Annotated in this window: 43 protein-coding genes (2 of these 43 cut by a window edge); 10 read left to right on the plus strand and 33 right to left on the minus strand. The window is 46.5% G+C overall.

Annotation, left to right across the window (positions count from 1 at the left end; genetic code table 11):
* The 3 genes from GON05_RS01375 to GON05_RS01385 all read right to left on the minus strand — a co-directional run.
* Window positions 1-247, minus strand: partial view of a DHA2 family efflux MFS transporter permease subunit gene (locus GON05_RS01375; RefSeq protein WP_157317605.1) — the 5' end (the start) only. Its footprint begins 1,448 nt before the window's first position; the window shows 247 of its 1,695 coding nt (coding positions 1-247); it begins with the start codon at window positions 245-247; its stop codon lies beyond the left edge, outside the window.
* Window positions 248-558: 311 nt separating this feature from the next.
* Window positions 559-930: a Rieske (2Fe-2S) protein gene (locus GON05_RS01380; protein ID WP_157317470.1), complete on the minus strand. Its 372-nt coding sequence runs from the start codon at window positions 928-930 to the stop codon at window positions 559-561.
* A 2-nt stretch (window positions 931-932) separates the two neighbouring features.
* Window positions 933-2,057 carry an amidohydrolase family protein gene (locus tag GON05_RS01385; protein WP_157317471.1) on the minus strand — a complete coding sequence of 375 codons (1,125 nt, stop codon included), beginning with the start codon at window positions 2,055-2,057 and terminating at the stop codon, window positions 933-935.
* Window positions 2,058-2,213: 156 nt separating this feature from the next.
* Here GON05_RS01385 and GON05_RS01390 point away from each other — a divergent pair, with 156 nt between their 5' ends.
* Window positions 2,214-3,098 carry a helix-turn-helix transcriptional regulator gene (locus GON05_RS01390; protein WP_181646081.1) on the plus strand — a complete coding sequence of 295 codons (885 nt, stop codon included), beginning with the start codon at window positions 2,214-2,216 and terminating at the stop codon, window positions 3,096-3,098.
* Here the strand turns inward: GON05_RS01390 and GON05_RS01395 are convergent.
* The 21 genes from GON05_RS01395 to GON05_RS01505 all read right to left on the minus strand — a co-directional run bounded on the left by GON05_RS01395 (window position 3,086) and on the right by GON05_RS01505 (window position 39,295).
* The gene (locus GON05_RS01395) at window positions 3,086-4,504 is read right to left on the minus strand and encodes a response regulator transcription factor (protein WP_185157172.1); all 1,419 of its coding nucleotides are present in this window, start codon (window positions 4,502-4,504) and stop codon (window positions 3,086-3,088) included. The two genes, GON05_RS01390 and GON05_RS01395, sit on opposite strands and share 13 nt — an antisense overlap.
* Window positions 4,504-5,802, minus strand: coding sequence for a sensor histidine kinase (locus tag GON05_RS01400; protein ID WP_157317474.1), 1,299 nt, complete (start codon window positions 5,800-5,802; stop codon window positions 4,504-4,506). Before GON05_RS01400 ends, GON05_RS01395 begins: the two co-directional genes overlap by 1 nt.
* Before the next feature lie 18 nt (window positions 5,803-5,820).
* Entirely contained in the window at window positions 5,821-6,231 is a 411-nt protein-coding gene (locus GON05_RS01405) for a hypothetical protein (RefSeq protein WP_157317475.1), read from the minus strand.
* Between the two features lie 116 nt (window positions 6,232-6,347).
* Window positions 6,348-8,600: a glycoside hydrolase family 95 protein gene (locus GON05_RS01410; protein ID WP_157317476.1), complete on the minus strand. Its 2,253-nt coding sequence runs from the start codon at window positions 8,598-8,600 to the stop codon at window positions 6,348-6,350.
* Between the two features lie 18 nt (window positions 8,601-8,618).
* Window positions 8,619-10,166, minus strand: coding sequence for a type 2 periplasmic-binding domain-containing protein (locus GON05_RS01415; protein WP_157317477.1), 1,548 nt, complete (start codon window positions 10,164-10,166; stop codon window positions 8,619-8,621).
* A 102-nt stretch (window positions 10,167-10,268) separates the two neighbouring features.
* Window positions 10,269-11,129 carry a carbohydrate ABC transporter permease gene (locus tag GON05_RS01420; RefSeq protein WP_157317478.1) on the minus strand — a complete coding sequence of 287 codons (861 nt, stop codon included), beginning with the start codon at window positions 11,127-11,129 and terminating at the stop codon, window positions 10,269-10,271.
* Window positions 11,123-12,052 carry an ABC transporter permease gene (locus tag GON05_RS01425; RefSeq protein WP_258567493.1) on the minus strand — a complete coding sequence of 310 codons (930 nt, stop codon included), beginning with the start codon at window positions 12,050-12,052 and terminating at the stop codon, window positions 11,123-11,125. Before GON05_RS01425 ends, GON05_RS01420 begins: the two co-directional genes overlap by 7 nt.
* 255 nt (window positions 12,053-12,307) lie before the next feature.
* Window positions 12,308-16,354, minus strand: a complete 4,047-nt coding sequence (locus GON05_RS01430) for an Ig-like domain-containing protein (RefSeq protein WP_157317480.1) — start codon at window positions 16,352-16,354, stop codon at window positions 12,308-12,310.
* Between the two features lie 17 nt (window positions 16,355-16,371).
* Window positions 16,372-17,424, minus strand: coding sequence for a peptidyl-prolyl cis-trans isomerase (locus tag GON05_RS01435; protein WP_157317481.1), 1,053 nt, complete (start codon window positions 17,422-17,424; stop codon window positions 16,372-16,374).
* Between the two features lie 464 nt (window positions 17,425-17,888).
* Window positions 17,889-18,545 (minus strand): SGNH/GDSL hydrolase family protein, encoded by a 657-nt coding sequence (locus tag GON05_RS01440; protein WP_157317482.1) that lies wholly within the window; start codon window positions 18,543-18,545, stop codon window positions 17,889-17,891.
* A gap of 168 nt (window positions 18,546-18,713) precedes the next feature.
* Window positions 18,714-21,086: an FAD-dependent oxidoreductase gene (locus GON05_RS01445; protein WP_309491740.1), complete on the minus strand. Its 2,373-nt coding sequence runs from the start codon at window positions 21,084-21,086 to the stop codon at window positions 18,714-18,716.
* Between the two features lie 215 nt (window positions 21,087-21,301).
* Complete coding sequence (locus GON05_RS39150) at window positions 21,302-26,611, minus strand: S-layer homology domain-containing protein (protein WP_246238752.1); 5,310 nt, start codon at window positions 26,609-26,611, stop codon at window positions 21,302-21,304.
* Window positions 26,612-26,700: 89 nt separating this feature from the next.
* A complete protein-coding gene (locus tag GON05_RS01465) occupies window positions 26,701-27,858 on the minus strand; it encodes a response regulator (RefSeq protein WP_157317483.1) in 1,158 nt (385 codons plus the stop codon).
* A gap of 8 nt (window positions 27,859-27,866) precedes the next feature.
* Window positions 27,867-30,941, minus strand: coding sequence for an ATP-binding protein (locus GON05_RS01470; RefSeq protein WP_157317484.1), 3,075 nt, complete (start codon window positions 30,939-30,941; stop codon window positions 27,867-27,869).
* Between the two features lie 946 nt (window positions 30,942-31,887).
* A complete protein-coding gene (locus GON05_RS01475; protein ID WP_181646082.1) occupies window positions 31,888-32,919 on the minus strand; it encodes a Gfo/Idh/MocA family protein in 1,032 nt (343 codons plus the stop codon).
* Window positions 32,920-32,964: 45 nt separating this feature from the next.
* Window positions 32,965-33,888, minus strand: a complete 924-nt coding sequence (locus GON05_RS01480; protein ID WP_157317486.1) for a hypothetical protein — start codon at window positions 33,886-33,888, stop codon at window positions 32,965-32,967.
* Between the two features lie 19 nt (window positions 33,889-33,907).
* Window positions 33,908-34,948: a sugar phosphate isomerase/epimerase family protein gene (locus GON05_RS01485; protein WP_157317487.1), complete on the minus strand. Its 1,041-nt coding sequence runs from the start codon at window positions 34,946-34,948 to the stop codon at window positions 33,908-33,910.
* Between the two features lie 57 nt (window positions 34,949-35,005).
* A complete protein-coding gene (locus GON05_RS01490) occupies window positions 35,006-35,821 on the minus strand; it encodes a PIG-L deacetylase family protein (protein WP_157317488.1) in 816 nt (271 codons plus the stop codon).
* A 30-nt stretch (window positions 35,822-35,851) separates the two neighbouring features.
* Window positions 35,852-37,411: an extracellular solute-binding protein gene (locus GON05_RS01495; protein ID WP_157317489.1), complete on the minus strand. Its 1,560-nt coding sequence runs from the start codon at window positions 37,409-37,411 to the stop codon at window positions 35,852-35,854.
* Between the two features lie 67 nt (window positions 37,412-37,478).
* Window positions 37,479-38,351, minus strand: a complete 873-nt coding sequence (locus GON05_RS01500; protein ID WP_157317490.1) for a carbohydrate ABC transporter permease — start codon at window positions 38,349-38,351, stop codon at window positions 37,479-37,481.
* An 11-nt stretch (window positions 38,352-38,362) separates the two neighbouring features.
* Window positions 38,363-39,295, minus strand: coding sequence for an ABC transporter permease (locus GON05_RS01505; RefSeq protein ID WP_157317491.1), 933 nt, complete (start codon window positions 39,293-39,295; stop codon window positions 38,363-38,365).
* A 287-nt stretch (window positions 39,296-39,582) separates the two neighbouring features.
* On the opposite strand from GON05_RS01505, the gene GON05_RS01510 reads away from it, so the two are divergent.
* A complete protein-coding gene (locus tag GON05_RS01510; protein WP_157317492.1) occupies window positions 39,583-41,925 on the plus strand; it encodes a helix-turn-helix domain-containing protein in 2,343 nt (780 codons plus the stop codon).
* A gap of 110 nt (window positions 41,926-42,035) precedes the next feature.
* Here the strand turns inward: GON05_RS01510 and GON05_RS01515 are convergent, their stop codons facing one another.
* Together GON05_RS01515 and GON05_RS01520 are read right to left on the minus strand one after the other, a co-directional pair.
* The gene (locus tag GON05_RS01515; RefSeq protein ID WP_157317493.1) at window positions 42,036-43,253 is read right to left on the minus strand and encodes an MFS transporter; all 1,218 of its coding nucleotides are present in this window, start codon (window positions 43,251-43,253) and stop codon (window positions 42,036-42,038) included.
* Between the two features lie 69 nt (window positions 43,254-43,322).
* The gene (locus GON05_RS01520) at window positions 43,323-43,898 is read right to left on the minus strand and encodes a TetR/AcrR family transcriptional regulator (RefSeq protein WP_157317494.1); all 576 of its coding nucleotides are present in this window, start codon (window positions 43,896-43,898) and stop codon (window positions 43,323-43,325) included.
* Between the two features lie 413 nt (window positions 43,899-44,311).
* Here GON05_RS01520 and GON05_RS01525 point away from each other — a divergent pair, with 413 nt between their 5' ends.
* Window positions 44,312-45,151 (plus strand): YitT family protein, encoded by an 840-nt coding sequence (locus GON05_RS01525; protein WP_181646083.1) that lies wholly within the window; start codon window positions 44,312-44,314, stop codon window positions 45,149-45,151.
* Between the two features lie 318 nt (window positions 45,152-45,469).
* Here the strand turns inward: GON05_RS01525 and GON05_RS01530 are convergent, their stop codons facing one another.
* Window positions 45,470-46,378: a LysR family transcriptional regulator gene (locus GON05_RS01530; protein WP_157317495.1), complete on the minus strand. Its 909-nt coding sequence runs from the start codon at window positions 46,376-46,378 to the stop codon at window positions 45,470-45,472.
* A 159-nt stretch (window positions 46,379-46,537) separates the two neighbouring features.
* On the opposite strand from GON05_RS01530, the gene GON05_RS01535 reads away from it, so the two are divergent.
* The gene (locus GON05_RS01535) at window positions 46,538-47,377 is read left to right on the plus strand and encodes an SDR family NAD(P)-dependent oxidoreductase (RefSeq protein WP_157317496.1); all 840 of its coding nucleotides are present in this window, start codon (window positions 46,538-46,540) and stop codon (window positions 47,375-47,377) included.
* Between the two features lie 313 nt (window positions 47,378-47,690).
* On the opposite strand, the gene GON05_RS01540 is transcribed toward GON05_RS01535, so the two are convergent.
* Window positions 47,691-48,140: a MerR family transcriptional regulator gene (locus GON05_RS01540; protein WP_157317497.1), complete on the minus strand. Its 450-nt coding sequence runs from the start codon at window positions 48,138-48,140 to the stop codon at window positions 47,691-47,693.
* A gap of 174 nt (window positions 48,141-48,314) precedes the next feature.
* Here GON05_RS01540 and GON05_RS01545 point away from each other — a divergent pair, with 174 nt between their 5' ends.
* Window positions 48,315-49,166, plus strand: coding sequence for an aldo/keto reductase (locus GON05_RS01545; protein ID WP_157317498.1), 852 nt, complete (start codon window positions 48,315-48,317; stop codon window positions 49,164-49,166).
* Between the two features lie 482 nt (window positions 49,167-49,648).
* Here GON05_RS01545 and GON05_RS01550 read toward each other — a convergent pair whose 3' ends face one another.
* Together GON05_RS01550 and GON05_RS01555 are read right to left on the minus strand one after the other, a co-directional pair.
* Window positions 49,649-50,335 (minus strand): leucine-rich repeat domain-containing protein, encoded by a 687-nt coding sequence (locus tag GON05_RS01550; protein WP_157317499.1) that lies wholly within the window; start codon window positions 50,333-50,335, stop codon window positions 49,649-49,651.
* Window positions 50,336-51,262: 927 nt separating this feature from the next.
* Window positions 51,263-52,186 carry an AraC family transcriptional regulator gene (locus GON05_RS01555; RefSeq protein WP_157317500.1) on the minus strand — a complete coding sequence of 308 codons (924 nt, stop codon included), beginning with the start codon at window positions 52,184-52,186 and terminating at the stop codon, window positions 51,263-51,265.
* A 175-nt stretch (window positions 52,187-52,361) separates the two neighbouring features.
* Here GON05_RS01555 and GON05_RS01560 point away from each other — a divergent pair, with 175 nt between their 5' ends.
* Window positions 52,362-52,616: an Atu4866 domain-containing protein gene (locus GON05_RS01560; protein WP_157317501.1), complete on the plus strand. Its 255-nt coding sequence runs from the start codon at window positions 52,362-52,364 to the stop codon at window positions 52,614-52,616.
* A 35-nt stretch (window positions 52,617-52,651) separates the two neighbouring features.
* Complete coding sequence (locus tag GON05_RS01565) at window positions 52,652-53,389, plus strand: SDR family oxidoreductase (RefSeq protein WP_157317502.1); 738 nt, start codon at window positions 52,652-52,654, stop codon at window positions 53,387-53,389.
* A gap of 30 nt (window positions 53,390-53,419) precedes the next feature.
* Here GON05_RS01565 and GON05_RS01570 read toward each other — a convergent pair whose 3' ends face one another.
* The 3 genes from GON05_RS01570 to GON05_RS01580 all read right to left on the minus strand — a co-directional run bounded on the left by GON05_RS01570 (window position 53,420) and on the right by GON05_RS01580 (window position 55,747).
* Window positions 53,420-53,581 carry a hypothetical protein gene (locus GON05_RS01570; protein ID WP_157317503.1) on the minus strand — a complete coding sequence of 54 codons (162 nt, stop codon included), beginning with the start codon at window positions 53,579-53,581 and terminating at the stop codon, window positions 53,420-53,422.
* A 421-nt stretch (window positions 53,582-54,002) separates the two neighbouring features.
* The gene (locus GON05_RS01575; protein ID WP_157317504.1) at window positions 54,003-55,037 is read right to left on the minus strand and encodes a sensor histidine kinase; all 1,035 of its coding nucleotides are present in this window, start codon (window positions 55,035-55,037) and stop codon (window positions 54,003-54,005) included.
* Window positions 55,034-55,747: a response regulator transcription factor gene (locus GON05_RS01580; protein WP_157317505.1), complete on the minus strand. Its 714-nt coding sequence runs from the start codon at window positions 55,745-55,747 to the stop codon at window positions 55,034-55,036. The genes GON05_RS01575 and GON05_RS01580 overlap by 4 nt, the downstream gene beginning before the upstream one ends.
* A 191-nt stretch (window positions 55,748-55,938) precedes the next feature.
* On the opposite strand from GON05_RS01580, the gene GON05_RS01585 reads away from it, so the two are divergent.
* The 3 genes from GON05_RS01585 to GON05_RS01595 all read left to right on the plus strand — a co-directional run.
* Window positions 55,939-56,193 carry a thioredoxin family protein gene (locus GON05_RS01585; RefSeq protein WP_157317506.1) on the plus strand — a complete coding sequence of 85 codons (255 nt, stop codon included), beginning with the start codon at window positions 55,939-55,941 and terminating at the stop codon, window positions 56,191-56,193.
* Between the two features lie 26 nt (window positions 56,194-56,219).
* Window positions 56,220-56,921 (plus strand): cytochrome c biogenesis CcdA family protein, encoded by a 702-nt coding sequence (locus GON05_RS01590; RefSeq protein ID WP_157317507.1) that lies wholly within the window; start codon window positions 56,220-56,222, stop codon window positions 56,919-56,921.
* A 164-nt stretch (window positions 56,922-57,085) separates the two neighbouring features.
* Window positions 57,086-57,671, plus strand: partial view of a peroxiredoxin-like family protein gene (locus tag GON05_RS01595; protein ID WP_157317508.1) — the 5' portion only. It continues 59 nt past the right edge of the window; 586 of the gene's 645 nt are visible here — the first part of the coding sequence; the start codon lies at window positions 57,086-57,088; its stop codon lies off the right edge, out of view.

Below are 57,671 nucleotides of genomic sequence, written 5' to 3' on the forward strand. Positions count from 1 at the left end.
CGTCTGCAATTGCAGCAACTACAGTACCAAGAAGGAAAATGATCATCGAAGCCTGAAACAGCTGTCTTGTACTGAATCGCTGCATGAGGTACGCGGTAATAGGGATTAGTACTCCGTTAACCAACAGGTAACCGGTTGTCAGCCATTGGGCAGTTGTGGCCGTGATACCAAAGTCCTTCATGAGTTCAGGGGTTGCAACGCTCATAACCGTTTGATTCAATGTGGCCAAGAAGGCCCCCAAAATCATAACAAACAAAATAGGCCCTTTTCTGATTGAACTGCTTGCTGTTTCCTTATTTGCAACACTCAATGCTATCGATCCTCTCCAAATACTTTAGATTAACTGCCATAAAAAATATTGATTTTAGTATGTTTAGAATGGCAGGTTTGTATCCAAACGCGGGTCAAAACATATCTGACACATGTCCCAAAAGCACAATCATTCATTTATCATTTTGTAAGGTTTCGAAACTGCTATATGAAGCAAAAAACCTTATCCGAACAAAAGACCTGCAAACAGTCTTCTCGTTCTCGGATAAGGTTTTCATTAGTGATCTACTACATCTCGATGTATACGTTCCCCTGCTCTACCGACAAGTCAAACTTTTCTACGAAAACCTCGTAAGTTTTCGTGCGGACTTTATGATCGACAACTAGACCGCCGGTTTTAATGTCAAATTCCCAATGGTGCCAGGGACAACGAACGATCTCCCCTTCTTGTTCATATACAAATTGCCCAGGCAACGGGGATGTGACCCATGACGTAACCGGTCCTTTGCATAAACTGGCCCCCTGATGTGGACAGTAATTAAGAATGGCATGAAGCTTTCCAGATATTTTATAAATGCCTACACTCCGCCCTTTTACATCAACAATTTTAGGTTCGCCGTCCGAGAATTCATCCCATGTTCCTACATAATGTTGCGCCATCGCTATTCCTCCGCTCTGTCCGGCATAGGCAGACCATAGTACCTGGCAGCATTGTTGTAAAAGACATTATCCGTCGTTTCTTTGTCCATCTTGGGGAAAACGAGCTTCGGCGAGTCGAAATCCCAATGCGGATAATCGCTGCAGAAGAGCAGCCTTTCCTTGGCGTGCATAGCCTCGAACAACGTATCGAACGCTTGACGGTTCGGCGTTTCCTCAATCGGTTGAGAACCGATGTACATGTTGGTGAGTAAATATTCGCTAGGCTTCTTCTTCACCCAAGGCGTCTGTTCGCGCAGTGCTTTCCAATCCTGGTCGAGACGCCACAAGTAAGGAGCGACCCAGAAGACGCCGCCTTCGATAAACGCCACCTGCAGCTCAGGAAATATTTCGAAAACGCCTTCAAAGATAAAGCTGGCCATATGAGCCATGTAAGCCTGCGTACGGGCCGCGCGGTATTCAATATAGTAAGATGGATAACCGACATTCGTAGCGGGAGCGTTCATCCCATCGCCGATAGCTCCTACATGCATGGTGAAATTGATGCCATGCTTCAAGCAAGCCTCATAGATCGGATGATACATTTTATTCCCATAAGGATGAGGCGAACCCGACGGAACATACGCCTGAACCATTCCGGGATGGGAGCCGAGCCGTTCGATCTCCCGAACCGATGCCGCTACATCGTGAATCGGCAGGTAGATGGAGCCTCTGAACCGGGGTTCCTTGTCGAGCCAATGCTCAATCGTATAGTCGTTGAAAGCGGAACACAACGCAGCCGAATAATACGTATCCGCAGTGTTCGTGGCCGCTATAAATTCACCGGTCAAAATCCCGTAGCGGATGTCGAATGGATTCAGAAGCTGCTCGACCATGAAATCCAGATCCGAGCCAGCTGGACCGCCATTTGGAGGGAAAGAATCGGCTCTTTTTCCGATATTGCCTCCGTTCAACGTACCCGGTCCCCCGCCAAGACTCGGTCCCCACAGTTCAATACGCTCTCTGTATTTTCGCGGCAAGTAAGGGAACAGCTGCTTGATGTCCTGAAACGTATGATGGATATCGCTATCAATAACGCCAATGCCTTTGCGTTGCTTTGTCTTGTTCGGCGTCGCTTCTATTAAACTCATGTTTTCATCTCCCCATCTTTTTTACCTCCCTATCATAAAACCTGAATGCCCCGTCCGAAAATGGTATTTCGCAATTTCAGTTTGGCATTTTGTAAGGTCAATGTTATACTTGACCCTACTGTCAACAGGCTGATTTCAGGAAGTGGGGACGAAGACATGAGCAAGCGGCAGCATCCTGACGAATATGAAGAATCACGCAATTATGTTGTAGATGAGCTAGCCTTGAACGGCGGCTTATGGCCAGTCCGGATGGGACGTCTCAAAGCAGGCCCGGATTATCGTTTCCCGCAGCGGATGATCGACTATTACGCATTGCATTTTGTTATAAACGGAAAGGTTCGTCATCGCTTTGGAGATCAGCACATCGAGTTAACCAAGGGCGATGTTTTTTGCGCATACCCAGGTATCGTCTACCACCATTTCATTGTTCCGTCCGGCCAGCCGTTGGAAATGATTTGGGTTTCCATCGATGGCGGGCAAACGCCGCTGCTGCTCGAAAAAGCCGGCTTCCATCCCTCTGTCCCTTATATCTCGGGTGTGATTGGGAAAGAACTTGAAACATCGCTCATCCATCTATTCAGTCAACAGGAAGATAACAGCAGTCGGCGACAAGTCGATTTGATTGCGGCAATCTACCGCATATTCGGACTTATGATCCCGCAAAAAAACACCGAAGAACCAGATGCAGGTCCTGCCGGCTGGATTCCTCGGAGCATAGAGTATATGAATATGCATTACACCGAAAATATTAACGTGCAAGATGTCGCCGCGTATATTTCAGTTCACCGGGCTTACTTCTCCAAAATATTCGCCGAGCAGATCGGAATGACGCCTATCCAATATTTGCAAAAGCTCCGCATGGAGAGAGCCCTTCAACTTCTGCAGCAAACGCGGCATTCGGTCTCGGAAATCGCCATGACGCTCGGTTATCCCGATTTATATTCTTTCAGCCGGGCGTTTGGCAAATATTACGCAGCCTCTCCGAGTAAAGTGCGCGAAAACGCAGCAAAATCAGACGGTTTGCTTCTTCATCCTGATTGACGGTATTGATTTGGCGTCATGTTGACGAACCTCTTAAATATTTTTATAAAATAATTGTCATTTTCGAATCCTACTCGTTCACCAACCTCAGTGATCGATAGCAGGGTATCTTTCAATAGCAGCTTGGCCTGCTCCACTCTGTATTGTTGGATATAGTTCGTAATGGTTGTCCCTTTTTTCTTTTTGAATAATGCGCTTACATAATGAGGATCAAACGATACGTACTCTGCCAAGCTTTTAAGCGTGATTTCCTCGCTGTAATGAAGATGAATATAATCTATGATTTTATTTACATCTCGATTCGATGTATACGCTGCAGATGCTGCCCGCTTTAAAGTCAAACAATTTTCTAGTGTCTCGTCCAACATTCGTAACAATTCAGCATGGGTTGATGCTTTATAGACGATTTCTTGGTCTACTGAAGCTTCTGAAAATTGTTTTTGATACATGCCTATAATGACTAGTCCCGCTTTTTTTACATCATGGTAATCGGTTCGTGACCTGGCATAAAGTCCCCATCTGTCAGCAAGCACTCTACGGAATTCATTCCACTTGCCATGATCCAGCAGAAGGAGCAGTGCCTTCTCCTCCTCCCAACGAAGGTCAGCAAGCGCACTGTCCGATTCGATATATGGAATCTCTCCTGCATACCATGCCTCGAGCAGGGCTCCTCTCAACTTTTTCCATGCCTGTTCCCACTCCATGGTTGGTACAAGATTGCTGCTAACCAAATGTGGGTAGCTCGTTGCACTTGCTAGCTGCACAGGTTCCCGCTGCCAGTAAAACCTGCTCTCCTGAAACTCATCCAAAAATCGATGAATCTCTACATCATCAGCAGCAACCGGGAACTCAGCTTGCCTCGAAGCGCTTGCCCAAATTTGCACGTAAGGATAGACCCGCTCTATATCAAGATCTAACGTTCTGTCTGTCACTTCTTTACCGCTGACGATGTTCCTCCAAACCTTCTGATACACAGATTGAACAACTGCTTTATGTTCCTGCTCCTTGATTTTATTATATTGTTCCTTCTCGTCCAGTTCGACACGTAGTTTCACAAGCTTTTGCTCCAACTCCGGAATACTCATAGACAGCTTTAAAATATAGCTCGATGCACCGAATTCAATCGCTTGGCGTGCATATTCAAAATCATTCATGCAGGTAAGCATGATAAATTTGGAGTCCAGCCCTTCTTCACGCGCTCGTTTTAAAAGTTCGGTCCCGTTCATCTCCGGCATCATGATGTCGGTGATAACAATGTCAGGCTTTCGAGAAAGAAGCATGTCAAGCGCTTCTCGCCCGTTGCCACTCTCACCAATCACTTGGCAACCGATAGCTTCCCAATTCACTTGCTTTAGCAGTGTACGTCTGACAAAAGGTTCATCCTCCACCAGAATTACCGTTCTCATCATAGACCTTCTCCTTGATAAGGATTTGAAATTAATAGTGGAAATTCAATTCTGACAAGCATCCCTGGTTGAAGCGGAATAAGCTCAAGCTTCCCTTCTTGACGGAACAACAATTCCAAACGTTCCTTCAAGTTAGCCAGCCCAATTCCTTTTCGCTTTCTGCCATTTTGTTCCGATGATACGTTTGGATTCAATCCATTATCCGAAACCTCCACGATGAGGTTGTTCTCTCTGCAGAAAATAGAAATTTTAATAATCCCCCCACTGCTCCTGTACATCATGCCATGCAATATGGAGTTTTCTACTAACGGCTGCAGCGTCAATTGAGGAATAAGCACGTAGTCCAACTGTGACTCTACCTCTAGCTGAATGGCAAACATATCTTCATAACGTATAGATTGAATATAGATATAGGCATTAAGCAGTTCCAACTCGTCTTTGAGGAAAATAAGCTCCTTTTCTGAACAGAGGCTTTGTTCCAGGAGTTTCCCCAGTGCTACGCAAACTTCACTAATTTCTTTTTGATCTTTATCTATTGCCTGAAACTTAATCATATTTAACGTATTTAATAAAAAGTGAGGGTTCATTTGAGATACGAGCATCTGGAAACGAACGGCTTCCTTCTGACGCTCTTCCACTCTCAGACGCTGAATCAACGATCGAATATCCTTGACCAGGTTGTTAAACGTCTTAACCAATTCAAGCGATTCCCCTACATATTTCTGCTCGGGAAGCAGCGTATTAAAGTTTTTACGAACCATTTCACTCATTTTCATCTGAAGAACTTGCAGCGGTCTAGTCATAGCGGAGGAAATCACAAACGTCATCACAATAAAAATGAGAACGAATAGGCCGAAAGTGACAAAAATCGAACGTTTAATTGTGCTGATGTCCCCTATATAGGATTCCATGGAGACCATACTAATCATGGTCCATTGCAGACTGGGGATTTGAATGGAATTGATAATTTTCATATCTTCCGTTGTATGCATAGTGGAGTCATCTCGTATAATACTATCTTTTATATCTGGAGGGAGCTGCATGCCCTGGTTTGTTTGAACCACAATATCGCCCGATGAATCAATAATGAAAGCTTCTCCTTGTATCAGTAAGTTCTTAATCGAACGTTGGAGCCAGGCCTCTATATCAAAGGTTAGCCGTATTCTGGCATACGGGTCACCGGACCGCGTTTGAAGAATGGCGTATAGAGAGAGAGTCCCTCCTCTAAAGCCGATTGAATTAGCCTTCCATGTGGATAACATACCGTTTTGCTCAAGGTCAGCGAAAACAGAAGGCATCTCCAGATCCCGCTCCTGCTAGAGATTTGACAAAGGGAATTTGAAAGATTCCCCCTTCCAATCTTGCAGCGTATAACTGACAAACTCATTCTGCGGCACCAGTTTGCTGCTGCTTGCAGCGATCCGCTCCATAATTTTCTCATCCCGTTCCGGGTTTAAATCAGCCAAAGTTAACAAGTGCGTCAATTCCTCATCCTTCTCCAACTCCAAATAGCGTTGAAGCATGGCAAAGCGTATATCCTCCAAATTACTTTTCAACAGATTAACCTGTGTCTGATTCTGTTTATGAAGTCGGGTTATAATCGTATTTTCCATTTTGTTGTAATTGTAAATTTGTAAGAATGTAAACGGTATCACAATGAGCAATAGAAAGGCAAAGAATAGCCGATATTTCAATTTATGCGGTACCCACTGTTGTAGGCGGAACATTGGCTCTTCACTCCCTCCTCATTTCATCTATATAATAGCATACAATTTATACATTTTATCTCAATAAAGAAAACTAAGCATGCCAGTTTTGTACTGACGGGCTTAGTTCATGAATTTTAATTCGAAACGTTTGTCCTATAGGTATAGCAGCCTTGCTCGTTCAGTTGGAACTCTACAAGGTCATTTCCTGACCGCAGCTTCCCGCACTTGCCAGACTTACCGTAAAGATTAGCGTGAATCCGTCTGCCTCCCTGCTCCCATCTTAGATCAACGGTATAACCGCCTTTGGCTCTTAGGCCGCTCACGTAACCACTTTCCCAAACATCCGGTAGGGCAGGAAGCAGATCAATACAGCCTTCGTACTCACTTTGCAGAAGCATTTCCGCTATCCCTGCGGTCAGACCGAAGTTGCCATCCATTTGAAATGGCGGATGAACATTGAACAAATTATCAAATGTCAACTCTTCCAGTGTTCCTCGCAACAGCTTATACGCACGATTGCCATCCTGAAGCCGGCTCCATAGATTCACTTTCCAGGCCCTGCTCCATCCCGTTCCTTGATCACCTCGGCAATTCAAAACAACCTTGGCACCTTCAGCCAGCTCATGCGTTCGATTTGGTGAGATCAGAGATGCAGGATGCAATCCAAATAACTGTGAAACATGCCGGTGCTGATCCTCCGGGTCGTCCCAGTCGTGTTCCCACTCTTGGATTTGTCCATAACGCCCCAGACGAACCGGAGCCACCTTCGGTAAAGCGCGTTCCAACTCCGCTCTGAATTCGTCATGGATGCCGAGAATATCGCAAGCTTTCAAACAGTTGTGAAACAAGCTCTCCACAATCCGATGATCCATCTCGCATCCGTCACTTACCGTGCAGCGCTGTCCGTTAACAACAAACGCATTCTCAGGCGAAGTGGAAGGCGAGGAAACCAGCTGCCCTTCTTCGTTCTCCGTCAAATAGTCGAGGTAAAACTCAGCGCTCTCCTTCATAATCGGATATGCGGTTTCAACCAAATACGCATGGTCCAGGTTAAAGCAGTATACCTGCCAAACATCTTCGCATAGCCAACCTGCACCGCCGATAAAAAGCCCGTTTACAGCGGCAGCATAGGGCTGCGTAAAACCCCAGATGTCAGATTTTTTGGCCGCAAACCAGCCTCTGGCATTAAAAAATTTCTTCGCGGATAGTCTGCCACTTGGCCGCAAGCGGTCAATGAAATCGATCATAGGGGCATGACATTCCGCCAGATTCGTTGATTCGGCATGCCAATAATTCATATTGAAATTAATGTTGTAACAGAACATCGAACCCCACATCGGGTTATTGCTATTGTTCCATATCCCTTGCAGGTTTGCGGGCAAATTGCCAGGACGTGAAGAGCTTATCAACAAATAGCGCCCGTATTGAAAAAGAAGCGACTCAAGTCCAACGTCGTGCTCGCCCTCTCGATACCGTTGCAAACGCTCATCCGTTGGCAAGTGATCGTTGTCCAGTCCATCAATCTTTAACTCGACCCTTTTAAACAGTTGTTGATAGTCGACTACGTGAGCTGCAAGCAGGTTATGGAACGACTTTTCTGCAGCTTGATCTAGAACAGACCGATTCAATGTCGTATAATCCTTGCCACGGAATGACTCCCGGCTTGCATCGTAATCCGTTGCGGCGCTGAGCAGCAGCATGACTTCATCAGCTTCACGAATGAATAAAGCGTCATGATGCGCCTCGATTGTGCCGCCCTTAGTCATAATACGAATCTGTGCTTCATATGCCAGATTCGTAATGCTCCCGTTCATTGTCACTCGAGAACCTGCCTGATCGTAAGAAATTATCGCCCCCGCCTGCGCACTGACCAACTGTAATTTCATAGTTAAGGCATTCGGCTTGCTGCAGCGAAAACGCATGACCATGACATTATCCGGGCAACTGGAGAAATATTCACGATAAAACTTCTGATCCTCACACCGATAACTAACGCGAGCAATCGCCTCATCAAGATCAAGCTCTCTGAGATAATCGCTTACTTTTCCATCAGGATGTTCCATCTCTACGAAGATATCGCCAAAATTTTGGTACATCCCAAAGTCGCTTTCATCCCCGTATGAGGCTGGCTTCAGAAACGCTGTTTCCGCATGCCTTTGAGCCGCCACATACTGTTTATGCTTCAAATGTTCTCTGATAGGATTGAACTCCTGATAGGGGGCGCCTTCTATTAGAGCAGGCCGCCCCGTAAAGAGCGACTCTTCATTAAATTGAATACGTTCACATTCAATCCCGCCGAATACCATTCCTCCTAATCTCCCGTTGCCAATGGGAAGAGCATGCTCTTCCCAAAGCTCAGCGGGCTGTCGGAACCAGATTCTGTTCATCTGACTAACCTCCATTGCTTATTTCAAGGTACCATTTTCCTTCAATTGCTTGTTGGCCTGATCGACAAGCAGCGTATACTTGAATGTTTTTTCCAATGTTTGAAGGAATTTATCATAATCGTCTAAACTTGATTTTCCGTATTCAAATTTAAGGAATTCTTCCTCAATATAACGCCGAACATCAGCTGCCTGAAAACCTTCTGGCAGGTCTATGAATCCATTTAAAATGGTAATACGGGGAAGCTCAACACTTTTCTTTATCACAGCAGCAGATGCGGGGAATTTAGTAGCCAAATATTGCTGTTCGGGGCGACCAACGAATTGGTAGATCCAGGAATACGATGCCTCTGTTGCTTTATCCGTTAATGTAATTTTATCGCCATCCTGTGTGAAGTGCCTATCTTTAACGCCAAACTGTACTAAATTCGAGCCTTCTCCTTTGGAGGTGTAGCTTAGTAATTTAAAGATCGCGTCCAGCTTCTCAGGGCTTTTGGCAAGTGTTGCAGGTATGGCAACATATTGGGAGACTGCTCCCGCATCAACAATACCGACTTGTCCGCCAAGTGGGCTCTTTAAATTGTCAATGAGTACCCATTCCGCATTTGGATTTGCTGCTTTGATTTTAGTAAGCGAATCCACACGGGCAAAATTAGTCCAATTGTTATAGATAATCCCGGCTTTACCTTGGTATGCCTTCGTCGTCGAATCAGCCGGTTTGGCACTTGTCGCATCAGGATCGACAACATTGGCAGCGATTAGCTTCTGAATATAGGCAAGTGCTTGTTTCGTATTGGGATCATAGAGAGAATTGATCAATTTCCCATCCCTTAAATAAAAGCCTCCTGGCATAGGAATGTTCGGTCCACCTGCTGTAGCAGAGTTGACTGTGCCGAACAATGTGAATATGCCATTGAATACCGTGCTGGCGTCACCCGTAATACCATACGTATCTTTTTTTCCATTCCCATCGGGGTCGTTCTCTGTGAACGCTTTCGCTACGTTAAAAAGCTCATCTGGTGTTGTAGGTTGCTTCAGCCCCAGCTTATCCAACCAATCCTTGCGAATCCAGTAAGCTTCGACAAAGAGATTTGGTTTCAGTGTAAAGCCGAACTGCTTACCATTAACCACACTTTTCTTAAAATTCTCCTCGCCAAGCACAGACTTAACATCCTTCAACTTGTCTAAATAAGGTGCCAAATCCAAGAGTAATCCGTTTTTGGCAAATTCCTGATACTGAACCTTCTCTAGGTACATCAGGTCAGGCAGCGAATTCGATGCCGCTCTAACGTTCAGTTGAGCCTTATAATCATCGGCATTCAATCCGGAAGTTACCTTTAGATTAAGGCCGAGCTTCTCATCCAATGTTTTCTTTTCAAAATCATCTTCTGGAATCTTCACCCCCCAACCGTTAATTGAGGTTTCAATAGCAACCGGCCCCGTTGATTTGGTGGCAGTATCGCTCACTGCTGGTGTCGGGGAAGTCGCTGGAGATGTGCTCGTGCAGCCGGTTAACACACTACTTAACAATAGGACAGATAGGACAGAAAGCTTAATATTTCTTCTCAAAGTTACCCCTTCTCTCTTGTTCAAATTCCTTACACTATTAAATTAGCAATTTCAATTGACAACTGGAATGAACAAATATGTGATCTTCATAGAACAAAATGGTTATCCTTTCAACGAACCCATGAGCATGCCTTTCATAAAATGCTTCTGAATAAACGGATAGACAGCAATAATTGGCACACTTGAAACAACAACGGCAGCCATGTTAAGTGTCATTGTTGGCACAACGACTTCATTAATCATATTAGCTAGAGTAGATGATGTAATAATATTTCGAACAATCACTTGAAGCGGATACAGCTTGGCATCGGTTACATACATAACGGCATTGAAGAACATGTTCCACTGAGTGACCGCATAAAATAAGCCGATGGTTAGCAGCGAAGGAACGGAAAGCGGAAGCACGATTTGCCAGAGCACGCGATTCTCTTTGGCACCGTCCATTCTAGCGGATTCAAAAATCTCCTCTGGAATAGATTCCATGAAACTCTTCATGAGCAAAATATTAAAAGCCGTCAAAGCATTGGGAATCATCATAGCCCATACCGTATTCAGTAAGCCCAAATCTTGAACAACGAGATAGGTGGGGATTATCCCCCCATTAAACAACATGGTAAACACCACATACAGAAGAAAGAAAGATCGCAGCTTCAGTTTCTTCCGGCTAAGCGGATAAGCCATGAGTACAGTAAGAAAGGTAGAAATTAAGGTACCGCCAACCGTGATAATGAGACTGATACGGAATGATCTCGGGATCGCATCATCATTAAATAACGTTTTGTATGCCTCAAAATCAATTTTTGTTGGAAATATCATATAGCCGCCATGCTTAAGCACTTCCGTGTACGGTGTGAGCGATACGGATATGACATACAAGAGCGGGAACACAAATACCACGCACAAGATCAACATTGTTGCATAAATGAATATATCGAACATCCTGTCCGCATGTCCTCTTACCATACGCTCCCCTCCCAACGTTTGGCACATTGATTCGCGATAAGAATAAGTACAAAACCAATGATTGACTTGAATAGTCCCACTGCTGTTGCGACACTGAAATTCATCTGTTCAAGACCTACCCGAAACACCCAGGTATCAATAATGTCCGCTACATCATATACTTTAACATTGTACATGATATAGATTTGCTCGAAACCTGCATCCATAATCGTACCTAGCTTAAGCAGCAGCATCAAAATAATGATATTGCGAATCGATGGCAAGGTGACATGCCAGATTAAGCGCAGCCGACTTGCGCCATCAATCTTGGCGGCCTCGAAAAGTGTTGGATCAATGGCGGACATGGCCGCCAAATAAATAATCGCCCCCCACCCCAAGTCTTTCCAAATATCTGAAGCAATAAGTACGCTTCTAAACCATTCGGTTGAGCTTAGAAATGGAATTTTCCTGTCTAGCAGAGATTGCAGCCAATCGTTGAACAAACCGGAGCTTTCGGAAAGCAGCGCCATGCAGATACCATAAATAATTACCCATGACAAGAAATGAGGCATATAGCTAATCGTTTGCATCCACCGTTTCAACACGACATTGCGGCACTCATACAATAAAATAGCAAAGAGGATTGCAGGGGCCATGCCGAAAAGCAATTTGTACATACTTATCAAAAGAGTGTTTGAGAGTAATTGCGTAAAATACGGCGATTCGTAAAAATAAGCAAAATGCTTGTACCATGGGTTTGCCCAAGGGCTATCAACAATTCCCTTCAATATATTATAATTCTTGAATGCAATTGAGGCGCCATACATAGGGATGTACTTAAATATAAAGAACCAGGCTAGCCCTGGTAACAACATGACGTACCACGACTTGGTCCGCCAAATCTCTCGCATCCAACTCTGGAAGTTGCTTAGTCTACGTGCCATTGTTTCCATTCCTTCCTTATCTGTTTCTATTTCTTCTCTATCTCCACTATACCGAGTGCATAGGAGAGCAACAATGAACGAAAGGATGCACTTCATAGAACAAATTCATACTCATCGGTTGAATCCAAGTGTCCTCATTCACCCCTTAGTACGATTCACTGCCAAGCGCAAAAAAGCCTACCCGCCGCACGCAGGTAAGCTCCTTCACATGGAAAAATGTATCACTTCTCTCAATATCCTAAATGTCGAACACGGCTATTCCAAGATTTTCAGAGCAATGAACGTAAGATCCTCGATATCAATTCTACCATCGTCATTGACGTCCGCTGCTTTCACTTGCGCCCAATCTTCGCTAGCTGTATTTTTGCCATAATGGGCAGCGACCATGGACAAATCTCCAATGCTTACTTTGCCGTCCAGCGTAATGTCGCCCGGAATAGCGATCGGATTTGTCCGCACTTCGATGCTTTTGACAGCCTCTGCCGCCGTAATCTCATTGCCATTGCTCTCGCCAAGTTTAGCGCTCGTAACCGTTACATTGCCTGCAGCCGATTGTTGAATATTTTTGGCTTTGAAAATGAGCTCAATCAGCGGCGTATCTCCGGTGACCGCCCCCGCTGTCCCTGTGCTTGCAAGAATTAACCGCAGAGTACCTGGCGTACTCACAACCATTTTTACGATATTGACGCCATTCTTCACTGCGTTTGCCGAAACGAATTCGAACAAATTTGCGTCATAGCTCATTGCAATATCTTGCGCGTAAACTGCAGTAGAAAGACTGTTAATGCCAAGGGTAACAGACACGTTCTGTCCAACCTGAACGGCGGAAGGCCCCGTCAATACCATGGCAGGTTGTCCCCCTTGGTTGGCCGACACGACGGTTACCGTACATTGCGCTGTGGCGATGCCGTTTGCGAGCGTAACCGTAATCACTGCCGTTCCGGCAGCAAGCGGCGTTACCTCGCCATTGCTGTTGACCGTCGCCACCGCGGGATTAGACGATGTCCACACAGGTGTGTACGTGGAGTTCGTTACCGTGGCATTCAGCTTCACAACTGCATCTCCCGCCGTCAGCGACAGCGCTGTTTGGTCTATCGCAATGCCCGGAATCGGTGTGGAGTCGACGACTAGCGGGCTCACGATAACATCGTCGAATGTACTGGTGTTCTTGTACACATGCAGACCGATCTTGCCCGAATCGATGCTATTATCTGTTACCGAAAGTAATGTGATAAAGCCGCTGCCGCTGTCCACCTGTAAGCTTATGTTGTTACCTTTTAGCACGGCTCTTACGTTGTATTCCGTATTTGCACTAAACGAAAAAACATCACTTTGCCCCAATAATGTTAAGCCACCGGGAAGTTTTTTCCAAATAAGCCACTTTTCATACCCATCGTTATAGCTGAACCTATAGAAATTGTTAATGTCCTTGTAGCGGGCTACCAGAGAAGCCGACCCGCCCGGAGTTATATTAGGAGTTTTCACCTTAGCCTGTATGCTATAATCCGACCAATCTTGTCCGGCAGTTACTATCGTCTCGGAAGAATTGCTGAGCTGATAACGAGGCGTTCCGTCATTGACAATCGACGTGCTCGAAACCGAGCCTGCTACCACATTCCAACCTGCCGCGTCTCCGTCGTTAAAATTGTCGCTGAACAGTGGCAAAGCAACAGTAACAGGCGCTGTAGATGTTTTACCCAAGTACGTAGCGGTGATGTTGGCCGAGCCAGTGGAAATTCCAGTTACAACACCGGTTGTAGCGTTAACTTGAGCAACATTAGGGTTCGACGAAGCATACGCAACGCCGCTGCTCAAGGTACTTGTCGTGTTATCGGAGTAATTGGCATAGACATTCGTGTTCACGGTTGTCCCCACTGCAACGACGTAGTTCGCCGGGTTGAGGCTGATGCTAACCGGCGTGGGCGGAGGAGTAACCGTCACGGCAGCTGTAGCTGTTTTCCCTTGGTACGTAGCGGTGATGTTTGCCGAACCGGCAGAAATCCCCCTTATCCTACCCGTTTCCGGATTCACCTCAGCAACACCAGGATTCGACGAGGAATACGTGGCGCCTCCCGTCAAGACAGTCGTCGTGTTGTCGGAGAGGGTTGCATTTACAACCGGATTCACGGTCGAACCTGCTATAACACTGTAACTTGTCGGGTTGAAGCCGATATTGTTGACAATAGGACTTACGATAACGTCGTCATACGTATTAATGCTCTTGTAAGTAAGAAGACCGACCAAGCCTGTAGTTAAGCTATTGTCTGTAACCGAACATACCGTAACAAAGCCGCTTCCGCTGTCCACCTGCAAGCTTAAATTGTTGCCATTCAGCACAGCTCGTACAGTGTATTCCGTATTCAGACTGTACGAGAAAGGTACGCTTTTCACCAATAATGTGTAGGCGACGGAACTTTTCTTCCAAATATTCCACGTACCAGTCGATTGGCTGTAACCGAATCTGTAGAAATTATTAAGATCCTTGTAACGGGCTATTAGAGAGACAGATCCGCCCGCAGCAATGACGGAAGACTTCACTCTGGCCTGCAAGTTTATATTTGACCAGTCTTGCCCGGAAGTTATCATAGCGTCGCCGTCAGGGGCGCTGCCCTGATAACGAGGCGTTCCATCATTGACAATTGTCCAGTTCGCAGCTGGGCCTACTGCCGTATTCCAACCAGTCGCATTTCCATCGTTAAAATCGTCGCTAAACAACGTCAGAACTGACGGTGCTGGCGCAGGCACGGAATACGTAATGCCGGCTCCGTTGTATGCGCCGCGGTTCGGCGCAGCCGACGCGGATACAGGGTTGCCCCAGTAGTCCTTGCCGCCGTTACTTGCGATCAATACGCCGGAATTCAATGCCGGGGAACCTGCTTTCAACAAGTAGCCGTCCACTGTATCCCGATCCAGCGCCGTTCCCGGATTGGCCATTAAAGGATCAGAAGTTAACTTGTGCGGGTCGGATGGTTCGGTTGCAGGATGGTTGCCGTAAAACAGATTGTAATCAAACTTCGTATTCGTGCTGTCTGAGAATTTATATCCGCCGGAACCGTGATTGACAATGATATTGTTAAAATACTGGGTATTATCCGGAAAGCCGCCCCAATCGCCATGGAGGATTATTTTTGGATTTAACCCGGGCCTTACGTAAATCGTATTGTTATAAATTTTTGCATTCTGCACGGGTCCCGGGACGTTAATGACACGCTCCAGATCGTTCTGGCTAATGTTGTACCGGACTATGCCGTTCGTGTTGGTTTTGGAGCCATCGGTGCAGATCAGCACAAAGCCGCCTTCATTATCATGGCTGTAGTTGTACTGGATAATGGTGCCGTCCTGAGCAAAGTCAATATCAAAACCTTGCCCATCATTCGTATTTTGCGTCGCATAAGCTTCGTTATATTGGATAATGGTATTGTCTGCATTCCAAGCCCAGATTCCTGCGTTGGTCAAGCCCAAATCATTGGAATTGGCATAACTATTGACATTGTATTCGATCAAGGCATTCATCGTGTTGGTGACAAGAATCCCGTCTCCGAACGTCAGATGAACCGCATTATTTCTTACGACTACGTTCGTCCAGGCAGAGAAGGCTCCGTTCCCGTTGGTGACGCCGGGACGTTTGCGCCATGTCGAATAAGTGACAATACCTGTTCGAGAAACGTCTTCAACGCGGTTGCCTTCGATCAGCACATCGTTAAATTTCGTTGATACTGAACTTCCCAAGGCGCGGACGGCAATGCCTCCCAAATATTTGTTTTGCCCTTCGTACCCGCCACGCACCTCATGCACATAGTTGTTCAAGATTTTAATGGAGTTCAATGTGCCGAAGTCCGTAGCCTCCACTAGAATACCGGCAATGCCGTCAACCATTGTGTCGCTTTTGTTCGTGACCTCCAGATTCTGAATGACCATATACTCCTGATTATTCAAATATACCGCGCCACCGATCAGACCGCCCCCTTGAATGAGTGGTTTGCTTCCCGTACCGTATTGATCAATCGTAATGGGATTGCCGGCGGTCCCCGATCCTTTGGGATATAATTGACCTGTCCATACGCCTCCCGCTTTCAATAAAATTCGATCGCCTGGCATAAACACCGTGCCGTTGATTTTGCTCAAACTTTTCCAAGCAGTTGCGCTGCTCAGACCGTTGTTGCCATCCGATCCGTTGACTGCGTCCACGTAGTAGGAAGTACCTGCCGCATGGGCTATCTCTGAATTCCCACCAAGAGTAGCAACAAATAGCATTATGAAAATCAAAGCCGGACTGCACCATTTCTTTGTGAATTTGATCATTATGTACACCTCCCGGTTTAAAATTCAAATTGATAATAAGATGAGGTCAGTTCTACCTTGGCCTCCTTCGCCTTGTCACTAACCCATTGATTCAATTTTTGTTCCATGATGGAGGATTTTACGGCATCTCTTACTTCTTCCAGCGGTTTATCCCCTCCATTGATTCGTTCCGTCAGCTGAATAATTTGCAAGGAATCGCGTTCTTCCCAAATATCGCTAACTTCCCCTTCGCTTAAACTTTGCAGAAGCTTTAAAAAGCCCTCATCATCAAGTCCAGGTTCCATAATCTTACGGGGATTAAACGATCCATGCTCTACTTCCCCGGAGACATTGTAGGCTTGTGCCACCTGATTAAACGGCTTGCCCTTAGTCAGCTCCTCCCTAGCTTTCTCTGCTTTCTTGTACGTTTCTTGTCGATCATGAAGAGGGAATATAATTTTGTCGAAACTGTACAGATCCGGCTGGTGAAATGCGGTTGTCCGGTTCGCTTCATAATAGGCTTGAATCTCCCTGTCGTTTGGACTCCAGGCTGAATCGTCAGAAAGATATTGCATGGTTTGCAGCTTTAAATTTGACAGCCAGTACTCGTAAAAAGCGGCCTCTTCATATTGAACAGGTCCATAAATAGGATCTTTATTTTTGACCGCATTCTCTCTTCGCATATTTTCCTTTTGTAACCGAATGGCAAAATCGGAATAGTCGATTTTATCAATTAAACCATTCTCTTTGGCCAATAACTGAATGACTTTCGCTACTGTCGCTTCTTTTAATGCCATTTGCTTCAAATACTCCTGTGGAGTCCCTCCTTCTCCGTAGCTTGTGTTCCAGAAGTCTTTGCCATACTGCGCACCGTATTCCTTTATAAAGGTTTGAATGACGCCGGAACGCAATTTTTGTGCAAGCAAACGGAATTCACCGATTTGAAGGGGAGCCCCATTCACCGTTGCAATTGGCAAATTTGAATTGCCTTTTGCGGGAGGTGTATGAGCACTGCACCCCGTAACCGTAAAAATTCCGCATATACAAAGCAACAGGAACAATTGGCGGAAATGGGCAGAAGTCGGCTTCATCAGGTGGATACGCTCCTTCCATTTGCATCATACTCGTGTTTCGATTTAGTAAGCGCTTTCTAAATTTAAAATAAGAACAGTTAATTACACTACTTTCGCTGTCTCATTTTGATCTTAACCTGAGATCCCTCCCCTCCAAATTAATAATTGACTTTCGTCAATCTACCTCCACTATACCCAGCGCCAAGGAAGGCAACAATGAACAAAAAGGTGCACTTCATAGAATAAATTCATACTCATAGATTGAAGTGTGAACGCGTTTAACAATAGGGTTTACGGCTCGTATTGTGAATTCTATATTCGGACTCTACGAGCCTTGCCTGCTCCCACTTTAGAGTAGAATCCTATCAAACTGAAAACAAAGTTGAATACAGTTTGAAAAGAACCACGGGTTCGTTTTATTAACCTAATAATCCGGGCAATTTCAGCTTTTAAAATTTGCCCGGATATTTGTCAATTTCCCATCAGACGAGAGCCAACTTACTGGTTTGTACATTCTTAACCCAGACGCCTCCAATTAGTTCATGTCCTGCGGTGGTAGGGTGTACGCCGTCCGAAGCCCAAAATGACGCGTCCGCACGTGTGCAAGCTTCATCAAGCGAGTTCTGTAACGGTACGAACAAGGCCTCATACTCATCGGCTAAATTACGCACTATAGCCTGATATTCGGAAATTAAAGACTTCCAGTGTTCCCAGCGCTGTGTAACGACTCCACAGTTTAGGATAAAGGGCTCGCATATAATTAATCCTGTATTTGGTAAGTACTGTTTGGTAATATCCAACAGATGCCGGTAGGAGCTCTCAAAACGGTTTGCCGCACCTTCCGGCAATTCATTCACGATTCTCCAAGCGTCATTCACACCGATCAATAAGCTGAGCCGCTTCGGTTGCAAGTAGATGGCATCCTCGTTCCAGCGCGCATATAAATCGGATACCCGGTTGCCACTCACTCCCCGGTTCACAAGAACCGGTCTTGACTCTGTCAGTTCATGGCTAAGTTTCACGGATATTTGCTTTGCATAGCCTTCCCCCATACTTCCCACGTCTGAACGGTTACGTCCTGCGTCGGTAATTGAATCTCCTTGAATTAACAAATCAATCGGTTTACCCTGTATCAACATTGCCATTTCCCCTTTCTTCATAGAGAGTGAGACCGTTGGTAAAGATCGCCTTGTTTATTTGGGGCGCATGTCAGAGCACTCTTAACGCTAAAGCTGCCATCCTCAAGTTTCGCCGGAACAGTTGTTGGGTTGTTAGGCAGCCAATACCAATTAAGCGTTGCAGTCGTATCACGCGTAACATCTTACTTCATAAATTGCAGCGGAAGGATCCCCATTGGTCGCGTCGACGACAACTCGCAATTTGGAGGTAAGAACACTTTCGTCAAGCTGATGGCGAACATGCCGTTGATAATTGCCTTTCACGCTGATAACATCCTGCCACTCGTCACCGATATAGGCTTGTACTCGGTAATCTTTGGCACATTGCGGATCACGGTAGAAAGAAGCATAAGCATGATATTCTCGAATTAAATGGCCGGGGAAAGTAATTTCAACCGTTCTAATGAATTGCGATTTCTCCCAAGCCAGTTGAACCCATTGAGGTAACGGCAGCGCAGGGTCTGATTTCCATAAGTTCGTATATTGATACGGTCGTGTCACACCACTAATTACGTTTGATGCACCGTACACAGACTGAGCTGGCGATATGAGATAACTCATCGTTACACCACGATCAAACCGACGCATCCGGCCTTTGCCCATTTCAAAAGCAGATACGTGGCCAGTAATAATGGAGCCAGCTGCATGCCAAGTAATATGAGGATGGGCGTCCAACTCCAATCTGACATAGCTTTGAGCTTTTAATCCGTCTTGCGGCCCCAGGTCTGCTTGCCATTTCACCCACTGACGTCCTCCTGGCGGTACAATGAGTAAGGTAGAGCTGATAAATCCATTCTTAGGTTCCATTCGATAATCCCAGATATGATCGACGTTCACCAGCGCTGCACGTATTTGCTGCGGTTCATCGGAATGATTCGTCAAGCAAACAGACAACGATTCGATTTCCGGAGATGCAATGGCAATCCATTGCCCACGCCGATTTCTTAAAGACTCATTGGAGCCTGTTTGAGGTTCGTTCCATTCCTGTAGCTTTGGCAGTTGATCCTGTGTTTCTGGACCTGCGCCATTCAGCAGCATTTCGCTGCTCGCGGTGATAACGGCTTGGCGGGCAAGATCTCCTGGATGTTCATTGACAACATTCGGTAAAAAACAACCGTCGCGCAGCAGGTTCTGCTGTACCTCTTTCATCGCTTTTGTCGTCACTTCCTTCATAGAAATTCCGTTCTTTAAAGCAATTGCAGCGGAAGTACCTGCTGCTTGACCCATAAGTGCCGTTGTCGCCATGACGCGAACCGTACCTAATGCCGCATGAGTAACGCTCACGTTGCGCCCTGCCATCATGAGATTATCCATGTCTTTCGCGAGTAAAATGCGCAACGGAATGCCATAAGGTCCGCAATAGCTTTTAATTGCATAGTCACTTGTCTCGCTATAGCCTTCAGCACTGGCCGGCTCACTTGTTGGCGCCAGCAATCCACCTGGTGTGTGAAGGTCAAGAAACCAACCGCCATAAGCGATTTCGTCTTCAAACACGGTTCTATTTATCGGGTCGTGCTCCGTCATGAAATATTCGCCCATAATACGGCGGCTTTCCCGTTTACCCGGTACTTGCCCCACCCAGTCGAGGGCATAATTGGCTGCTAATTCCTTCGTTTTCGGGTCTTTATTTTTGATCCAGTCCCAAATTCCCAACGTATGGCGGGTTAGTTCGTGACGAATATCCTCGGATTCATAAATCGTATGCCAAGGCACTCCGATCTCAATCCACCAGTATCCACCTCGGATATCGTACGTATGTCTGCCTTGATCATAGAAAAAGCTTGGATCTTCATGCTTTACTGCCCAGTCTGGAGCTTCGAAAGGCACGGGACGCCCCATATTCACCGTTTTAAAATGAATCGAGTTCCCCATCGTATCTCCACTGGCTGTTTCGGGAGCATGCGGTTCACCGAACTCATCGCGACCCTCCGAACCCATTCGCCATTCACAACCAGCCCAATCCGCCACAACGCCGTCACCCGTGCAATCTATAAAAATATCACCGAAAACTTTAATTTCTGTTTCAGCATTAGCGACACGGACAAGTAAGGATTGAATCTTTTTGTCACCATCTTTGACAACGGCTTGAACCGAAGTGTTTAAGTGGAATGATAAGTTAGGCGTTTTCATGGCCATATCATACATCGTTAAATCCCAAACGCTATTCGTCCATCCATTCTCGAAAATCTCTTCGTGATTACGTGCTCTCTCCTCTATTAGCAACTCAGAAAGAATGCCTGTTTCTCTAGCGTATGCATGAAAATTAGCTGCTCCATGAGGGGTAACGCGTATTTCGGATGAGCTATTTCCTCCAAAAACAGGTCTATCCTGAATCAAACATGTTTGCGCACCATGACGAGCAGCAGCAACAGCTGCACAAAAGCCAGCAAGTCCTCCACCAGCCACTACGACTTGATATTTCTCCGATGTCTTCTTCAATGCTTCCTCTCCATTCAAAGATATTTTTTTGAAGAAATGATAGCGTCCCGCTTGCTTTCCCACCTACTATACCCCCTCAGGATTTCGCCAACAATTAACAATACATTGTATTTAATAGAACGAAATCATACAAAAAATCATCATGGAGATAGAATAAAAAAGTTCGTGTAGATGATGTTGGTGGAGGGCAACAAAACAAAAAAACACGATGCCAATTTGGCTCGTGTTTTCGGACAACAATTATCCTAAGTTCCCTTAAATTATAGATAACACTTTTTCTAAATCAGCCCAGATATTTGCAAAATTCTCTGAATCATTGTAGCAACCTCAGCCCTAGTCATATAATTCTTCGGTGCAAGCTCACTACCGCTTCTTCCTGCTACAAGGCCAGCCTGCACATTATCCGCGACGCTGCTCAGCGCCCATGAGGATACTTCTGCCGTATCTCCAAAGGCACGAAGGATTACATCTGTCGATTGAACGGAAAGCTTGGCTTTCAAACTAGTGATCGTCATCGCTTTGGAGAGGATAACCATGGCCTGTTCCCGCGTGATCCGGTCCATTGGACGGAAAGTGCCGTCTTCAAAACCACCGATCAAGTGGTACGCATAAGCAGTAGCGACAACACTGCTATACCAATCTGTCATTTTCACATCCGAAAATTCTGATGTTACATGCTCCAGTTTGAGGCCCAATCCACGAACAATGATGGCTGCAAACTCAGCGCGGGTAATCTCGCGGTCTGGACTAAACATACCATTGCCAGTACCATCGATAACCATCCGCGATCCCATATCGCCCACTGCTTGTTTAGCCCAATGATTCACTACATCACTAAATTCAATCGGATGCCAGACGATAGCATACGTGCTATTCGTTAAGCTGTTGATTTGAACATAATATTTACCATCAATTACAACAATCTTGGTTGGAACATGGCGAACGGTTCCGTCGGTCTCAACAACAACCCCTGTTGTAATCTTGCTGGGATCAACACCATCTGGGAGCGCAATAGTTCGTTCTATGTAAGCATTGAACTTCGATACTTCGATACTTTTATCTCCGTAGATGCCTCTAACTGTAAAGTTAAGCGGTGGTGCAACAAGCGTGAACGTTCCTTTGGCTGCCGCATTCTCAACAACTTTCACTGTATCTATTGCTGGTACAGCGATTTCGATTTGTACCTTGATGTCTTGCAAAGCTACTGACTTGCCTACTTGTTCGGATATGGTGTTAATATTGATTTGTTGCGCTGGAATGGTATAGGTCGCACGATCAGTTATAATTTTAAGGACTGCTTGCTTGTCCTCCATGCTTTTCACCATCTGACCGTTCAGTTCGCCAATGACCACATCCGATTTATAGTTTACTGGAATCGCAACCACTGCATGTTGACCTTCCGATGCGAGCTTGTCCTCCAGCCTTTTCTGATCAACTGCCACCGTTGTTACGGATTGACCGTTTTGTTGGATTGTCGTTGCGGTTCCTGCATTCTCCACTTTACCGTTGACAAGTATATCCACACTAGTTTTATTGTTCACCGGTGTCGTTGGAGTATTAGGCGCAGATGGCGCACCGCTATCGCTATGGTCGTCACGGGATGAAGCTTGCGGAATGACCGCATTCGACTCAGCGGAGGGCACACTTTTCCCTACATGACTGATCGCTTTCACCGTAAACGTATAGCTCATTCCATTCACCAAACCCGTAATGACAATCGGGCTAGATGGGCCTGTTACGGTTATATTCCCTAATGAAGCTGTTACTTCATACCCCGTAATCGCACTTCCTCCATTGTCAGTTGGAGCCGTAAAGGATACGGTCGCTTCTCCGTTTCCAGCTACTGCCGAAACATTCGTTGGTGCTGCCGGAACCGTTGCCGGAGTGGCCGGAGTAGCGTTGGCCTGATTCGACTCTCCACTCAAGCCTCCAGAGTTACCTGCTTTCACTGTAAAGTAATAGGTCGTGCCGTTTAGCAAGTTTTGTACATTGTAGGTAGAAGAAGTGACGGTAGCAACTGAAGCGTTACTAAATTGACCTGAAACTGTCGCCATATAAATGTTGTAATACGTCGCTCCCGTTACCGTACTCCAATTTAGTGTAATATTACGGTCTCCTCCGGTAGCTACAAGATTTTGTGGATTCGCAGGAGAGTTCAGCAAGTTGACAGCTTGTGTGACTGTAAACGTCACATCCGTCATATGGGTCGCCGATAACGTTACCGTTGCGGTATATGTGCCGGCTGGCAATCCGTCTTTCACTTTAACCGTAAAGCTTGTTGCGGCCGCTCCGCTCATTAACGTCTCACTTGGTTGGGTAATCACAAAATCGTTGGCATGGTCGCCGCTAACCGCTGCCGACAGATTCAACAAATCACTCGTGCCTGTATTTGTTATATCAATGGTTTTTGTCTCTTGGGTACCCGAAATGTAACCTTGAGTAAGTTCAGTTAACGTTTGATTAGTAATAGCAGCAATCGTATACGTAGGTGCAATGTTCACCGTAACCGCTGCAACGCTGCTCGTTGCCGTTGCCGTCTTCGTGCCGCTCACGTTGTTGTTCGTATTAGTCACGACAACGTAGTAGTACGTCGTGCCTACCGTTGCCGTCGATGCGGCATAGGTTGAGCTTGTTTCACTGCTGATCGCTGTGCCGCCGCTCGTGCTGTTCGTCGTATTGCTGTACCATTGATATGTCAGCAATCCGCCGTCGCTTACGCTGGCCGCTACGCTCAAAGTCGGGCTGCTTGCACCTTCGTTGACCGCTGCGCCCGTTGGCTGCGTATCGATGCCCGGCGTTGCCGCGTTGGTCAACGCGTTCACCGTGACCGCTGCGACGCTGCTCGTTGCCGTCGCCATCTTCGAACCGCTCACGTTGTCGTTCGTGTTGGTCACGACCACATAGTAGTAGGTCGTACCTACCGTTGCCGTCGGTGCGGCATAAGTTGGGCTGGTTGCGCTGCTGATCGCTGTGCCGCCGCTCGTGCTGTTCGTCGTATTGCTGTACCATTGATATGTCAGCAATCCGCCGTCGCTAACACTGGCCGCTACGCTCAAAGTCGGGCTGCTCGCGCCTTCGTTGACCGCTGCGCCCGTTGGCTGCGTATCGATGCCCGGCGTTGCCGCGTTGGTCAGCGCATTCACCGTGACCGCTGCGACGCTGCTCGTTGCCGTCGCTGTCTTCGTGCCGCTCACGCTGCTGTTCGTGTTGGTCACGACCACATAATAGTAGGTCGTACCTACCGTTGCCGTCGATGCGGCATAGGTTGGGCTTGTTGCACTGCTGATCGCTGTGCCGCCGCTCGTGCTGTTCGTCGTATTGCTGTACCATTGATAGCTCAGCAATCCGCCGTCGCTTACGCTAGCTGCTACGCTCAAAGTCGGGCTGCTATCGCCTTCATTCACCGCTGCGCCCGTTGGCTGCGTATCAAAGCCCGGCGTTGCCGCGTTGGTCAGCGCATTCACCGTGACCGCTGCGACGCTGCTCGTCGCCGTTGCGGTCTTCGTGCCGCTCACGTTGTTGTTCGTATTAGTCACGACAACGTAGTAGTACGTCGTGCCTGGCGTTGCCGTCGGTGCGGCATACGTTGGGCTTGTTGAACTGCTGATCGCTGTGCCGCCGCTCGTGCTGTTCGTCGTATTGCTGTACCACTGGTACGTCAGCAATCCGCCGTCGCTTGCGCTAGCCGCTACGCTCAAAGTCGGGCTGCTTGCGCCTACGTTTACCGCTGCGCCCGTTGGCTGCGTATCGATGCCCGGCGTTGCCGCGTTGGTCAGCGCATCTACGGTTGGCGATTGCAAAATCATTCCACTTGCCCCCGCCACCACATACTTGCCGTTGGCGAAGGTAACACCATATAAACCATTCGAGGTGCCCGACGAATGGTCCGCCCAACTCGTTACGTCACTCGAACTCAAAATTGTTCCGCCTAGCCCTACCACCAGATAGGTGCCATTGCCGTAGCCTACACCACGAAGTTCATTCGAAGTGCTCGGTGTTTGGCTCGTCCAGCTCGCCCCGTCACTGGAGGTCAAGATCGTTCCACCTGCACCCACTGCCACATACTTGCCGTTACCGTAACCGATACCGTAAAGAATGTTCGTGGTGCCCGACGTTTGGCTCGTCCAACTCGTTCCGTCAATGGAGGTCAAGATCATACCATTTGCTCCAACTGCCACATAAATGCCATTGCTGAAGGTAATATTCCATAGGTCATACGCAATACCCGACGTACTGCCCGTCCAATTCACTCCGTCACTCGAAGTTACAATCGTTCCACTTGCCCCCACCGCTACATACGTGCCGCTGGCGTAGCTGACACTGTACAGATGATTCCCAGTGCCAGACAGTTGGCTCATCCAGTTCGCTCCGTCACTCGAGGTATAAATCCTACCACCATACCCCACCGCCACATACTTGCCGTTGCCATAGATAACGCCGTACAGAGGAAACGTAGTGCCCGACGAACGGCTCGTCCAGCTCGCTCCGTCACTCGAGGTCAAGATTCTTCCATTATATTCCACTGCCATATATGTGCCATTGGCGTAGATGATGTTATAAATAGGATTCGAGGTAACACCCAACAGAGAGCTCGTCCAGTTCGCTCCGTCACTCGAGGTCAGTATCGTTCCACCATTCCCCGACGCCACAAACTTACCGTTAACGTAACTGATGCCAGCAAAATTATTCGTAGTGCCCGACGTGCTGGCAATCCAGCTCACGCCATCACTGGAGGTTATAATCGTTCCACTTATCCCCACCGCCACATACGTGCCGTTACTGTAGGTAAGACCATTTAGTCCATTCGTAGTGATCGACGTGCGGGGCATCCAGTTTACTCCGTCACTGGAGGTAAATACCTTTCCACTTTGCCCCACAACCACATACGTGCCGTTGGAGTAGCTGACACCATATAAGCCATTCGTCGTGCCCGATGCGCGGCTTGTCCAGGTTGCTCCGTCGCTTGAAATCAAAATCGTGCCAACTGCCCCTACTACTATATAATTGCCATTGAAGTAGCTGACGGCATAAAGATATTGCGTAGTGCCCGATGAGCGGCTCGTCCAGCTCATTCCGTCGTTGGAGGTCAATATCGTTCCATTTTGCCCCACCGCCACAAACGCGCCGTTGCCGTAATTGACTGTACGAAGATCATACGTGGTGCTCGACGTGCGAGGCATCCAGCTCACACCATCGCTGGAGGTCAAGATTATTCCAGCTGCCCCCACCGCCACATACGTGCCGTTGAAGTAGCTGACGCCATAAAGAGCATTCGTAATGCCCGATTTACGGGGCATCCAATTCACTCCGTCGCTGGAAGTCAAGATCGTTCCACTTGTACCCACCGCCACATATATACCGTTGCCATAGGTGACGCCAACCATAGTTTGTCCCGTGGATCGGATGTACCAGTTATCAAGGGAATTCGTTACTGGTTCTGCATTTGCAGCTTTCCCAGGATTGATCCACATAAATGCGCTAAACAGCAGCAATAATGATAATTTCAGTCGAATGATTTTATGAGCCATTTGCTTCCAAGCAGAGAGATTCGCATTCATTTCTCTTGCTGTTTTTCCTTTATTCGACAACTTTCATCTTCCTTCCCCAAATTTCATGCTTTTGCTCGTTTAACCTTATCACATCGTTCTAAGCAAATTCTGAGCAAAAAAAAAACGGCTTACGCCTTCGACTCATCGTCGGCGTTGCCGCTGTACAGCTCGGAAAATAATCGAACCGTAGATTTTAATGGAAGAGTTCCAAGTTCATCTTGCAGTAGCTTCGTAAACCGTTCATAATGCCTTATCATGGACAACCGGTCACCCAACTTCGCGTACACCAGCAATACCCTTTCATTGACATCGTCAAGATAAGGATTTTGGCGAAGGGCGCTATGCAAACATTGTGCCGCCGCACGGAACTCATTTACAGATAGATAGTAATCCGACATTCTTCTCATTAACTCAATATAATCGCTTTTATATTTCTCCTGCGCTTCCTGAGCCCAAACAAAACCATCTTCCTCCATATAATTGCCTTTATAAAGGTTTGCTATCTTCTCGAATTCCCCGATAGAATCTGGAGTTATGACCATTTCACCGCCAGTAACCCGCTCAAATCCGGCAGCATCACATTCAACACCACGTATCTCCAAACGATAGCAGTTGTTATGAAACTCCAACTTATAGTTGTCGCCGGCGCTCGCTATTTTTTTCCTTATGCTATAGATACAGGTGTGCAAAAATGCGGTAACTTGCTCCAAATTTGCATTAGGCCAAATATCCTCCAGAATTTTTTCTTTCGTAATTAACGTATTCCGGTGATGAACAAGATACGCCATCAGTTCGCGTTCCTTGGATGTTCTCCATTTTACCGGAGACGCTGTTTCCGCTTTCTCATTGCGCATCCATTCAAAGCGGCCAAAACAGATAAACGTGGACTTGCTTGTTTGCGCCGCATTCTCTTGCTTACTGGCGCTTTGTTTTGACATGGTCCGCGCGATAGTTTTCCTTAACCGTTCTACTGTGGTCGGTTTCAGCACGTAATCGATGGCATTCAGCTCAAAGGCCTCGACGGCATAATGATGATAGGCCGTCACAAATACCACGTCGATTCCGGGGTCAATCGCCATGATGTGTTCAGCCGCTTCAATCCCGTTCAGGCCAGGCATTTCAATATCCAAAAACACGACATCCATGCGCTCCTGCAATAACATACTTATCGCTTCGCCCGGTTTCGTAAACGTCCCGACAATCTCGATGTTGCCGATCGTGATCAACAATTTTTCAAGCAAATCCAGTGCGGGCTGCTCATCGTCGATTAATATTGCTCGCAGCATAAGTCACCTCACCCCATCGAATTCGGAATGCGAATCATAACTTCCGTACCTTCTCCAGATACACTATCGATCTTTAGACCCGTTCCGTAGAGTGTCCTTAAGCGCCCTTCGATATTGGCGAGTCCAACTCCTCTCGTTCCGCTTCTTCCTTGGAACAAAGACGCTTTCGTTTCATCTGAAATTCCCGGTCCATTATCCGATACGACAATAACAAGGCAGTCTTGGTCCACTTTCACGGAAACTCGCACGACTCCGCCTTCTGGCCGCTTCATCACGCCATGCCGAATGGCATTTTCCACAATTGGCTGAATAATAAGTGGCGGAATACGGCAGCGAGTATCCTCATCGATGTCATAGATGACTTGCAGTCGCTGACCAAAGCGCGCTTTCTCGATGAACAGATAAGACTCTAAGAGTTCCAGCTCTTTTTGGATCGAGACAAGTTGTTCCCGGTTTTGGAAATCGAAGCTGCTTCTCAAGTACAAGCTCAATTCAACAAGTAAATCCTGAGCTTTGCTTACGTCTGTATGACTTACCGAAATTACCGTATTGAGCGTATTGAACAGGAAGTGGGGCTTAATTTGGGCCCGCAAAAAAGCCATCTCGCTATAGATTAAATCGCTAACGGATTTTTTCAATTCAAGCAGTGTCCGGATGCGGGCTTTTAATTCGCCAGCCTCAATCGGTTTGCCGAGAAAGTCGTTCGCACCTGAGTCAAAAGCTGTCACGATATCCTCCGGACGATTTCTAGCTGTTAGCAGCAACACCGGGAGTTCCGACAAAGAGTATCTTTCGCGAATATTCCGGCACACTTCGTAGCCTGACATTCCGGGCATCATCAGATCGATAATCGCCAAGTCGATACGCCTATTCATCTCAATTTCGCGAATCGCATCCATCCCGCTGGGAACAGCAATGACCGTATATTTCTCTACGGACAGCAGATTGAGCAGCACCTGCCGATTGGCAGCATCGTCATCGGCAATCAGGATCGTATAGATGCTTTCCCCTTCCAATCGAACTTTGCTCGAAGACGCCATTTGGGGCGCAGCCAACTCCTGCAAAGCGTTCGTCCAATTCACTCCCGGTTCGGTCCGTTTCTCGTCTTCCTGATTTGCGGATGGCACCGTAAAGGTAAACACGGCCCCTTTTCCCTGTTCCGATTCGACCCAAATGCTGCCTCCGTGCAATTCCACCAATCGTTTGGTAACGCTGAGTCCGAGCCCCATGCCGCCGTACTCCATCGCAACCGCCTTCCCAGCCTGCTCAAACGATTCGAAGATGACTTCCAGCTTGTCTTGCGGAATACCGATGCCGGTATCCGAAACCGAAATCACAAGCCAGCCATCATTCTCCCTTGCGGATACGGCAATCTGACCTGAATCCGTAAACTTAAGCGCATTACCGACCAGATTGTTCAGAATTTGGACTAGCCTGTCTTCATCCACATAAACATAGTGACGATCGTTCAGGAAATCAACGAATTGCACCGGTTTATCCCCTGCCATATGGCGAAACATCTCAAAAATGAGGCGAACGATCGGTTGCAAAGCTACTGCTTTCCGCTTCAAAACAAGCTCTCCATTCTTCAATTTGGAGAAATCAAGCAAATCGCCTAACAGGTTGGCCATCCTCCTGCCGGTATCTTTGATCATGGCTACATTCGTCTTCTGATGCGGCGACATTGGACCTGCCGCGCCTTCAAGCAGCGATCCGGCAATATTGATGATGGCGTGAAGTGGCGTTTTCATTTCATGGGATGTATTGGCAAGAAATTCGTCCTTCAATCGGTCCATATATCGGAGCCGCTCTGAAAGAGTCTCCACTTTCTTGAACGTATTCACAAACTGTTTTGACAGAAACAACCCTTGGGCAACGGCAAAACTTATCCAAGCGGCAGTCTGAAGGGACAGGACGGATACAATCCCCAAAATGTCCAATGCGGAAGCGACTTCAATGATTAGAAGCGACAACGCACTGATCAGCATCAACAACGAGCCTTCCCTCCGTCGCATCATGCCGGCAGACATTCCATAAGCGACATATAGGATCTCGAAAAATGCCAGCACCAGTCCCACGCTGCCCATTTTACTGAAGACCGGTGCGGGTGTAAGCAAAATAAGCAGAAATCTCACGACAAGAGTCAATCCAAACCCTTTCATCACGACTTTTTTAAATAATCCCGGAAAAGCTTGCATGGCGTAGAGCAGGAGAAATAATTCGGATGCTGCACCGGAGATCGTTTGTATTTTCAAAAAAAGCTCAAAAGGAATCCCCGGCGCAAACATCGCCGCAATTTTTTCGCCGTGAGTCGCCAAATATACGCAGACCGCTATACAGCACAGACCAAAATAGAGCCAGGAACGCTCTCGTCCTCTCATCAAGAAAAGAACAATGAAATATGCGCCTATTAACAAAAAGCAGGAGGTGGCTAATAAATCCTCCACCACCGCAAACTCCCGCATCGACAGGATGTCTCCCTGATACCCTAAATAAATCGGATGGGTGATTCCTCCCTGAAAGTACTGAAAATTAGCTACTTGAACGATGATGTCAGCACGATTTCCGTCAATTTGCAAAAATTGAACGTAGGGTGTATTGACGGAAAGAGTCGTCTGCCTGTCCGTCCCAGGATTACCCCCGGAACCGATCTCCCTGCCGTTTACGAACAGTTTGTGGGCTGTTTTAATGTTAATCTGCCTGATTCCGTAGATCTGCCCAGAGTTGCCCTGCAAATTAACATGTAACCGGAATGTCGCATATCCATTCGAAGACCCGCTCAAGCCCCCGACTGCATACTTCTCCCACCTATCTGGCACATGAACGAACCCCGTCATCTCCGGTAGCTTGCCGTTATGTCTCAGCGGGTCGAAATCGTCCGGAGTGAGCAATTGATTTCGATAATATTCCCATTCCCCATCCAAACGGGTAGACCCGTTATTGGCAAAGTTCCATTGCGTTAAATCCAACACGCCTTTTACTGCCTCCGGATAAATCGGGGTTGCCCAAAATTTAATGAGAAACCCAAAGAAACCAACAATGATACAAATAATCGTTATTATGACCTTGCCATTTTTAAGCATCCACTTCGCCTTTTTTGTCAAATGTTATAATAAAAGAGTATTCGACAAAAATTTACAAATCCCTTTGAGAATCGAGTCGCTATTTGACGAGTAATCTACCATTAAATGCTTAATCACGAAAATAAGGTTGAGCTTTCGCTTAACTCAAGACATATAAATTCTTTTGAAAAAGGGCCTATTTCAATGAAATAGTACCCAGTAGTTCCTCGTTGAGGAGAAAGGAATCATTGGAGGAGTTAATTTCCCTCCGTAGTTTAGCTTGTTAAGAGCCCAGTGGGAGCGAATTTTGACGGTGAAGAACACCCAACCCCAGCTACTAATTCAGCGTTACTGAGATATTTGGGGGAGGAGGCATCCTCATAGGAGAGGTAAGCTGGCTGGCCACTTAGAGGAACTACAGGGCGCTATTCTAACAAATTAAGCCCGTTTCCGCGTTCAGCGGAACTGCAGGGCCTTATTTGACCGCCTAACCCGATTTCTTCAAGAAAACGGACAAATAGAGGACGTCAGTTCCCCTCCACGTGAAGAGGAGCCTATATCGATGAAATAAGGCCCTGTAGTTCCCCTCAGGGAGGAATCGCTGGAGCGAAGCAGCGACTGTGACAGCTATGTTGTATTTTGTGCAGTCATTTGGCCATAAAGGGGCCTCACTTCGCCTCTATATTGCACTTTATACAACGATTGTTGCATTTAAACCGCTTACAATTCACCTTTTGCAACAAATGGTTGTATGATGTGCAACGAAAGACCGAAATCGCAGTCTGACCACACCATTACGTTGTATGTAATGCAACGTAGCCCTTCAACTTTGCTGCACAGCCGTCTTTACAACGAAAAATATTTGTTTGAGTAGAATCGATTCCATACTTAGATTTTAACAAAAAAAAAATTAAATTAAGGTTAAGCTTTCGCTCAACCCAAAACATATAAATTATCTTTTAAAAAATCAAATTTCATCAAACGTTACTTTGGTTCCTGTGCGTGCTGATAGATACAAACCTTCAAGTATGATGGCAAGTGCGATGCCTTCCTGCGTTCCGTTCAGAGCTGGCTCCACTTCGCCATCCATCGCCTTGATCCAGCGGTGAATGGAGGGTTCCCCCGGCATAGGCGGAAGTAAACTCATTGGATTGGGGTGCGTCTGCTGATCCTGGGTAAACAAATGTACCGTCACGTCTTCCTGCTTCAGCAGCTTGTGATGAACCCCGTTCATGCCGTTTGCACGGAAGCTGCCCATAGTGCCGTACATTTCCATAGAAAACGGCGAATTGTTGGCGACATGGCTCGTATCGCAGATGGCGATTGTGCCGTTTTCGAATTCGAAGATGCTGGCTGCATTATCTTCGCCAATGGTCTCCGTACGGCGAGTCCCAATCGCAGTCACCGCGAGCGGCATTCCCAGCAGCCACAGCATCAAATACAGGCAATGCGCGCCAAGATCGGCAAATACACCGTAGGTGCTTTGTCGGAACTGAGGCGGCCATTGCTGGCCAAGCCCTCCGAGCGCCCCAGAGTGGGCGTTGCGCACCCGCAAACTGGTGACCGATCCGATTCTGCCGGACTCCAGCACTTGCTTGGCGGCAAGATGAATCGGCCAACGCTTGAGCGACATGTCGAGGGCAAAAATAATGCCCGCCTTCTCAATGGCTTCCTTCGCGATCAGCGCCTCTTTCCTTGACATCGCCAGCACTTGATCGGCCATGACATGCTTGCCGGCTTGAGCCGCTTTGATAATAAGCGAAGCTGCTTGTTCCGGCGCGGTGTCGATAACGACGCCATCCAGATCTGGCCGAGCTAACAATGCTTCCAAATCGGGTTCGAATGGAACGCCGAATTCCTCCGCATATTTTTTTCCGCGATACGGCTCGTCATCCCATACTGCAACAATCTCAACATCAGGCAAATCAGCCAGCTCTCTGACAAAGCTTTGGGCATGGAAATGATTCCAGCAGCTTAGCAGGCATACTTTTCTTTTCATCCTAGACCCTCCATTTTTCCCAAACCCCATGTTTCTGCAAAAGCATTAAACGCTCACGGCAATCATCGCCGCTATTCCTACGATAATACCCACCCATCCTCTCGAAGACAGATATTCCTTGTATAAGAACCGGGAAACGACAACAAGACCGATGATGATACCTCCGTTAACTGTAGGAAATAAGTAAGATCCGGGGAGCTTGCCCGAAAGCCACACGACGATCCAATTGCCGATCCCGGTCGTTAAAGCAAGTCCTACGATAGAGGGCCAATACTTTACGAAAGTTGCAAGGTTTTGCAAGACCGTCTTGGCACCAGGCTCGTTGGTTTCCAACTTATTTTTACGGCCAATTCGAGATGAAATAACTGAGCCTATTACACAGAACAAGCAACCCGCCAAGAAAGCTATCGTCATAAAAACGGAAGTTTCATCTCGCTCCGTCATCGTTTGCTGGAGCTTGGAGAGTACGGAAAGATTACCGTTCAGCAGAAAGGATAACCCCGCGTACCCATACCATTGCCTTGTGATTCGCTTGGTTTTCTGTTTTTTTCCATAGACAAGAATGAAATAGAAGGAAACCATAAACATTCCAACACCGAGCCATTTCATAAACCCGAAGCTTTCCTGCCAAAATAAAGCGCTAGCCGCAATAGGAAGCAGCATGCTGGCAGAAAAGCAAAAAGAAGTCGTCGAAAGCGGACCTGTGCGGATCGCGAGCGAATACACAGTCATTGTTAAGGCAAAATCTGCGCCATAAACAATAGCAATCCAAAAGGTGGATAAGCTTACCGTGAATGGCCATGCCGTTAGCATTGTCCATGTCATAAATCCGACCGCAATCATCAGCATGTAGGAAGCATGAAGGAGCAAAGGCTCTCCCTGATGCTCCCCTACCTTCTTGAACTGTTTCAAACAAAGCGACTGCACCACAAACAATGCCGCAGCAACGTACGGCACTACCAACAGCAAAGCACATCCTCCTTCATCATTAACGCAATCCGAGCTCGCTCAAGGTTGTTCGCAGATAATGGCCAGCGAAACCTAATCGCTCGTCACGCTGTTCGGCATACGCCGGTTGCTCGTAAATGGCTGGATGTGGAAGGCTTCCCTCCGCTACGCGTTGTTCACATATCCGGGCTAATCTGACCAACTCGGCAATGTCACTTAGACTCATATCCGGATGGCTGTTCCGCCACTGTTCGACGAAAATGTCGATATTCATGTAACCCTTGTGATCTTCAATCTGCATATGCAGATCAGGTTGATACGGGGCGATAATCGAGAATATTTGGCGATAATCGACGATGCCCTGCCCGACCGGCTTAACCTGACGGATAAGTCCGGTGTCCGAGAAGAACAGAATGCAATCCTTGGCATGCATCTGATGAACGTAAGGCGCGGTTCGCGTCGCTACCGCGACCGGATCCTCACCGCGGGCGAACACATTCGCGGTATCGAATGCGACGCCGAGAACATCGTCGCCGACCTCTTCAATCAATCGGACGATTTCATGCGAGGTAATCTCCTCGTGCGTTTCCAGATTGATTCGGGTGCCTGTGTCGAGCAGCACAGGCTTAAGGCTTTTCAGGAAATTGGCTGTGGCGCGAAGCTGCTCCTCCCAAGTAACATCTGTGCGGAATCGATCATATACATGGTAGCCCTTATGCTCGCCTTTCCAACCGGCTGTGACCCCAATCAACTCTTTTGCCCCTATGCTAGCTGCTGCGTAGAGCATCTTCTCTACAGCCAGCTTGTAATCGCCATCGCCTAGCTGCCACACCTCCGGGGTTTCATTGGTATTGAACGGGTTAACGCGCCCAATGCCCAGATCAATGTATAATCCGAGTTCCTTAGCGGTATCGGCTGCTTCTTTAAGTTCCACAGGATCAAGCGTTTTGGAGGCTACCATTGGGGACTTGCCGTATACGCCGTCATATCCTTCTTGTTTCGCCTTTTCAAGCGCCACCGTGAACGGGACTTCTTCCTGAAGAAAGCCGTGATGCAGATCGATTCCAATCTTCATAGCCATATTTACACCTCTATTTTTCCAATCTCTATAATGGATTAAATGAGATATTCATTTCCATCATCCCAGCATCGGGAACCACTTTTTGAGCTCTGCGTCATCCACTTTTCGGCCGTAATTGGCGATTTCAAATGGCTCAGCGTAGGTAATCTGCGCGGCTCTCTCCGCTCCATACCATTTCTCCAATCCCGCCTTCATCTCATCAGAGACATAGAAAAATGGCGCCCAATATTTCAGCAGGTATTCCCGCTTCTCTTCCCAGGTCTGAGGTACTTCGCGGTCCTCATTTTTGCCGCTGAATTCATAGAATTGAGAAGCATGTGCATCGCAAGCTAGCAGCTTCTTCTCTAGCACGGCTTCAATATCGATCACCACGTCCGCTTGATAGCGATCCTTCATGGAGTAGTCCGGCATGAGCAGTACAACCGGCGTACGCTCCAAAGCCGGAACGTCGATTACCGCATTTTTAAGCGCTGAGAACGGAACAGCATCGCTCACAACGTGTCCGGCGTATCGGTTATCGGGATGCGTGCCCCCAGCCGGATGGAACGTGATGACCACATCGGCTTGCCAGCGTCGGATGTGCCGAATGACCTCATTGCGCGTAGCCACATCGGGAAATAATTCACCGTCATGCGTGCTCAGCACTTCGTATTCGACAATGCCCAGCCTCTTGGCTGCTTCATCCGCTTCCTTTTTCCTGCGTGTAACCAGCTCTGGTCCAGGTAACTCATAATGGCCGCCGCAGCCGTCAGTCAAAGAAAGAAATTTCACTTTGTGCCCCAAAGCGGCGAATAACGCCGCAGTACCGCCTGCATAAATATCCGGCTCATCGGGATGTGCCCCTATCACGATCACTCGAATCTCTTGTTTCATTGTCTTTTCCACCTCTCCAAAATTCAGTTATTATTTCGCTAATGAATCGTTATAGATTTTCTTTAATTTCGTTACGCCGCGTGCGTCCATGTCCTTCACATAGTTGTTCCATTCCGTATCAATGTTGACTTTGTTATACACAAACTGCTCGTGCGTCTTGGCAAATAAATCGTTCACGGTCGTAACGAGCATGTTCTCCTCTTCCTTCTGCTCCGCTTTCAGCTTTGGTACCTTGGTAATGGCTGGGAACCAGTTTTTGGCCTTGGCTTCCTCGGTGAGCGTGCCAACTAACGGATTGTTCAACACCTTAATAAACCAGTCATACGGATAAAGCATGGCATAATTGGTGTTCGCAGCTCCGATATCCCATAGTGACTTCTGAATGCTGCTGCTGTTTTTGACTGCGTCGCTGAAATCCTTTTTGCCATTCACTTCGACATAAGTCTGATCTTTGATTCCCCAAGTGAACGGGACATTACCTTCATCGCTGTATAACCAATCCACGAACGCAAGGAGCTTGTCAAAATAAGGTTTTTTTGCTGCGCTGGCGGGAATGACGAGACCGTCTTTGATTCGGGTCGTACTAGCCGCCTTGACTCCGCCCGGACCTGCGATCGGAGGTAATGGCGTCAGTTCAAAGTCGGGACCGACGTTCTTTTTTCCATCCGCATTCAGCTGGGCAAGTTCACTAATCCAGGTGTACGTGAATGTGCTTTTGCCAGTCGCCATTTTCTGCTTCCAGGAATCCAGGCTCGACGTATACAACTCCGGATCGGCCAGTTTCTCGGTGATCAGCTTGTTCAAGTACTTCACATATTGCTTGTAATTGTCACTGGTATAGGCATAAGTGAACGAGTTCGAAGCGCTGTCATACATGAACCCGTTATACGAAGGATCAATCCCCCAAGCAGCACCCGAGATACTCCGAAGGGTATTGGCACCTATCAAATTCGCCATTGGATAGCTTGCAGGGTCCTTCTCCTTGAATACCTTCAATACGTTATACAACTCATCCATCGTCTTCGGAACTTGCAAGCCGTATTTCTTCAGCAGGTCCGTACGAATAACAGGTGCCGTATTGTACAAAGCTGCTTCGTTCATTTGCGGTAAAATATACAGTTTGCCGTCCTTCGTCTCCCAATTCTCAAGCTCATCGTCAATCTTGTATTCTTTCACTCTTTTTTGAAAATTCGGCAGCTTATCGAGATAGTCGTTGATGTTTAACAGGACACCGGTCTCGGCTACGCTCATCAAGCTGGGATGATCCACGGAGCTGATCAAATCCGGCAGCGTGCCCGAGCTGGTCACAATTTTAAACTTATTGGCGTAATCCTTATCCGGTACCGCTTGCACATCTAACTTCACGTTCTTAAGCGTTTGCATCTGCTTGAGCGCAGGCCACTCTTTATTGAAGGGATAAGCGGCGCTGTCGGAGTACATCATCGAGAAAGTGGTCGTTTTCTCTGAACTATTTTCGCCACTCACGTTAGTTCCCGCACCCTTATTGGAGCTGGAGCAAGCGGTTAAAGGTACGGTGATCACCATCAAAGCAGTGACGAATAAAAACCCTCTTTTCATGGATCGTCTCATCGGATTTCCTCCTAAATGCTTTCTTCTGTGAAAGCTGGCAACTACAAAATTCAAGCCCCTCTTACGATCAACCTTTAACCGCACCCAACATAACGCCTTGCGCAAAATGCTTCTGAGCAAAAGGAAACAGGATAACCACCGGCAGTGTTGTGACCATAATGGCCGCCGATTTTAAGGATGCCGCCGAAAGGCTCGTGACCTCGCTTTGGCCGCCATTGGACGCCAGATCTGCTCCAGCTACAATATTGCGCACGATCATCATGACGGGAAGCTTCTCCGTGCTGTTCAAATAAATCATTGCGTTAAACCAATTATTCCAATAATAAATTGCGAGAAAAAGCGTGATAGCAGCTAACACCGGCTTGGAGAGCGGAATGACGATGCGCCACAGAATCTGGATTGGATTCAAGCCATCGATCATAGCCGACTCTTCAAGGCTTTCGGGAATGGATTGGAAATACGTCATGACTAGCAGTAAGTAATACGGTGTAATGCAGAAGGGCAGCACAATGGCCCAGATCGTATCGATTAAACCGAGACTTTTTACCACCAGATAAGTAGGTATCAAGCCTCCACTGAAAAACATAGTAAACATGATAAACAGAATGAAGAGTTTTCTGCCTTTCAAAAAGGTTTTGGATAATGGATAAGCACAAATCGTCAGCATAAACAATCCGATTGCCGTGCCAAGCCCCGTCTGAAGAAAGGAATTGTAGAAGCCTGACTTGATGCTCGGATGCTGAAAAATGCGGAAATAAGCGTCCAGGTTAAAACCTATGGGAAATAACCCCACTTTACCGCCTACAATTGCCCAAGATTCACTAAGTGAAATCGCTAATAAATTTAGAAACGGGATGATTATAGCTGCCAGAACGGCAAGCATGATGAGTGCATTCACCACTCTGAACAGTTGATAGCTCCAAGTTCGCCGATAGAGCATGCTCCACCTCCTTAATACAAGGATATGCCGGAAATTTTGCGGGACATGTAGTTGGCTCCCGATACGAGGAAGAGACCGATCAAACCGCCGAACATGCCGACTGCCGTTGCGTAGCTGTAATTGCTGTTCTCAAGACCCATCCGGAACACAAATGTATCGATAATATCACTGGTGGCGGAATTGCTCGGCGTATAGAGCAGCAGTGCCTTCTCAAATCCAATGCTAAGAATGGAACCAAGAGAAAGAATAAACACAACCGAAATCGTCGGGAGCATTTGCGGAATGGTGACATGAATCGTTTGCTTCAGCCGGCTTGCGCCATCAAGCTCTGCCGCCTCATACAACTGCGAATCTACCGAGGCCAGAACAGCGCAGTAAATGATCGCATTCCACCCCATATACTGCCATATATCCGAGGTGATATAGATGGTTCGAAACCACCCTGGTTCATTGACGAAAAAAATCGGATCCATCCCAAAATGAATCAGCAGCTGGTTGAACCAACCTGTCGTGGGCGAGAGCAGCTCCTTGATCATGCCTACGACCACAACAATGGAAACAAAATTCGGAAAATAAGAAACAGTCTGAATGAACTTCTTGACTCGCGGGCTTACGATCTCATTGATTAGCAAAGCGAACAGAATCGGCAACGGAAATGTAATCGCCAGATTCAGAATGCTCAGCACCAACGTGTTTTTAAAGGCTACCCAAAAGTTCGGATCGTTCATGAACAGCTTGAAGTAGCGAAGACCTACCCATTCCGTTCCATACACAGGCCCCCCCGGTACATATTTGCGAAAGGCCAGCACGTTCCCTGCAATCGGCCCATACCTGAATATGAGGAAGTAGGCGAGTGGCAAGATGAGTAGAATGTAGTAATAACTGTAACGCTTCCAATATGACCTAGCGCGATGATGAGATGTGCGCACAGTCGCTATTTCCATAGCGTAACCTCCTTTCCTGTGTGATGTGGTGCTGAAACTATCAAATCACATTTCTCGTGGAGATGAATACAGCCAGTTCGGGATCGATGTCATCGATTTCGCCTATTGTGTACAACGATTTATCGCCTATGTCACGCTTTTCCTTTCCATCGCAAGTTCGATTATTCCACCATGTAACACTTTTCTACCTAATCCTTTTATATCGATGTAACAAAGTTGACTTGCTCCCTCATTGCTAACTATAATTTGATCAAATCATAACAACATAAGGATGTGAGGACAGCGATATGCCTGCGATAATATCCAAATGGAAGAAGCTTGGTTTCCGAAGCATCCTTTTCCGATTCATCCTGTTGTTTCTCTCCATTACAATGTTTTTGCAACTTATTAACTTCTTATCGTATAACGTCCTGCTGAGCAAATTTGAAAACCAGATCGAACATAATTATGACCGCTCAGTCGCCAATATCGCTTCCTCCTTGAACAATCTGTTCGAAGGCATTTATCAAACCAACTATTTGCTAGCGCTTGATCCAAATGTGCTACGCATTTTTTCCGCTAACTATACCATCGACGATGTGTCCAAATATGCCGATATTACCGAAGCCATTCGTTCCTTGTCTCGCATTAAATCAAGCAGCAATTACATTGACAACGCTTACATATATAAGCGCAGTGAAAAGCTAATCATCAGCGATGAAGGTACGTATGCATCCGATTTTTATTACGACAAAGTGTACCGTAGCGGACTGTATCCGAAGGATTTTTGGCAGGCGTATCAAGCGAGTCACCACTTGTTTACGATTCTCCCTCCATCCGACATTTCCGGAACCATCCGAAACCACGGTAAAACGAGCATTCCTGTCGTGCAGTCGATGATCGGAGGTTATTGGTCGAACGATTTGTACGTGATCAATCTGGACGTGCAACCGATTATACAACTTCTTCGCAGTTTTAAAATAACGCCTAACAGTATGCTTCTCGTCTCCAATCAAGACAATCAACTGCTTTTTTCAACGGAAGAAAATAACGCAGACATGTCAGAGATATTAGAAAAAGCTGTGGGAGAGACGGCCAATCGCTTTAAGATGACGTTTCGCAATCAAGAAATGCTCATTATCAAATTCAACACTAGCTTCTTCTTCCAGCAGGCCAATATGATCGTTAGCGTTCCTATAACGGACATCAAGGCAAATTTTAACAATTTCAGTAATTGGAATATTATTGTTACAGCAATCGCACTGCTGGTCGGGCTACTTATGTCTATCCTGTTCACCAAAATGCTATACTCGCCCATCCGGGCTCTCGTCCGTACGTTGCAGGATGGTCGGAGTATGCAGCGAAGCAGCGATTCGTTCAAAGAATTTGAATACATTAATAATGAAATTGACCGAATGAAAAGCAATGTCGCCCATCTGAATGAGACGTTGTCCTATACGCTCCCACTGGTGATCGATCAATTTCTGGTGAAGATGCTTAAGAGTAATAGCCAGATGGACCACAGTAGGATCGACGATTTCCTGGCGAATTGCAAATTCAGCTTTATGCACGATTCCTTCTGGGTCGGGCTGATTCAGTGCAATTTCAAGAAGCCATTCTATGATTCGTTCTCAGAAGAGTTCCAGAATCAAGCTTCTCAACGGCTTCTCAAGCTGATGAAATCGATGATTCCACCAAGCTCTTCGGTCTATTTGCTGGAGATGGACACCAATCTGTTCGCAATACTGGTGAATCTGCCCCATGACGCCGACGCTGATACCTGGGCCTATCATGAGTATCTGCAGCAAATTGACGATCTGTTTCAGACCGACAAGGCGTTCGTGCACATTCATATCGGCATCGGCAGGAAATATATAGGCTATCAAGGCATGCAACGCTCCTACGTCGAGGCAATGAAGGCGCTCTGGCGGGTCTCCCCGTTCGATACCAAAAGGATCAGCATTTATAACGAGAATAATCAGGACGAGTCCGGATATTTGCTAAGCAAAACAGATGAAAACAAACTCTTTAACCTGCTGCTCTCCAACAAGCAAGAGGATTTGCAGCAACTGCTGAAGACAATTATTAATGCCAATATGAACAGCGCCATGACCGATATGAGCAGTAGACAGTTGTATATGCATCTGTATCTGATCGGTACACAAGCGTTGAAGCAGCTTGATAAAACGATGGACGAATCCATCTTCAAAAACTACAGCGAGTTCGTCATGTCCATCAGTACCCACTCAATTGGGGATATGGCAGACTTCATCGTGTCGTTTTACGATAGTGTTCTAGAAGCATGCACCCCTGTCCAGCCAGGGTTTGATATTAAGTTGTTTAAGCAATACATTGATGACTATTATCACGAAGACATTAGTCTGGACATGCTTGCCGACAAATACAACACCTCACCCAAGTACATGTCCAAACTGTTGAAAAAGGAACTAGGCATGACGTTTCAGAGGTATCTGCAAGAGCTGCGAATCGCGAAAGCCAAGGAGATGCTGCAGCATACATCCAAGCCGATTCAGAAAATATTGGAAGAGATCGGATTTAACAACCGTAACTCGTTTATCCGAACGTTTAGAAATTTGGAGGGGATATCTCCGACAGAGTATCGGATTCAGCGGCAGGTGCGGAAAGGGTAGGTGGTGGGGGCGTACGAATAAATTGTTTCTCCATACAATTAGAAAATAAACAGGTGTGTACGCAATGAGTTCACGCCTGTTTAACTTTAGACCTATGCAAACTGTGCTCCTCAATCAATGAGACTTTCCTTCCTTATTCTCGAAAACTCCGTTCCATAATACGCCATCGCGATGGTCGGTAAGGCGATTCCGATCAGCAGTGCCGCTTTCCAGCCCCCCGCTGCATAAGCCCAACCCCCTGCCGCTGAGCCGATAGCGCCCCCCAAAAAGAAAATGGCCATATACAAACCGTTAAGCCTACTGCGAAATTCCGCTCCTAAAGAGAAAATCACCCGCTGTCCGAGAACCATGTTGGCGGAAACCCCCAAGTCAAGTAGAATCGCCGCAACTACGAGAATCGGGACTGCGAGTGCAGAACTTGATGGAACCAGCAAGGGAAGCAGCCCGGAAAAGATAACGATGGCCAATGCCCATCCCGTAGCCGGGCGAACCCATCCACGGTCTGCCATACGGCCAGCCGCTGGCGCCACAATTGCCCCCATTACCCCGACTAATGCGAACAGAGCGACCTCCTTCTGAGTGAAAAGGAACGGCGGACTTGTCAATACCAACGGAACTGTAGTCCAAAACAAACTGAACGTTCCGAATACACAAGCATGATAAATTGCCCTTCGGCGCAATGCCGGTGTCGCCTTCAGCAGATGCAGCATGGAGTGCAGCAGCGCCGGGTAGGCTGTAGTGGCCGAAGGCTTCCTTGAGGGTAGTGTCTTTGCCAATACAAGAGCCAGCGTGAAAATCAATGCTGCGGAGAAGAAATATATGGCGCGCCAGCCCATATACTCCGCTACCAAGCTCGAAATGGGACGCGCGAACATAATCCCCAGTAGCAGCCCGCTCATGACGTTGCCCACGTTGCGACCGCGCACGGCTTCAGGCGAAAGATGGGCCGCATACGGCACAAGGATTTGTGCTGCTACGGAACCTATTCCGATCACGAGTGAAGCGGTGAGGAACAGGATGGCGCTTTTAATTACAGCGGCAATTGTCAAAACGGCGGCTGTAAAGAGCAATGATGAAAGGATCAACTTACGATTTTCCAGGATGTCTCCGAGCGGTACGATAAATAACAAGCCGATCCCGTAGCCGACTTGAGTCAACGTAACGATGAGTGCGGCAGCACCGGAGGAGAGCCCGATTGTCGAGCTGATCGAGCCTATCAATGGTTGAGCATAATAAAGATTTGCCGCTATGATACCGCAAGCGGCCGCCAGGATAAAAATCAGCGATGGCGAAACCGACTTTTCCGTTGGAATGGAAGCTGAATGCATAAAAGGTCCCCTTTGTTCATCAGAAATTTTCTGGAACATTCGTTCCGGAATTGATAAAAAAAATATGTTTTATAGCATTTCCATCACCGTGTCTATCATCTGCTGCATCTTGCTGCGGTCACCCTGCACCTTCGCAACTATATTTATACTATGATTCAGGTTTGAAAGCAGATAAGATAAAGTCTTGATATCTTTCTCAGGCATGATTTCGCCCGTCCCCTGACCTTTGCGCAGCAGCTCGTAGAAGGATTTCTCCAACTCGTCAAACCGCTCCCTGATCAACGCATTCAGTTGCTCATCTGGCGAATCCATGCCGACTGCTGCATTAGTAATGAGACAGCCCTTCGGCGACTCGTCGTCCAAGGCGGAATCGATGTGTATCTCGAAGTACTGCCGGATTCCCGATTTTGCGGATGTCGCATTGATGAGGATGTCCCGTTTGGCTTGCCTCCACTTCTTGTACCAGTTGATCGCCTCGATATAAAGCGTTTGTTTGTCCCCGAACGTTTCGTACAGACTTGATCTGCTAAGATCCATAGCTTCCAGCAAATCGGGAATGCTTGCCGCTTCGTAGCCCTTCTTCCAAAAAACGAGCATCGCTTTATGAAGCACCGCTTCTTTATCAAACTCTTTGTAGCGTCCCATGGTTCTTCCTCCGTTTCCGTAGGTACAGTATAAACTTTTTCGGAACGATAAGTCCAGTATTTTCTGCAGATATGAAAGTTAGCTTAGCCACTCACTCACTGTTGGGTGACTAATAAGTTTTGAAGTGCAAGAAGCCAGCAAACATAAGGGTTTGCTGGCCTTTCTTATAAAATAGGTTTACAAATTTAATTTTGAAGTGATGCATTTTAATAATTCTTTCATCAAAAATCCGCCCTGTATGAGCTGCCTTCAATGAAGTCTGTCTTTAATCTGTTAAATTGTTAGCATGGTAGCATGGTAGTATAACTCCTTGAGAAGTTATGAAGGCCGTGTTTAAATGTAACAATAGCACGAAATGACACGATAGGCTTGCGTCATGGCTTAGTACCATAGCGAGAAAGAAGGCTTTAGAAGTGAAAAGAACATTCATAGATTTGTTATTTATAACAGTTGGTGCACTAGCTTTTGCGTTGGGCATTAATGTGTTTGTCATCCCTCACGAATTGGGCGAGGGTGGTGTAGTTGGCATTACTATCATTTTATATTATTTGCTGGAATGGTCTCCAGGTTGGACAAGCTTAATTATTAATCTGTTACTGTTGGCAATTGGATGCCGTTTGTTAACAAGAAAGACCGTATTATATACACTCGCTGCCGTTTCTCTCCATTCGTTGTTTCTTCATCTGACTCAGGGTTGGCATATTGCTTCAAACGATTTAATTGTGAATTCCATTTTCGGAGGGGCTCTGGTTGGATTTGGCATCGGACTTATTGTTAGGGTAGGAGGTACGACCGCTGGCACTGTTATTATAGCCAAGTTAATGAACAAGTTCTGGGACTGGAATATCAGTTTTGCGTTGTTGTTGTGCGATGTTATTGTAGCAATGTCCTCTTACTTTATCATTGGCGCCGAAAGACTGATGTTCACCATTATTATGCTTTTCGTAGCTACCAAAGTAATGGAGTTCGTGATAGACGGATTGAACCCAACGAAATCTATAACGATTATTTCCAAAAAACAAGACCAGATCGCTCAACAAGTAAACACTCTTATGGATCGAGGTGTTACGGTCTTAAGCGGTCATGGTTATTATACGAAGACTTCCATGAATATTCTCTATATTATAGTCAAGAAACAGGAGGTTGCCCTGCTGAAGAACATCGTAAAATCCGCGGATCACGAAGCCTTCATGACAGTTCAAAATGTGCAGGATGTGTTTGGTAAAGGTTTTGTCGAACTTCAAAATTCCTAAAAATTTTGTTTGTAGATGGAGTAATCCAAAGTTTGGGTACAGGACCAACGCTTGTTGAAAGCAAGAAGTTGCCTCTTCAAATTTGGATTGCTATGCGAGTTTTATACCTTCACGGTTTAGTTGCGTTGCTTTTTTTTGAAAGTCCATTCCTCGACTCACTCCGTCTCCTTTTTTTTACTGCGCGTTAATGCAATCACGGCTGCTTTGTGGCAGCCGTTCAACTGTCATTCCTCGTCGTAATATCAATTGCTATTAGGTCGACTGCCAATAAGTAACATATTACCTTCTGGATCGTAGACATGGCAGCGCGCCTCGACATCACTCAACCTTAGGCAAAGCATTACCTTGTATTTCTTTTATGATTTCCAAGAATTGCTCAACTTCCTTGGACGGATGTAATGGATATATCAAACCATATGGAACTGCGAAATCTAAATTACTAGGGATCGTCACCAAGGATGGATGAATATCTGCCCACGACTCCAATGTTAGCATAACCGTATTACTTTCCTCGCAGCGATTAAACACATCAAGATCATAGAGGCGCGGAACATCCTTAATTCGTATTTGAGGATGATTCATTATCAGGAAATCACGTATGTCATGAATGACGGCACTTCCCCCACCATTCACTACAGCCAATTTTTCCCCATACAAATCTTTGACAGAAAGTGTTTTTCTTGAAGCCAGCCTATGCTGCCGAGATACGGCAAAGCAAACGCGGTAACTCCCCAGTTCAAGCACACGGTAGTAATCCTTCAAGTTATCTGTAAGAAATGGCCCCGCAATGATATCGAGTGATTGGCCAATCATGCGGTAAGTGGTTGGGAGTGTATGTGCGTCATCTTCGAAATGAACGATGTTTATTCCGAATTGCGGGTATAGGTCGCTAATTCCATTCCACAAATCAATCAAAACCTTACAGGGGTTAAGCATAGAAGTGCCCGCTCGAACAATATGCCGATTTACCTGTGCGGACTGATGCATGCGGATAAGAGATTCTTGAAAATACTGCAGCATAAATTTCGCATCTTTGATAAAACTTATTCCTGCCTTTGTGAGCCTGACACCGTGGTTGGTACGGATAAAAAGCGGGATTCCGGCTTGCTTTTCCAACAAATTCATTTGCTTCATCACAGCAGTTGAAGAAATAAAAAGCTTTTCGGCTGCCTTAGAGAAGCTTCCGGACTCCGCCACTTGAACAAACGTCTTCAGTTGCTCAATCATTCAGGGAGGCCCCTCCTTTTGCATAAACCATAAGTTAATACCATGCTAACTTATTTGAAATTCCGTATCAAGCTACTAAACCGTAACATTAGAGAAGAACGAAAGAGAAAACAGAAGCTTTAAAATACTACAACAGGAAATGTATTGGAGGAGAATTCTATGGAAAACAAAGTCTGGTTCATTACAGGAGCCTCTCGCGGATTAGGGCGCATTTGGGCCGAGGCCGCACTCTCTCGCGGGGATAAGGTTGCCGCGACCGCTCGCACACCGGAAAGCATCGTCGACCTTAAGGAACGTTTCGGAGACGCTGTTCTCCCCCTAGCGCTCGATGTAACGGATTCCCGGCAGGTCGAGCATGTCGTTCAGCAGGCTCATGCGCATTTCGGCAGGCTGGACGTCGTCCTAAACAATGCCGGTTACACGCTGGTTGGCACGACTGAGGAGGCTGACGAATCCGCCGTCCGCGAACTATTTGACGCCAATTACTTTGGTACGCTTCGTGTCATCCAAGCTGCCCTACCTCTGCTTCGACAACAGGGCAGCGGGCACATTCTCGGCGTCTCAAGCGCCATGGGTCTTGTTGCGGCGCCGCTCATTGGCTTCTATTGCGCCTCCAAATGGGCAGTCGAAGCACTTCACGACAGCCTCGCTCAAGAGGTTAAAGGCTTCGGCATTAAGGTCACGTTGCTCGAGCCGGGCGCCTTTGCCACCGACTTTGGAAGCCCCTTGTCCATGAAGACATCACAGGTACTGGGAGTTTACGCTGAACTTCGAACTCGGGTTTCCATTCGATTATCGACCGAAGAACGAGGCGATCCGAAGGCAACCGCCGAAGCGATTCTTGAAATCGTAGACGCCGAGGACCCACCTCTGCGGTTTGCGGTCGGCGCTGGGGTCTTGCCTTTGGTGCGCGGAACCTATGCCGATCGTTTAGCCACTTGGGAGACATGGGAAGCTGTTTCGAACGGAGCGCAAGGTAAACCGATAAGCCATCGTTAGAATTCGAATTAGCAGACAGTAAAGAAACAGGGATCAGCTGCCAAGGCAGTCTGTTCCCTGTTTTTGCAATGCTTCCAACAGATCCTAGACTGCACACCGCATCCCCTTCATTATCGAGGAACAACGTATGGTTTACTGCCCATTAGCGTGGAAAAGGCAGCCGATCGTCATGACCGACTGTCGCTATGTCTTTATTAGGCTATAGTCCTCCGTTAGTTCAATTTAGACTGATGTTGATCTTGTTCATTGACAAGCCATTCCGAGTTTAAACCGAAGAATTTCTCCAAAGGGTTGATGTGCTCACGAATATCTCTCATGCCTTTCGAACAGAAGGTGAGTAAAATACGTCAGCATGCATATGCTGAATTTTGTCCCAGTTAGCGGGATTGGTCGTGTCTGGAGTGCGGTGCTCCAGAATGGCCTGATATAGGGCGGTTTTTTGTTCTAAATGGGCAACATGCCGTTTGGCTTCTTCGAGCTGAATGAGTGCCACTTCTTTATGCTCCATCATGAGTGCGCAGCGTTGCGGAATGGTCGAGTCCCCTTCGAGACAGAGATCTACATACTTTTTTATGACTTCAATCGGCATCCCAGATTGCTTAAGGCATTTGACGCCATGCAGCCAGTTGATCGATTCTTCATCGAACATCCGGATGTTGTTTTGATTGCGCTGTACGCTTGGCACCAGGCCTTTATCCGTATAAAAGCGCACGGCGTGCTCGGTGAGTCCCGTTATCAAGGACGCTTCTTTGACCGTATGCATTTGAAATCCTCCTTGGAAAATAAATTTTCAAATGTGGCTTGCCTTCGTGTAACACGAAGGTAATAAGCTTACTGTAACGCAAATCAGCCGTGAAGGGAATCCTCGCTGCAATGCCCGATTCCCGGGATACGCGCCGTTTGTTGTATTACATTTGAAATAATGGGAGGAATCACAATGCAAACCGTAACATTGAACAACGGAATAAAAATGCCGATTATCGGCTTCGGTGTCTACCAAATTCCCGATGCTAATGAATGCGAGAATGCGGTATATGAGGCGCTGATGGCCGGTTACCGCCTGATCGACACCGCTGCTGGTTATCTGAACGAGGAAGCGGTCGGACGCGCGATCAAGCGCAGCGGCATACCGCGCGAGGAGTTATTCATCACGACCAAGCTTTGGATTCAGGATGCTGGCTACGAAAGTGCTAAGCTGGCGTTTGCCAAGTCTCTCAAGAAGCTACAGCTCGACTATCTCGATTTATACCTTATTCACCAGCCGTTTGGCGATTACTACAGTGCTTGGCGCGCGATGGAAGACCTTTACCGTGAAGGCAAGATCAAGGCGATCGGTGTTAGCAACTTCCTGCCCGACCGTCTGATGGACCTTATTGTGCATAACGAAATCGTGCCCGCCGTCAACCAAGTCGAAACACACCCGTTCTACCAGCAGACAGAGAGTGCAGCCTTTATGAAGGAGCAAGGAGTAAAGCACCAGTCGTGGGCGCCGTTCGCTGAAGGGCTCAACAACATGTTCGGCAACGAAGTGCTGGTTTCGATCGCAGAAAAACACAATAAGTCCGTCGCCCAGGTCGTTTTGCGCTGGCTAGTTCAGCGTGAAGTCGTTGTAATTCCAAAATCGGTGAGAAAAGAGCGTATCGTCGAAAATTTCGATATTTTCGATTTTGAGTTGAGCGCGGACGATATCGAACAAATTTCCACTCTCGATACACAGAAAAGTCTTTTCCTATCCTACCACGATCCGAAATTCGCCAAGATGCTAGGCACCTTGAGAGTCGATCTTTAAATCTTGATCTAGCCGTAAACTCATCACGCTTTATCCTCATCTATTAAAAAAGGACAGGTCGCCCCTGTCCTTACTTTACTTGAATTCCAAATTCTACGAATAGCAAAACTGCTTCCGATGTAACAAAATCTATATTCACACCAATGCAGGAAACACACAGAACCACCAAGACCTCCTGAATTATCTGCCCTCTATGGGGAAACACTTTGCTGCCCTATAGCTTAATCCCCTCTACTGTTAAATGTTAATCATATTCGTTCGATGTTGGGTGACAAATAAGTGTTGAAGTGCAAGAAGCCAGCAAACATAAGGGTTTGCTGGCTTTTCTTATAAAAAATTGATTTACAAATTAAGTTTTGAAGTGGTGGATTGGAGTGAATAACCCAATTTACAAATAAGATTTGAAGTACTTCTAACAAATAATTGCCTACCATCTCATTAAACTAACGTGTCCCGTTTAGCTTAATGGGTCGCTTCTCGAACTATGACTCATTCTTTAGATTCTCAAATTCAATTTCATATTTTTTCAACTTATCTATATTACATATCGGGCAAAGCATTTTATTATTCTCTATTCCTGTTAATTTCACTTTATATGAATCACACTTCTTACACTTTGAATAATTTACTGAACGATATGCCTTAAAATATGCACATTCTACTTTCGGTAATTTCAGTGACAATTTTGCAAAATCCCTAACTGAAAATGTATTGTCAGTCTCAAAGACTTCTAAATTATTTAGTTTTTCAAGTGGAGATAATCCGTGATTAAGCACTCTAGCTTTCATTAATACAAGTTTCTTTAGATTTGTCAGTGAACTTAAAAAATTCAAGTTATCAAAAATTAAAGTCTTTCCTGATGAATCCCAACTAGGTAAAGACTCGAGTGATAATTCGGTTAAATTCTCTAAGTTAGTCAATTCTTCAAGTGAATGAATTTGAGGCAGATGGATTATTCTAAGCTTTTCTAAGTTCTTCAATTCCTTGAGATTATTTAATGTTCCAGTTTCGAATGAAAAAATCTCTAACTCCCGTAGGTTGGTCAGAGTGTTTAGTTTTGAATAGTCCTTAATTTTACAATTCCATATTTTCAAAGTTTCAATGGATTTGTCTAATAACATTTCATCAAATTCACTCTGTGTTTGTTTAATCAACTCTGCTTTTTTCATCTTATATACCTCGCACTTGGGCTTGTTCATCTTCGTAAACTCCATTATTCGCCATATTTTAAGGTATTCGCAAGATAATCGCGCTTTCCTGCCCGTTAATGTAATAAAGGCTGCTTAGCAGCAGCCTTTATACTATCGTCTCTCGTTAGCTCAATAACGTCTCATCACTTACCCGCATTTTTCGTATCCTTGTCCTTAAATCTTTTAAGATATTTCATTATATGTTTCTTGAAACTAAAGTAGTTAGAAATAATCAGAATACTGCAAATCAATATAGACATAATGAGTGATTCAATAATTCCTTTTTTGGAAAAGAAATAATAACAACAAAATATTAATGCAAAAAAAACACTTCTCCAACAATTGTTTTAAATTTAAAGTACCTCTTCAGGAAGTTATAATGTTTAATCACTCTTGGAAACATAGATTTCTTACCTCACATAAAGAAATTTTAAATCCGGCCTAACCAAATCTCAACAAATGATTAAACATCGTTCATTGATTTCATCGGTCACAGTAATCCATCTAATGTCCATTAATTTCTATAATTGATTGTCATTATCCTGCCCGTTACTTCAATGAAACAAGGGACAGCTGCCTATCGCGTCAATCTGTCCCTTGTTTTTGCACTATCGTTTCCCGCTCAAGGGTTCAGTGCTTGATTTATACACTAATTGTCCCTTTAATCCAGCCCTTTATGAAACTTGATAGAGAAGAGCTTATCCACGTTCTACTATCATCTTCATGGTTCCAAACATAAATATCTTTTTTTACAATCTTCCCGCGTAGCTGATACCATCCGCAAATATATGAAATATATTGGAATTTGTTTACGTCACTGCCAAATACGAAGATAGGCTGCCGACATGAATCAGCAGCCTAGTCTTAGTCAGTTCGTCCAACTTCATTAGTTATCCTCCATTAAAACTATTCAGAAACCGTGATACCGTCAACAAGATAACTACGCAAACGGCGAACGTCCCGGACTGGCGGTAATCCAAACATCCGCGCATATTCCCGGCTAAAATGCGATGGGCTCTCGTAACCGACTTGAAACGCTGCTTCTGCCGCATTGATCGATCGGGAGAAGATCAGGCGACGCGCCTCTTGCAATCGGATATGCTTTTGAAACTGGATCGGACTCATCCCCGTGACTTCCTTAAAATAGTCGTACAAAGATGAGGCGCTCATACGAGCCTCTGCTGCCAATTCGTCAATCCGTAGCGGTTGGGCAAAGTCGCGGTTAAGCCTCTCGACTACTCCCGCGATTCGTTGCGCATGACTTCCGATGACGGCAAATTGCTTCAAAGACGCGTTGTTTTCGTTCTGAAGCACCCGATATATGATTTCTCGAATAACATACGGCGCAAGCACTGGGATATCCTGCGGTGTCTCGATCAGTTTCACAAGCCGCAGCACCGCATCCAACAGAGTGTCTTGCATCCGGCTTACCTTCAAACCCCGACTAGCTTCAGATTTTGCTCGTATAGCCTCTCCAGATGCCTGCATGATATCAAGAATCTGGTTCATATCGAATAGGATCTGCAGGCTTAAATACGGTGTTTCTCTCGAAGCCTCCATCACTTGTCCTGTAATCGGTAAATGTGCCGAAGCGGTTAAATAGCTGCTTGGATCATAGTGGTACACCTCTTGCCCCAACATAACCACTTTAGAACCTTGCGCCACGATGCACAGGGAAGGTTCGTAGACGGAGTAAACCGGCTCGGATAACTCGGAAGTCCGAATCAAACGTAAACCGGGAACTTGCGTGTCGTGCGTCCCGTCTTCCAGTGTGAATTTCTCGATAATTTGCAGTAGTTCTCTCCTTTGTTTTTCGAACCAATCACCCATCCTCTTCGTCCCCCCTCTTATCCACGAACAACTTAACTTTATCTTCTTCTGGAGGATTAGGCAATCATCTCGTATGATCCTGCTACCGCTCAGCTTACCGCTGGTATGATAATGGACATGTAACAAATGTGTTGCAAAGTACGAAGTTTCTTAGCATGGAAGGAGATGATTCTCAATGAGTACGCTAAACGATAAACCCCATCCTTATGTCGGAATGTGGGTGACAAAAGATGGTTTCATCCGGCATGAATTGCTACCGAACGGCCGGTATGACGAAGCGCGCAGAAAACGGAAGAGCGCTTACCAAGGACGATATACCATCGTAGATGACCATATCGAATATGTGGATGATACAGGGTTTACAGCTGACGGCGATTTCCGCGATTCGGTGCTTTATCACGCCGGCATGGTTCTTCATCGTGAGAAATAACAGAAAAATTAAAGCAACAAAAGGAGAAATGTACAATGTCCGAAATCAATGGAAAAGTAATTGTGATTACAGGAGCAAGTAGCGGGATCGGCGAAGCAACGGCGAAGCTATTAGCTAGTCAGGGCGCCCATGTCGTCATAGGCGCCAGGCGCGTGGATAGACTGGAAACGCTGGCTTCGCTCATTGAGTCTGAAGGAGGTTCCGTAGCTTATCAACAGCTGGACGTTACAAATATTGGCCAAATGCAGGCGATCGTTCGCTTAGCTCAGAACCGGTTCGGCCGTGTTGATGTCATCGTGAACAACGCTGGTGTGATGCCCCTCTCTCCCTTGGAAGCCCTTAAAGTCGACGAATGGAACCGAATGATCGACGTCAATATCCGCGGGGTTCTGCATGGCATTGCTGCAGGTCTCCCTGTTATGAAAGCACAGCATTCTGGTCACGTGATTAACGTAGCTTCAATCGGTGCTTACGCGGTTTCGCCGACGGCAGCGGTATACTGTGCGACCAAATATGCCGTTCGCGCCATCACCGAAGGTTTACGGCAGGAGGTTGGCGGCGACATTCGGGTAACACTCGTCTCTCCTGGTGTGACGGAGTCTGAGCTCGCTGAGAGCATTTCAGATAATGAAGCAAGGGAACTGATGAAATCGTACAGACGTGACGCCCTTCCGGCTTCTGCCATCGCGCGTGCCATTGCTTATGCGATTGAGCAGCCGATAGACGTCGATGTGAACGAGCTGGTCGTCCGGCCTACAGCCCAGCTTGCCTGATGTCACCTAATATATTCTTGGTGAATATATCTAACCAGTCACTGTAACATTTCCCAATCCGTTCTCAGTCATGTACACAGTCGCATCGACGGCGAACCGCTCCATCGCCTGAGCGAAACGCTGCTCTTGCGCTTTACGGTGTGCCTCAAGCTCATAATTGCCGCGTTCGCCCGTCAAAAGCGGCCATGCCATCGTGATTGACTGACTGCCGTCGTGTCATGATTGAACTAACGAGATCCGTTAGTTTAACAAAATTGTATTGGAACTGCTCTGTCGGGAATGACATCAAGCTCTTGTCAAAATCGGAAAAGACACCAAGTTCTTGTCATTGGTTCGTGATCAAGAACTTGATGTCATAAATAAAAAAGCCACGATATACTTTGTTCTTGTCAACCGACATCTATTTATTTCTCGGACGACTAGAACTTCTATACATACTTGTTAACACAATGAAGCTGCCGGTTATGCCGACAGTTTCGTTTCATTGAGCTAAGATTTTGCATCTTTTTCCCTTCCATCATGTGGTGAGCTACCATACTGTCTTTGCTGAGCTAAATTCCCCGTTTTGTTTAAAGAGATCAGCTGCAGGTTGCCGCACATGAAGCCCAACTTCTTAGCCCTGGATCAACGTGACCTTAAACACGCTTCCCGATTCGGAGCTCGACTCCAGTTCAACGGTTCCCTGGAAGATTGCAAGCAAATGGCGAACAATCGACAGACCTAGGCCAGCCCCTCCATGACTACGTGCCCGTGACGAGTCAAGTCGGTAAAACCGCTCGAAAATCAGCTCCCTTGATGGAGGAGATACTCCCTTTCCTGTGTCCGAAACCCGAACCACAACCCGTCCATCTTCCTGCGATATCTGCAGCGTAACGTTCCCATTTGGCCGATTATACCGTATGGCGTTATCCAATAGATTTCGAAAGACCAGGAATAAGAAGCTTTCTTCCCCCTTAACCAAAGCATCGCAGGGCTCTATCAAATGAAGTGTCACCCCGTATTTGACTGCCATCGGTTCCATAAATGATTTTGCATCTGCGAGAATGTTGGCCAGCTCTACAACCTTGTGCTCACTATGCGTCTGATCGTACGTGCCGTCAGCCAGCAGCAGCAAATCCTCCGTTAATGACTCTAGTCGTGAAAGCGTTCGCTCCGTTGTCGCCCTGTAATCTATCCAATCGCTTGGATCAATGCCATCGCCGTCTCCGGCCACTTCAAGATTCGTGCGCAGGATGGAAAGCGGCGTTCTTAATTCATGCGCGGCCGCGGAAACGAAACGGGCCTGTTGTTTAAAAGAGTGTTCCAGCCCATCCATCATCGTATTAAATACGACCCCGAGCTTCTTCAATTCGTCATGTAGTTGGTCAATTTCGAGACGTTTGTGCAGGGTGGTTGCCGTTATTCCAGCGGCTGTTTCGCTCATCCGTTTCACAGGCTTCAGGATAATCACGGCGAGCCAATGCGAACTGAGAATCATGCCTGTTAGAACGACAACCAAGCTTATGATTCGCCCCTGCAACTCGGATACAATTTTAAAAACAGAGAAAAAAGACTCTATAGCCACATATAAAGTAATCAATATCGCCAAAAAAAGAATAGAAAACAGCGTCACTCTTGCACGCAGCGAAAGCCGGTTCCATGGTCTCATTTCGTTTCCTCTTTCTTTGCAGTTGTGCTCAGAGTCCACTTATACCCATAACCTTGAACGGTCTGAATATAACTTTCTCCTGCCTCTGGCTCATGATGCGAGAGCTTTCTGCGCAAAGAATTGATGTGAACCCGGACTGTTGAGGAAAGGGGATCCGCATGGATATCCCAAACATGTTCGAGAAGCCGTTCTGACGAAATGACCTCGCCGGGATGCAGCATCAGATATTCGAGCAATCCGAATTCTTTTTTCGTCAATGAAATTAGAGCATTCTCGAACCAGACTTCTCTTGTCTTCGAATCAAGGGTGAGCTGATCGAATTGCAGGACATTGCTTTTCACCGACGAGCTCCGGCGAAGGAGCGCCCGGATGCGGGCAAGCAATTCATTAAACACAAAGGGTTTACGGAGGTAGTCATCCGCACCCGAATCGAGCCCTTCTTCCACTTCGTCCGGATGGCTGCGCGCTGTCAACATGAGAATAAAAACATCGTTGTTGTGCGAGGATTGGCGAATTCGTTGACAAAGTGAAATGCCATCCAGCTCCGGAAGATTGATATCAAGGAGAATCACATCATAATCATTGGTATCCGCGAGCTCCCACCCTGTTACACCGTCAACAGCGATGTCCACTGCATAACCTTCTCTCCTTAAACCTTTGGCTAATGCGCGTGAAAGGTCCTCCTCATCTTCGATAATGAGGATTCGCATATAACCACTCCTTCCTGCCATGACAATGACATTAGAATATCACACATTTTTTCATGAAACGAGGAAAATCATGCAGTCTTTCGGCGTTTCACTGACTTAACAAGGATTTAACAGTTCGACCATTATAATAAAAGCAAATCTTCCTTTTGCATGGAGGATGTTTATCAGAATGGAAAGAAGGAGGAGTTCTTTTGTTAATCGAGGTTGTAACAGCTGGACCGGGTTGTTCCATTTGTCAAAAAGCAATAAAGGTAGTTAAGCAAGTATCGACGGAATTTCCGCAAATCGAGTTTCAGGAGTTACATGTGGTCGATCAGTTTGAACGTCTTCAGGAACTGAATATTTTCAGCGCCGGAGCGATTCTCATCAATGGGAAAGTGGAATTTGCCATTTTGCCCTCACTACCTAAGCTTCGTGAACGTGTGTACGAATTGTTTAATCAATAAATCCACTAGATTAGAAGGAGAAGCAAATGGAAGATTTATATCATTTTACGATTACAGGCGGAATTTCCGCCTCTACCTACATACTTGTGTGCATCGTCGGAATCGTGAGCGCGGTATTAGCATGTTATTTGCCCGTGCTTGCAATGTTTGCGAATTATGTACAGAAAGGAGCTGCTGGCGATAAAAGAAAAGCCATTCGGATCGCTCTCAACTTTATCTTGGGTATGGTTGTCACTTCGGTGTTGACTGGTTGGATTATCGCGCTGATCGGCCAACAGCTCCTGCCCTTTGTTGAGAAATACAATTTACTAACCTGGGTTCCACCCGTCTTTGACATTTTGGCTGGGCTTCAGTTACTTGGTGTCATTTCATTCGCAATGCCTACTTTCCAAAAGTCGTTGAACCAGTTACAACTCCCGCAAAGCAAGTTTGACGCCTTCAAGCTAGGGATTCCTTATGGACTTGTTATTTCGCCCTGCGCGATTCCCATCTTTTTTGCATTGATTAGTTATATCGCGCTTCAGGGAAGTCCGCTACACGGAGCGTTGCTTATGACGACCTATTCGTTAGGAAAAGGTGTGATACTCGTGGCCGTCGCAGTCTTTTCCATTTCCATTCTAAGCAAATTAGCAAGATGGGGTGGCCCTGTTAGAAAAGTTGCCGGCTACCTCTCCATCGCGATTGGCATCATTTTTCTGGTTATTGGGTTTATAAAAACGGATCATTAGTTATTAGTTAAAACGATGGCAATGTCCGAATTTGCAGGAAATCTCAGAGCGAGTGGAAGAATACAACATTGTGTTTGGGCCAATCTTCGCTCACGAGATGCCCACACAATTCTCGCTTCAATCACATTATGACGAAAAAAAACAAAATTTAAAGGAGAATGACGATGACCTTAAATCAGGAATTAGCACAGATGAAGAAGACGTTTGATCCTCATACGCCGTTGGAAGCGCAGGCCGCTCTGTCTCGGCTAATCCGAGAGCAACAGGAATCTGCTGACCCGTTTGGTCTACAGATTGGACAGAAAGCCAAGGATTTCACCTTGCAGGATGCACTCGGTCGGGCTGTGAATTTATATGATTTGTTAGCCAGAGGACCGGTCGTTTTAACCTTTTACCGTGGAGGTTGGTGCCCTTACTGCAGCAGACAGCTCAAGTCCTATCAGCAAGTTCTACCTGAGATAGAAAAGCTAGGTGCTCAACTAATCGCGATCAGTCCGCAAAGCCCAGATGCTACACTCTCTCAAACGGAGAAGGACGAGCTGCGCTTCCATGTGCTCAGCGACCGGAACGGTTTGGTTGCGGCGATGTATCGTATACTTTACGACGTTCCAGACTACATACAGGACGTATTTCAGCAAGGCTTTGGTCTCAATCTAGCAGAATACAACGCCACAAGCCGATGGATTCTGCCGGTGCCCTCAACATTCCTGATTGACGAGAGTGGCTCCATCCGTTCGGTATACGTTAATC

Origin of the sequence: Paenibacillus anseongensis (assembly GCF_009757995.1) — a bacterium.
Taxonomy (GTDB): Bacteria; Bacillota; Bacilli; order Paenibacillales; family NBRC-103111; genus Paenibacillus_E; species Paenibacillus_E chondroitinus.

Bases quoted from the DNA above. Each gene is read 5' to 3' on its own strand.
- GON05_RS01565 (WP_157317502.1), top strand. From the start codon at position 52,652: ATGTCCGAAATCAATGGAAAAGTAATTGTGATTACAGGAGCAAGTAGC.
- GON05_RS01475 (WP_181646082.1), bottom strand. From the start codon at position 32,919: ATGAAAAGAAAAGTATGCCTGCTAAGCTGCTGGAATCATTTCCATGCC.
- GON05_RS01465 (WP_157317483.1), bottom strand. From the start codon at position 27,858: ATGCTGCGAGCAATATTAATCGACGATGAGCAGCCCGCACTGGATTTG.
- GON05_RS01530 (WP_157317495.1), bottom strand. From the start codon at position 46,378: ATGATTGAGCAACTGAAGACGTTTGTTCAAGTGGCGGAGTCCGGAAGC.
- GON05_RS01420 (WP_157317478.1), bottom strand. From the start codon at position 11,129: ATGGTAAGAGGACATGCGGACAGGATGTTCGATATATTCATTTATGCA.
- GON05_RS01550 (WP_157317499.1), bottom strand. From the start codon at position 50,335: ATGAAAAAAGCAGAGTTGATTAAACAAACACAGAGTGAATTTGATGAA.
- GON05_RS01495 (WP_157317489.1), bottom strand. From the start codon at position 37,411: ATGAGACGATCCATGAAAAGAGGGTTTTTATTCGTCACTGCTTTGATG.
- GON05_RS01390 (WP_181646081.1), top strand. From the start codon at position 2,214: ATGAGCAAGCGGCAGCATCCTGACGAATATGAAGAATCACGCAATTAT.
- GON05_RS01385 (WP_157317471.1), bottom strand. From the start codon at position 2,057: ATGAGTTTAATAGAAGCGACGCCGAACAAGACAAAGCAACGCAAAGGC.
- GON05_RS01395 (WP_185157172.1), bottom strand. From the start codon at position 4,504: ATGAGAACGGTAATTCTGGTGGAGGATGAACCTTTTGTCAGACGTACA.
- GON05_RS01470 (WP_157317484.1), bottom strand. From the start codon at position 30,941: ATGCTTAAAAATGGCAAGGTCATAATAACGATTATTTGTATCATTGTT.
- GON05_RS01380 (WP_157317470.1), bottom strand. From the start codon at position 930: ATGGCGCAACATTATGTAGGAACATGGGATGAATTCTCGGACGGCGAA.
- GON05_RS01435 (WP_157317481.1), bottom strand. From the start codon at position 17,424: ATGAAGCCGACTTCTGCCCATTTCCGCCAATTGTTCCTGTTGCTTTGT.
- GON05_RS01440 (WP_157317482.1), bottom strand. From the start codon at position 18,545: ATGTTGATACAGGGTAAACCGATTGATTTGTTAATTCAAGGAGATTCA.
- GON05_RS01570 (WP_157317503.1), bottom strand. From the start codon at position 53,581: ATGGCATGGCCGCTTTTGACGGGCGAACGCGGCAATTATGAGCTTGAG.
- GON05_RS01580 (WP_157317505.1), bottom strand. From the start codon at position 55,747: ATGCGAATCCTCATTATCGAAGATGAGGAGGACCTTTCACGCGCATTA.
- GON05_RS01540 (WP_157317497.1), bottom strand. From the start codon at position 48,140: ATGCATACGGTCAAAGAAGCGTCCTTGATAACGGGACTCACCGAGCAC.
- GON05_RS01520 (WP_157317494.1), bottom strand. From the start codon at position 43,898: ATGGGACGCTACAAAGAGTTTGATAAAGAAGCGGTGCTTCATAAAGCG.
- GON05_RS01485 (WP_157317487.1), bottom strand. From the start codon at position 34,948: ATGGCTATGAAGATTGGAATCGATCTGCATCACGGCTTTCTTCAGGAA.
- GON05_RS01500 (WP_157317490.1), bottom strand. From the start codon at position 38,351: ATGCTCTATCGGCGAACTTGGAGCTATCAACTGTTCAGAGTGGTGAAT.
- GON05_RS01510 (WP_157317492.1), top strand. From the start codon at position 39,583: ATGCCTGCGATAATATCCAAATGGAAGAAGCTTGGTTTCCGAAGCATC.
- GON05_RS01555 (WP_157317500.1), bottom strand. From the start codon at position 52,186: ATGGGTGATTGGTTCGAAAAACAAAGGAGAGAACTACTGCAAATTATC.
- GON05_RS01425 (WP_258567493.1), bottom strand. From the start codon at position 12,052: ATGGCACGTAGACTAAGCAACTTCCAGAGTTGGATGCGAGAGATTTGG.
- GON05_RS01535 (WP_157317496.1), top strand. From the start codon at position 46,538: ATGGAAAACAAAGTCTGGTTCATTACAGGAGCCTCTCGCGGATTAGGG.
- GON05_RS01490 (WP_157317488.1), bottom strand. From the start codon at position 35,821: ATGAAACAAGAGATTCGAGTGATCGTGATAGGGGCACATCCCGATGAG.
- GON05_RS01405 (WP_157317475.1), bottom strand. From the start codon at position 6,231: ATGTTCCGCCTACAACAGTGGGTACCGCATAAATTGAAATATCGGCTA.
- GON05_RS01545 (WP_157317498.1), top strand. From the start codon at position 48,315: ATGCAAACCGTAACATTGAACAACGGAATAAAAATGCCGATTATCGGC.
- GON05_RS01560 (WP_157317501.1), top strand. From the start codon at position 52,362: ATGAGTACGCTAAACGATAAACCCCATCCTTATGTCGGAATGTGGGTG.
- GON05_RS01590 (WP_157317507.1), top strand. From the start codon at position 56,220: ATGGAAGATTTATATCATTTTACGATTACAGGCGGAATTTCCGCCTCT.
- GON05_RS01575 (WP_157317504.1), bottom strand. From the start codon at position 55,037: ATGAGACCATGGAACCGGCTTTCGCTGCGTGCAAGAGTGACGCTGTTT.
- GON05_RS01410 (WP_157317476.1), bottom strand. From the start codon at position 8,600: ATGAACAGAATCTGGTTCCGACAGCCCGCTGAGCTTTGGGAAGAGCAT.
- GON05_RS01430 (WP_157317480.1), bottom strand. From the start codon at position 16,354: ATGATCAAATTCACAAAGAAATGGTGCAGTCCGGCTTTGATTTTCATA.
- GON05_RS01515 (WP_157317493.1), bottom strand. From the start codon at position 43,253: ATGCATTCAGCTTCCATTCCAACGGAAAAGTCGGTTTCGCCATCGCTG.
- GON05_RS01400 (WP_157317474.1), bottom strand. From the start codon at position 5,802: ATGCCTTCTGTTTTCGCTGACCTTGAGCAAAACGGTATGTTATCCACA.
- GON05_RS01505 (WP_157317491.1), bottom strand. From the start codon at position 39,295: ATGGAAATAGCGACTGTGCGCACATCTCATCATCGCGCTAGGTCATAT.